Below are 54903 nucleotides of genomic sequence, written 5' to 3'. Positions count from 1 at the left end.
GCGTGACCGGGGCGACGCGACCTCCCGCGACGCGCGGGACGATGCGCCTACCGCACCCCGAGCACGAACGGCAGGACCTCCTGGGCCCCGGCCCGGCGCAGCAGCCGCGCGGCGACCGTGAGGGTCCATCCCGAGTCCGTGAGGTCGTCGACCAGCAGCAGCCGGCGTCCCGCGACCGTCCCGGGCGACACCTCGAGCGCGAGCCGCCGCGCCACCCCGGCGAGGCGCACCGCCGAGTTGACGTCGTGACGCCCGGGATCCGCGAACGCGTCCGCGGGCCCGACCGCCCCGAGCAGGGGCACCTCGAGCCAGCGGGCGAGCCCGCCGGCGAGGTGGTCGACCAGCAGGGGGCGGGTGGCGGACCGGACCGCGATCACGCCGTCGACCACCGGCCGCGCCCCGTTCTCGGGGCCCGCGCCGGAGCCCCCGACCCACAGCGCGTCCCAGTCGCGCAGCACCCTGACCGCCGCGGTGCGCAGCGGCACGGGCGTCTCGCCGTCGACGGGGCGCCCCGACTCGTCGCGCGTCTCGAACAGGTCGCGCAGCGCGCCCGACCAGCCGAGCCCGTCGAGCCGCGCCACCGCGCGCCCCGGCGACGCCTGCTCGTCCGCGGGGATGCGCCCGCGCAGGTCGAGGCCGAGCGCGTCCATACCCGTGGGCCACTGCCGCCGTGCGACCACCTCGACGCCCACGCGGTCCAGCCCCGCCTGCGCGGCCTCCACGGCCTGGGCGGACGGCGCGCCCGGCAGCGTCACGCCGCCGCACGCGTCGCAGCGGCCGCAGCGCCAGCCGTCCTCGAGCTCAGGGTCGTCGAGCACGCGCCGCAGGAACGCCATCCGGCATCCGGCGAGCCCCTGGTACTCGAGCATGGTGCGCTCCTCGGACCGCCGCGCCTCCGCGACGCGTGCGTACCGCTCGGCGTCGTACGCCCAGGGCCGGCCGGTCGCGATCCAGCCGCCCTGCACGCGCCGCACGGCGCCGTCCACGTCGAGCACCTTGAGCATCGCCTCGAGCCGCGACCGGCGCAGGTCCACGCGCGCCTCGAGCGCGGGCACAGAGGTGGGCGCGTCCGGCGACAGCGCGGCGAGGGTGGCACGCACCGTCTCCTCCGGAGGGAACGCCTGCGAGCCGAACCACTCCCAGATGGCGCGGTCCTCGCGGCCGGGCAGCAGCGCCACCACGGCGCGCTCGACGCCGCGCCCCGCGCGTCCCACCTGCTGGTAGTACGCGATGGGGGAGGACGGCGCCCCCAGATGCACCACGAACGCGAGGTCGGGCTTGTCGAAGCCCATGCCCAGCGCGGACGTCGCGATCAGCGCCTTGACGCGGTTGTCGCGCAGCTCGCCCTCGAGCCGCTCGCGCTCCGCGGGATCCGTCTGACCCGTGTACGCGGCCACCTCGAGGCCGGCGGCCCGCAGCTGCGAGGCGACCTCCTCCGCCGCGGACACCGTGAGGCAGTACACGATCCCGGAGCCGTCCAGCGCGCCCAGCGAGGACGCGAGCCACGCCACGCGCGCCGCCGGGTCGGGCAGGTCGAGCACGGCCAGGTGCAGCGACTCGCGGTCGAGCGCCCCGCGCAGCACCAGCACCTCCGCGCCCGCGCCGCCCGCGGATCCGGTCACCCCCAGCTGCTCCGCGACGTCCGCGGTCACCCGGGCGTTCGCGGTCGCGGTGGTAGCGAGCACCGGGATCCCGGCCGGCAGGTCCGCGAGCAGCGTGCGGATGCGGCGGTAGTCGGGCCGGAAGTCGTGCCCCCAGTCCGAGATGCAGTGCGCCTCGTCGATCACCACCAGCCCGGCGTCCGCCGCCAGCCTCGGCAGCACCTCGTCACGGAACTGCGGGTTGTTCAGCCGTTCGGGCGAGCACAGCAGCACGTCCACCTCGCCCGCCGCGATCGAGGCGTGCACGGCGTCCCACTCGGTCACGTTGGCCGAGTTCACCGTGACGGCACGGATGCCCGCGCGCGCGGCGGCCGCGATCTGGTCGCGCATGAGCGCGAGCAGCGGCGACACGATCACCGTGGGACCCGCGCCGCGATCGCGCAGCAGCCGCGAGGCGACGAAGTAGACGGCGGACTTGCCCCACCCCGTCCGCTGCACCACGAGCGCCCGCGCCTGCCGCTCCACGAGCGCCGATATCGCGGTCCACTGGTCCTCGCGCAGCGCGACGTCCGCGCGGCCCACCAGGTCCCTGAGCGCGCCTTCGGCGTCGAGGCGGAGGGACGATGCGGCGGTGACCGGAGCGGGGGAGGCGACCATCCCCCGATGGTAGGGCGGGGGTCCGACGCGGCCCGCGCGAAGGCGACCCGCGCATCGTCCCCCCGCCCTCGGGCGGGTCAGCCCATCTCGAGCACGACGCGTCCGTCGATCTCGCCCTTGAGCATGTCGTCGAACACGGCGTTGATGTCCTCGAGGTGCAGCGTGTGGATGGTCGGCACCACCTTGCCGCGCGCGAAGAAGTCGATCGCCTCCTCCATGTCGCGCCGCGTGCCCACGATCGAGCCGCGGATGGTCCACGCGTTGAGGACCACGGAGAAGATGTCGACGGGGAAGGACTCCGGCGGCAGCCCCACCAGGGTGACCGTGCCGCCCCGGCGGAGGGACGTGAGCGCCTGGGGGAACGCCTTCCCGTTGACGGCCGTGACGAGCGCGCCGTGCACGCCACCCCCGGTGATGGCCTTGATCTCCGCGGCGGCGTCCTCGGACGTGGCCGCGTTGACGCCCAGCTCGGCGCCGTGCGTGAGGGCGAGCGCGAGCTTGCGCTCGTCGATGTCGACCGCGACCACGCGCCGGCCCATCGCCACCGCGTACTGCACCGCGATGTGTCCGAGCCCGCCGATGCCGGAGATCAGCACCCAGTCGCCCGGCTTGGTGTCGGTCATCTTGAGGCCCTTGTAGACCGTGACGCCCGCGCACAGGATGGGCGCGGCCTGGGCCAGGTCGACGCCGTCCGGCAGCACGGGGCAGTAGCGGGAGTCGACCACCATGTACTCGCCGAACGAGCCGTTCACGGAGTAGCCGCCGTTGCGCTGATTCGGGCACAAGGTCTCCCAGCCCGTCTCGCAGTACTCACACTCGCCGCAGGCCGACCACAGCCAGGCGTTGCCGACGATGTCGCCGACGGCGATGCGGCTGACGCGGTCGCCGACGGCGACGACGGTCCCGACGCCCTCGTGGCCGGGGACGAACGGCGGCGTGGGCCGCACGGGCCAGTCGCCGTGCGCGGCGTGGAGGTCGGTGTGGCAGACGCCGGTGTGGGTCACCTTGACCAGCGCCTCGTAGCCCGTGGGCTCAGGCAGGGGCACGTCGCTCACATCGAGCGGCTCCCCGAATGCGCGGACCACAGCCGCGCGGAAGGCATCCATCGTTCACTCCTTCGTGGGTGGATCGCCGGCGCCCCGGCTGGGGGCCGGACACCTTCGTCCTAACCCTCGGCCCGTCCGTCCGCTCGGGACCAAGGTCACGGGACGATGCGGGGGCCGGGACACGCGCATCGTCCCGTCGCGATCCCGGCAGAAGTTCGGCTAACCTAACTTTCCAACGACGGCGCCGTCTCCGGCGCCGTCCACCGCGACAGGAAGGCCCCCGGGTGTCGAACACGCTGGTCGAGCGCAACCGCGAACGGGCGGAGGGCTCGCGCGGGCCCATCCGCCGCATCGTCACCCTCATCGGGCCGGCCTTCGTCGCCGCGGTCGCGTACGTGGATCCCGGCAACGTGGCCGCGAACCTCACCGCGGGCGCCGAGTACGGTTACCTGCTCGTGTGGGTGCTGGTCGCGTCCAACCTCATGGCGGTGCTCATCCAGTACACGTCCGCCAAGCTCGGCCTGGTGACGGGGCATTCGATGCCCGAGCTGCTGCGCGGCCGGCTGGGCCGCCGCGGCCGCCTCGCGTACTGGGCGCAGGCGGAGGTGGTCGCCGCGATGACGGACCTCGCGGAGGTGATCGGCGGCGCGCTCGCGCTGTACCTGCTGTTCGACCTGCCGCTGGTGCTCGGCGGGCTGATCGTGGGGCTGGTGTCGCTGGGGCTGCTCGCCGTGCAGAGCCGCCGCGGCCAGCGCCAGTTCGAGATGGTGATCATGGGGCTGCTCGCGGTCATCGCGATCGGGTTCATGGCGGGCCTGGCGGTGTCCGACACCGACTGGGGCGGCGCCGCGGCCGGCCTGGTGCCGCGCTTCGAGGGCCCCGGCACGGTGCTGCTCGCGGCGTCGATGCTCGGCGCGACCGTGATGCCGCACGTGATCTACCTCCACTCGTCGCTCGCCCGCGACCGTCACGGCGTGGGCCACGACAAGCCACGGCTCGCCCGGCTGCTCCACGCGACGAAGTGGGACGTGGGCCTCTCGCTGCTCATCGCCGGCTCCGTGAACATCGGCATGCTGCTGCTCGCCGCGGGCAGCCTGCGCGGCGTCGAGGGCACCGACTCGATCGAGGGCGCGCACGCCGCGATCGAGTCCGCGCTGGGGCCGATCATCGCGGGCGCCTTCGCGGTGGGCCTGCTCGCCTCCGGCCTCGCGTCCACCTCGGTGGGCTGCTACGCGGGCTCGGCGATCATGGGCGGGCTGCTGCACCGGCACATCCCCGTGTGGCTGCGACGCTCCATCACGCTCATCCCCGCGCTGGTGCTGCTGGGCGCCGGCGCGAACCCCACCTGGGCGCTGGTGATCTCGCAGGTGGTGCTGAGCCTGGGCATCCCCTTCGCGGCCATCCCGCTGGTGCGGCTCACCTCCGACAAGGCGATCATGGGGGAGCACGCCAACTCCCTGCGCGTGAAGGTGATCGCGTGGACCGTGGTGGGGCTGATCGTCGCGCTGAACATCGCGCTGCTCGCGCTCACGCTCGGCGGCGGGGGAGCGTGACGGCGCTCACTAGAATCGCCCCATGACCCTGCCGATCCGCCCCGACCTCGCCGGGCTCGAGCCGTACGGCGCACCTCAGCTCGAGGTCGCCGCCCGCCTCAACGTCAACGAGAACCCCTATTCGCCGCCGGACGCCGTGGTCGACGCGATCGCGTCCGCCGTGCGCAAGGCCGCGGAGGGCCTCAACCGCTACCCGGACCGCGACTTCCTGGGCCTGCGTCAGGACCTCGCGACGTACCTCGCGGCGGAGAGCCACGTCGACTTCCTCGAGGCGCGCAACATCTGGGCAGCCAACGGCTCCAACGAGGTCATGCTCCACCTGCACCAGGCGTTCGGCGGCCCGGGGCGCACGGTGCTGAGCTTCGCGCCCACGTACTCGATGTACCCCGAGTACGCGCGCGACACCCTCACCGAGTACGTCACCTTCCCGCGCAGCGACGACTTCACGCTCGACATCGACGCCGCCGCCGCGGCGATCCGCGAGACGCACCCCGTCATGGTGATCGTCGCGAGCCCCAACAACCCCACCGGCACCGCGCTGCCGCTCGCGCACGTCGAGGCGCTGCTCGCGGCCGCCGCGGACGTGCCCGGCGGCTGCCTGGTGGTGGTCGACGAGGCGTACGCGGAGTTCCGCCGCCGCGGCGTCCCCAGCGCCGCCACGCTGCTGCCCGACCACCCGCTCCTCGCGGTGAGCCGCACCATGTCCAAGGCGTTCGCGCTCGCGGGCGGGCGGCTGGGCTACCTCGCGGCGCACGAGGAGGTCATCGACGCCCTCCGGGTGGTCCGCCTCCCGTACCACCTGAGCGGCGTGACGCAGGCGACCGCCCGCGCGGCGCTGGCCCACCACCGCGACCTCCAGGCGCAGGTCGACGAGATCCGCGCCGAGCGCGACGACACGGTCGCCTGGCTGCGCGAGCAGGGGTACACGGTCGCGGACACGGACGCGAACTTCGCGCTGTTCGGCCCGTTCGAGGATCGTGAGAGGGTATTCCAGGGCCTGCTGGAGCGCGGCGTTCTCATCCGCGTCACGGGCCCCGAGGGTTGGCTGCGGGTGTCGATCGGCACGCCGCAGGAGATGGCGCTGTTCCGCAGCGCCCTGCTGGAGGTCACCGCATGAGCCGCACCGGTCGCGTCGAGCGCACCACGTCCGAGTCCTCGGTCCTGGTCGAGCTCGACCTCGACGGCTCGGGCCGCACGGAGATCAGCACGGGCGTGCCGTTCTACGACCACATGCTCACCGCGCTCGGCAAGCACTCCCTGATGGACCTCACCGTCCGCGCGACCGGCGACATCCACATCGACTCCCACCACACCGTCGAGGACGTCGCGATCTGCATCGGCGAGGCGCTCAAGCAGGCGCTCGGCGACAAGGCCGGCATCTCCCGCTTCGGGGACGCCCTGGTCCCGCTCGACGAGGCCCTCGCCCAGTGCGTGGTCGATGTCTCCGGCCGCCCCTACTTCGTGCACGTCGGCGAGCCCGTGGGTCAGGCCACGCACCTCATCGGCGGCAACTTCGCGGGCTCGCTCACGGGCCACGCGCTCGAGTCGATCGCGCACCACGCGGGCATCTGCGTGCACATGCGCGTGCTCGCCGGCCGCGACCCCCACCACATCGTCGAGGCGCAGTTCAAGGCGCTCGCCCGCGCGCTGCGCTTCGCGGTCGCGACGGACCCGCGCGTCGAGGGCATCCCGTCCACCAAGGGAGCGCTTTGACCGACGTCGCCCTGCTGCTCACCCCGATCCCGAACCGGCGCTTCCTCACGGCGCTGTGCGCGCTTCACAAGGTGCGCGGGCGCGTGCTCGAGACCAGCGGCGGACCCATCGCCGTGCTGGACGATGCGACGGCCGGGTCCGCGCAGCACGCCGCCCGGGCGCTGTCCGGGTTCGTCAAGGGCGCCGAGTTCCTGCTCGCGGAGAGCCGCGACGGCAACGTCAAGGTCGAGCTGTGGAAGGCGGGCGCCATGGAGCGGGAGCTCCCCGCGGGCCTCGCGCTCGCGGACGCGCCGGGCGTGGTCACCACGCTGCTCACCGGCGCGCAGACGCTCGACCAGGTGGCCGAGACCCACGAGCAGAAGGTCCACTCCACGGACATGGGCCGCGTGAAGGCGTACCGCGAGCTGCTCAAGGAGACCAAGGCGCTGAAGAAGGCACAGTCATGACCCAGCCGCTCGTGTGCGTGTTCGACTACGGCTTCGGCAACGTCCGCTCCGCCACGCGTGCGCTCGAGCACGTGGGCGCGCGGGTCGAGCTGACCTCCGACCGCGTGGTCGCGGAGAATGCCGACGGCCTGGTGGTCCCGGGCGTGGGCGCCTTCGCCGCCGTCATGGACGGGCTGCGCGCCGCGCGCGGCGACCAGATCGTGGGACGCCGCCTGTCCGGCGGCCGCCCCGTGCTGGGCATCTGCGTGGGCATGCAGGTGATGTTCGAGCGCGGCGTCGAGCACGGCGTCGAGTCCGAGGGCCTGGACCAGTGGCCCGGCGTGGTCGAGCTGCTCCAGACCCCCGTGGTGCCCAACATGGGCTGGGCGCACGTCGAGGCCCCCGCCGACACCCGCCTGTTCGCGGGCGTCGAGGACGAGCGCTTCTACTTTGTCCACTCCTACGGCGCGCGCGAGTTCCCGCTCGGCACCACCGAGGACACCGGCCGCTTCGCCGCGCCGCTCGTCACATGGTCCACCGCGGGCTCCGGCGAGGGCGAGGACCGGTTCGTCGCCGCGGTCGAGAACGGCCCGCTCAGCGCCACCCAGTTCCACCCCGAGAAGTCCGGCGAGGCCGGCCTCCAGCTGCTCCGCAACTGGGTCGGCTCGCTCTAGAGCAGGTTCCTGCGGTCCCCGATCGCGGGGGACGATGCGCCGGCCGGGTGGTCGTCGCACGCGCACGCCTCCTCCTGGCCGTGGAGCAGCGCGCCGGAGGTGGCGCAGCAGCCGTCGCCGTGCCACGCCTCGCGGCCCTCGCGGACCGCGAAGCCGGCGATGACCAGCGCGGCGAGCGGGTCCGCCCACCACCACCCGAGCGATGCGTTGAGCACCAGGCCCACCAGCAGCGCGGCCGAGAGGTACGCGCAGATGAGCGTCTGGCGCGAGTCGGCGATCGCCGTCGCGGAGCCCAGCTCCCGGCCCGCGCGGCGCTCGATCCACGAGACGGTGGGCATGATCGCGAGCGAGGCCGCGGCAAGCACGATCCCGGCGGGGGAGTGCGCGGCTTCCACGCCGCCCAGCAGGGCGCGCAGGGCGTCGAACGTGACGAACGCCGCCAGCCCGAAGAACGAGAACGCGATGAGGCGCAGCGCCGCGTGCTCCCGACGCCGGTGGTCGGGCGCGGAGAACTGCCAGGCCACCGCCGCGGCGGACAGCACCTCCACCACCGAGTCCAGGCCGAACCCGATCAGCGCCGCAGACGAGGCGAGCGTGCCGGCGGTGAGCGCGACCGCGGCCTCCACCACGTTGTAGGCGATGGTGCCCGCGACCACCCAGCGGATGCGCCGGCGCAGCACGGCCGCGCGCGCGGCGGCGAGGGCCGCGGTCATGCGCACGTGCACGTGGCGCCGGTGCAGCACGTGGGGTCGAGGATGCGGGCGAGGCCCATGAGGTCGTCGAGAGCGTGCACCAGGGCCGCGTCGGCGAGCGCGTAGTCCACGCGCCGGCCATGGCGGTCCGCGACCACCAGCCCGCAGCCGCGCAGGCACGCGAGGTGGTTGGAGACCGACTGCCGGGAGGCGCCCAGCGCGTCCGCGAGCTCGGAGGGGGAGACGTGGCCGGCGCGCAGCGCGAGGAGCATGCGCGCGCGGGTGGGGTCGGACAGCGCGTGCCCGATCCGGGCGAGCGCCTCGACGTGCGAGGTGCCGGAGGCGAGGGTCGCGGTGGTCATGCCGCCGACCTTAATACACGTTTCGATGTACTGTCACCCGCCGGTGGCCGTGCGGAAGGTGCCCGCTGTGACAGACTTGCCACCGCATCGTCCCGCCGAGAGGAAACCATGACCGAGACCCCCCGCCTCGAGCTCCTGCCCGCCGTCGACGTCGCGGACGGTCAGGCCGTCCGCCTCACGCAGGGCGAGGCCGGCTCCGAGACCGGCTACGGCGACCCGCTGGCCGCGGCGCTCGACTGGGTGAACGGCGGCGCCGAGTGGATCCACCTGGTGGACCTCGACGCGGCGTTCGGGCGCGGCTCCAACGCGGAGCTGCTCGCGAGCGTGGTCGAGGCGGTCGACGTCAAGGTCGAGATGAGCGGCGGCATCCGCGACGACGAGTCGCTCGAGCGTGCCCTCGCCACCGGCTGCGCCCGCGTCAACCTGGGCACCGCGGCGCTCGAGAACCCCGAGTGGACCGCACGCGCGATCGACCGTCACGGCGACCGCATCGCGGTGGGCCTCGACGTGCGCGGCACCACGCTGGCCGGCCGCGGCTGGACCCGCGACGGCGGCGACCTGTGGGAGGTGCTCGCGCGCCTCGACGCCGCCGGCTGCGCCCGCTACGTGGTCACCGACGTCAAGAAGGACGGCATGCTGTCGGGTCCGAACCTCGAGCTGCTGCAGCAGGTGTGCGAGGCGACCTCGGCGCCCGTGGTCGCGTCGGGCGGCATCAGCTCGCTCGAGGACATCGCCGCGCTGCGCACCCTCACCGCCGCGGGCATCGAGGGCGCGATCGTGGGCAAGGCGCTCTACAACGGCAACTTCACGCTCCCGCAGGCGCTCGACGTCGCCGGGCGCCCGTAGCCTCCCGCCCCCAACGCTTCGCGCGCGCCGCGCGTCTATCCTGCGAGAGGGAGGGACGATGCGCGTTCTGGCAGTCCTGGTGGCGGCGGCGATGGTGATGGCCGGCTGTGCGACGGGCGGCGACCCGGGCGGGTCGCCTGCGGCGTCGGTCGCGCCGGTGGAACCCACGTGCGCGGAGGTGCTCGAGCCGGTGACCGGCGAGGCCGTCGCGGCGACGGAGGCCCCCGACGTGGGCGCGTTCGACTCGGCGTGGCTGTGCGTCTACGCGCTCGGCGAGGAGTGGACGCTCTCCGACGGGCCGTCGCCGATCGCGGACCTCGACGGCGTGCGCGCGCTGGTCGACGCGCTCGAGCCTGCGGACCTCATGACGCCCTGCACCATGGAGCTGGGGCCCGAGTACGTGCTCACGCTCGCCGCGGGCGAGGACCTCACGCGGATCGTGATCGACGCGTACGGCTGCCGGTGGGCGCGGGTCGAGGGCGAGCAGGGGCTGCTGTCGACGCCGGACGGCGTGATCGCGACGCTCGACTCGCTCGCGGGCCTGTGAGCGGCGTGGCCGGAGCGTCGGACCCTGCCCCTAGCATGGAGGCATGAGCGAGTCAGAGCCCCGCAAGGAGATCCCCGAGTCGATCTTCGCGGATGACGACGGCAGCGCGGACGCGCGCCTCGCCCAGGCCCTGATCCGCTACTCGCACGGCAAGGCGCCGCTCCTCGACGTGGTCGACGCGCTGGCCTACGCGCGCGTCCTCATCCCCGTGATGGCGTCGGGGGAGAAGCGCGTGATCGGCAAGCACGGCCTCGAGCAGGACGAGGTCGCCTCGACGGGCGTGGTCGCGGTCGAGATGCCCGACGGCCGCACCGCGCTGCCCGTGTTCACGGACGTCGACGCCATGCGCGCGTGGAACGAGCGCGCCCGCCCCATCCCCGCGGAGGGGCCGCGCGCGGCGCTCGCCGCCGCCGCGGAGGGCTGGAGCAGCCTGGTCCTCAACCCCGGCATGGAGACGGTCCTGGTCCCACGCCCCGCGGTCTGGGCGCTCGGCCAGGGCGAGCCGTGGCGGCCCGCGGTGACCGAGGGCGAGGTGGCCGCGGACATCCGCGCCGCCGTGGCGGAGGCCATCGCGCTCGACGGCTCCCTGCGCGGCGTCGACGCCGTCGCCGGCCGCGGCGCGGAGGTCGCCGTGGTGCTGCGCCTGGTCGCGGGGCTCAGCCAGCCGGAGCTCGACGCGGTGATCGAGCGCGTGCAGCATGAGCTCGCGCGGTCCGCGGTGGTGGCCCAGCGCGTGGACAGCGTCGAGCTGCGCCTCGCGCAGGCCTGACGGCCACCCGGGCCGGTGCCCGCCCGGCCCCGCGCTCAGCAGGTCGTCTCGGCCGAGGTGCGCGGCGCATCGTCCTCGAGGAACGCCTCGAGTCGCGGCAGGGTGACGGCGCCCGCGAAGTCCTCGCCGTCGGAGGAGAACACCACGCCCACCACGTCGCCGTCCGCGTCCGTCAGCGGGGAGCCGGAGTTGCCCTCGCGCGCGAGCACCTCGACGAAGTAGATCTGTGCGCCGTCGGGGTCGAGCTCGTTCTCGCGGAGGCCCATGTACGGGCCCGTGCGCGACGCGAGGGGACCGCCCAGCGCGAAGCCGGACACCGTGAGCGGGTCGCCCACCGCGGGCTCCTCGGTCGCGAGCGTGGCGGCCTCGGGGAAGGTGCCGTCGATGGTGAGCAGCGCGAGGTCGTCGCGTCGCGAGTACTCGGCATCGGTGACGTGGTACTCGCGTCCCTGGTAATCGGTCAGCTCGACCAGCGTGGTGTCGCGCACCACGTGCCGGTTGGTGACCGCGTGGGTCTCGTCGAGCATCCACGCCGTGCCGTTGCGGTAGGACCCGCACGCGACTGCCCACACGCGCAGCGCGACGCGCTCGGCCCGCGTGAAGCCGTCGCCGGACTGCGCGCCGGCCGAGGGCTCGACCGGCGTGGGCGTGGCGTACGGCGGGGGCGACAGGGGCACGCAGGCCGCCAGCGCGAGGGCGGCCGCGAGGGTCGCGGCGAGGGCCGGGACCGCGGCGCGCCGGTGGCTCATGCGGGTCAGCCGTGCTTCGCCTGGAAGCTCACGTACGCGGCGGTGACCTCGGCGCAGAAGTCGCGGATCGACTGCTCGGACTCGTCGACGCTGGACGCGACGTACCGGTCGATCTCGCGCAGGACCTCGAAGTGCTCCGTCTGCGCGTCCACGCAGCTCTGGTATGCGTCGACGATGTCCTTGAGCTCCTCGACGATCTCGGTGCCCTTCGCGCCCTGGTTCACCGCGGAGGAGTACTCCTCCTTGAGCCGCGCGAGCTGCTCCTTGGCGCCCTCGAGCTCGGAGATGCGGGCGTTCTGCTCGGAGACCTGGTCCACCAGGGTGTCGACGCGGTCGCGCAGGTCCGCGTTCTGCGCCTCCCAGTTGCCGCGCGCCGACGCGAGCAGCCCCAGCGCGACCGCGAGGCCCACCACCGCGGTAAGCGTCACGGCGAGCGCGACCGCGAGGCCGCGGCGGCGTGGCGCGGGCGGGGCCGCGGGGTCCGGATCGGGTGCCGGATCGGGCAGGGGAGCGGCCCCGGGCTCGACCGGGTCCGGGAGCTGCGGCTCCGTCACAGGCCGCCCGGGTTGGAGGACGTGCAGCTCTGCTCGGGCACGAACAGCGACGCCTCGTCGAGCAGCGAGTTCAGCGTCGAGATGGGCACGATGAAGCTCTGGTTGGAGAAGTTCTTCGCGTAGATGACGCCCACCACGAGGCCGGTCTCGTCGAGCACGGGCGAGCCGGAGGAGCCCTCCTCGACCTCGGCGCTGGTCGCGAGCACCGTGCCCAGCGCCGCCTCGAGGGGATCGGTGGTGGCGCCGAGCACCACGCCGGCGGTGGTGGTGAGCCGCCCGCCGTTGGGGTAGCCCACCACGGTGATGACGTCGCCCTCGGCCGGGTCCTCCTGCGCGCGGAACGCGTAGGACGTCCCGAGCGACTCCTCCGTGGTGACGATCGCGATGTCCGCGACCGTGGTGGTCGACGCGGCGGTCGCGGCGATGGACCGGCCGTCGTAGGTGGTGAGCGTGATGCGCTTCGCGTCCTCGACCACGTGCCGGTTGGTCACCAAGGTGTGGTTGTCGAGCGCGAAGCCGGTGCCCGTCGCGATGAACCCGCAGCCCACGTTGCGCACGCGCACCGTCATGCGCTGCGCCGCGGAGAAGCCGTCGGGGGACAGGGCGACCGAGCCGTCGCCGGGTGAGACGGACGGCGCGGGCACGAAGTCGTCCGGCATGGCGCCCGGCTCCTCGGGGAGCTGCGCGCAGCCGGTCAGCGTGAGGGCGGCGGCCAGGGTCGCGCCCGCGATCCGCGACCGGATCACTGGGCCACCGACTGCTGGAACGCGAGGTTCGAGTCCGCGGCGGCCTGGCAGAGCTCGTCGACGCTCTCCTGGAAGGTCCGCAGCTCCTTGGGCTTGATGTCGTCGGGGTTGGAGAGGTACTCGGCCAGCTGCTCATGCCCCTCGACGCAGCGGGTGAGGGAGTTCGCGACCGCGCTCGCGTCGGTGATGATCGACTGGAGCGCCGCGATCTCCTCCTGCGCGTACGCGGCGTCGTCGCCCCACTGCGCGTTCTCGGCCTGCAGGCGCGTGACGGTGTCCTTGGACGTGCTCAGCTGCTGCGAGACCAGGTCGAGCTGGTCCTGCGTGACGGTCAGGGTGTCGCGCTCCTGCGCCAGCTGCGAGCCGATCTCGTAGTTCGCCTCGGTGATGGCCAGTGCGCGCGCCTCCCACGCGTCGGACACGCGCCACAGGTACGCGATGAGCGCGGAGGCCGCGAGCAGCAGGACGGTGAGCATGGCGACGGTCACCACCAGGCCCGCGGAGCGGGGACGATGCTCGATCACGGGCTCGTCGCCGTCGCCGGGCCCTTCGGCCGGGTCGGGCAGGTCGGCGGCGTCGGCGCCGGCGGTCACCACCGGGTCGGCGTCGTCGTCCTCGCCGAACGGGTGGGCGGCGTCGACCTCGGGGATCTCGTCTGTGTCGACGTGGTCCGTGGGGTCCGTCCGGCCCGTCGGATCCGCGGGCTCGGCCGGCCGGTCGGGGATCGCGGGAAGCGTCACGGGGAAGAAGGGGAGGCGGTGCACCGGGGTGCCCTCACGAGGGCTCGCCGCGGTGGCGAGGTCGCCGCTCGCGACGCCTCGACGGCTGTCCTCCCCAGTCGTCACTACGTGACCGCCCCCGTGTACTTCTCGCCGGGCCCGTCTCCGGGCCGGTCCGGGATGGCCGAGGCCTCCCGGAACGCCAACTGTACGCTCCGCAACCCGTCCCGCAGGACGCGCGCGTGAGTGTCGCCGAGGTCGGGCGCGGCCGCCGTGACCAGTCCGGCGAGCGCGTTGATGATGGTCCGCGCCTCGTCCAGGTCCTTGAGCTCCTCGCCCTCCTCCGCGAGGCCGCACCGAAGCGCGGCCGCACTCAGGAGGTGAACGCTTACCGTCGTGATAAGTTCCACGGCGCCCACCTCGGCGATGTCGCGGGCGGCCTGGCCGGCCACCGCATCGTCCCCTGCGAAGGTGCCCCCCGCGGGGGTGTGCGCGGCGTCTTCAGGCGCGCCGGGACCTGTTGCCTGGTCATCACTGCTCATAGTTGCTATTCTTGTCCATCGACCGGTTGCGGCAGGTGCTGCAACACGCAAGTGGAGTCCACCTCCCACCCTAGGACCGCAAGGACCAGGGTCTCGGTTCCGGCGGCTGCCGTGAGGCATGCCGTGCGTTTCCGCGGTGGCCTCTGCTCGTGTTCGGGCAGGGGCCTTTTCCCATTTCTGGGGCGGGAACCGGCCGGGAGGTCGCACAGAGCAACGGTAAGGAGCCGCTATCAACGAGCCGCGCATCAACGAGCGCATCCGAGTCCCCGAGGTCCGCCTGGTCGGCCCGAAGGGTGAGCAGGTCGGCATCGTCCGCATCGAGGATGCCCTCCGTCTGGCGCAGGACGCCGAGCTCGACCTGGTCGAGGTGGCGCCCAACTCGCGTCCTCCCGTCGTCAAGCTCATGGACTACGGCAAGTTCAAGTACGAGGCTGCGGTCAAGGCGCGTGAGGCACGTCGCAACCAGGCGAACACCGAGATCAAGGAGATGCGGTTCCGCCTGAAGATCGACGAGCACGACTACGAGACCAAGAAGGGTCACGTGGTCCGGTTCCTCAAGGGTGGCGACAAGGTCAAGATCACCATCATGTTCCGTGGTCGCGAGCAGTCCCGCCCCGAGATGGGCCGCCGTCTGCTGATGAAGCTGGCGGAGGAGGTCCAGGAGTTCGCCGTCGTCGAGAACGCGCCGAACCAGGAGGGCCGCAACATGTCGCTGGTCCTGGGTCCGCTGAAGAAGAAGGCGGAGGCCAAGGAGGAGCAGCGCAAGGTGCGCGAGGAGCGCAAGGCCGCGGAGGCGGCGGCGCGCGACGAGCGCAAGGCGCCCCACCAGGCAGCCGAGACGGTCGCCGAGGAGTCGGCGGTCGAGGAGTCGGCAGCCGAGTAAGCGTCGCAGGACGCACACAGTCTTCGGGCGCCAGCCGCCCGTGAAACGTGCTGGGCTCCACCGGGCCTAGCCAGACCTAGAAGGAGAGGCAGCAATGCCCAAGAACAAGACCCACTCGGGTGCCAAGAAGCGCTTCAAGCTCACCGGCACCGGCAAGGTGAAGCACGCCTCGGCGATGAACGTGCACAAGTTCGAGGAGAAGCACTCCTCGCGCAAGCGCCGCGTGGCCCAGGACCAGATCCTGTCCGACGCCGACTCGAAGAAGATCAAGAAGCTGCTGGGCAAGTAAGCCCCGCCCCCACACACGTACCTTTAGGAGAACTGAAATGGCACGCGTCAAGCGGGCGGTCAACGCCCAGAAGAAGCGCCGGACCACCCTCGAGCGCGCCGCTGGTTACCGCGGCCAGCGTTCGCGCCTCTACCGGAAGGCGAAGGAGCAGGTCACCCACTCCCTCGTCTACTCGTACAACGACCGCCGCAAGCGCAAGGGCGACTTCCGCAAGCTCTGGATCCAGCGCATCAACGCTGCGGCCCGTGCGAACGGCATCACCTACAACCGCTTCATCCAGGGCCTCAAGGCCGCTGGCATCGAGGTGGACCGCCGCATGCTCGCCGAGCTCGCGGTGAACGACGAGGCCGCCTTCGCGACCCTCGTCGAGACCGCGAAGAAGGCCCTTCCGGCCGACGTCAACGCGCCCGCCGCGTAAGACGCCTTCCTTTCTCAAAGGAATCTCGCATGACGGAACGCCCCGCCGGGCCTGCTGACCTCACCGTGACGCTTTCGAATCCGAAGGCCGAACGGGTCAAGAGAGTCGCGGCACTGGCGGGGCGTTCCGCGCGTTCCCGGGCCGGCGCGATCCTGGTCGAGGGTCCGCAGGCGGTGCGCGAGGCGGTCCGCTTCGCCGCGCCCAGGGTCCGGGACGTCTACCTGTCGCCCGACGCGTCGCTGCGCTACCCCGAGATCGCGGGGGAGGCGCTCGCCGCCGGGCTGTACGTGCACCTGGGCACCGACGCGGTGCTCGACGCCATGAGCGCGGACGCGCAGGGCGTGGTCGCTGTGCTCGACTCCACCGGCACGTCGCTCGACGACGTGGTGGCGGCCGCGCCGCGCCTGGTCGCGGTGCTGTCGAACGTGCGTGACCCCGGCAACGCGGGCACGGTCATCCGTGTCGCGGACGCCGCGGGCGCCCAGGCCGTGGTGCTCGCCGGCGAGTCCGTGGACCCCGGCAACCCCAAGGTGATCCGCTCCACCGCGGGCTCGCTGTTCCACCTGCCGGTGGCGCGCGCGCCGCTCGCGGAGACCGTGGACGCCCTCCGCGCGGCCGGCCTTACCGTGCTCGCCGCGGACGGCTCCGGCGAGGACCTGCTGGGCGACGCGTCCGCGGGCGCGGGCGCCGGCGGCGAGGAGTCGCTCGCGGGACCCACCGCATGGGTGTTCGGCAACGAAGCCTGGGGACTGCGCGCCGAGGAGCTCGAGCTCATGGACGCCGTGGTGCGCATCCCCATCTACGGCCACGCCGAGAGCCTCAACCTCGGCACCGCCGCCGCGGTGTGCCTGTACGCCTCGGCGGCCGCGCAGCGCGACTGACGGCGCTGGACCCGCGCCGCTCCCGCACCTGGGTTTATTCCCGAGTCACCCTGTGACGAAGACCACCCGCCGATTCACCTGAAACGGCCTGGTGAGAAACGACAATAGGTACATGAGGTTCGGGATGATCAGGGGTCGCGCGACGCGTTCGCGCGGCATGGTCGTCGCCGTGTCCATCGTGGTCCTCACGCTGGTCGCCCTCATGGTGACCTCGATCCTCAACGCGGTGGTGGCGGATCGCACGCTCGAGGCCGCCAGCGCCGATTCGTACGCGTACGTGGGCGACCTCATGTCCGAGCGCGTCGCGACGTTCGCGGGCGCCGCCTCCGACGTGGTCGAGGGCACCGCCTCCGAGCTCGAGCGCCACGGCGGCGCCATGAGCGACGAGGACCTCCTGCGTGCCCTCACCGACCGCCTCGAGCGCGAGCCCGCCGTGGGCTCCATCTTCGTGGCCACCCCAGACGGGCACCTCACCGCGGTCGCGGGCGTCGAGCCCACCGGCCTCGCGGCCGCGGAGGACGGCGACGCCGCGTACACCCGCCTCCTCGTCACCCCCCAGGAGGGCGGCGGTTCGAGCCTGGTGACCACCCGCTACACCGAGGACCTCGAGGAGCTCGACACCACGGAGGCCGCCATCGAGTACTCCGTCATCGCCCGCGCCTGGTACCAGGACGCCCTCGCGAACGACGGCGTCACCTGGACCGAGCCGTACGTCTCCGCGCGCAACGGCGAGATCGTGGTGTCCCCGGTGACGTCGGTGACCGCGGACGGCGTGACCGCCGCAGTGGTGGGCGCGGACCTCGACCTCGACCTCCTGGGCGCGCTGCTTGAGGACATCCCGCTGGGCTCCGACGCGCGCGCGTTCATCCTCACCGGCGACGGCCGCGTGGTGGCCGCCCCCGCGGGTGCGCGCGAGGAGCTGCGCCGCATCCTCGGCACCACCGACTCCGCGCCCAGCGCCGCCGACTTCGACCTGCCGACCGTCGCGCCCACCGCGCTCGATCAGGCGGGCGAGGCCATCCGGGAGCGCGGCGACACCGTTAGCCTGGAGCGCGAGATGGACGCGGACACCGGCCTCGACTGGATCCTGCACCTCGAGGCCAGCGCGGAGGACCTCACGCCGTCCATCAACGACTTCCAGCGCACGGCCGTGTGGGTGACGTCGCTGTCGATCCTCATGGTGATCGTCGCCGCGGTGGTCGCGCTGCGCCTGTGGCGCCCGATCCGCACCCTGCGCGTGCGCGCCGCCACCGACGCCCTCACGGGCCTCGCGAACCGCTACGAGTACGCCCGCCGCCTGCGCGCCATGCTCCGCACCGCCGAGCAGAGCGGCGAGACCATCCTCCTCATCGCGCTCGACCTCGACGACTTCAAGCAGGTCAACGACGACCACGGCCACGACGCCGGAGACGTGGTCCTCGCCGCCGTCGGCGACTCGCTCCGCGCCTCCGTGCGGCAGCGCGACCTTGCCGCGCGCGTGGGCGGCGACGAGTTCGTGGTGGTGATGCGCGTGAGCGAGCGCGCCTCCGCGGTCGAGCTCGCCCGGCGCCTGCGCGACGACGTCGCCCTCGCGATCCTCGAGTCCTTCCACGGCGCGTCTGGAGTGGGCGCGACCGCCGGCTTCGCGACCACCGCGACCACCGGCTACGACGCCCACACGCTGCAGACCGCCGCCGACGACGCGCTGGTGGCGGGCAAGCGCGTCCGCAAGGGCCGCACGTACGCGTTCGGCCACGTCGCGGGCACGGCTGGTACCGCGGGCGACGGCGCACCCAGGGACGATGCGGGGGAGACCTCGCGCCCGGCTGATAGTCTCCCCGGGAACTGAGGAGGCCCCATGGAGAACACTCGCCGGCTCGACATCCCCGATGCGCGGGGCAAGGTCGAGGTCGACGGCGTCCTCGGGCTGCTCTACAAGATCCGCATCGACGGCGACGTGATCAAGCGCCGCAAGGGAGCGTGGGACATCCCGCTGCGCAAGGGCGGCTCCTCGAAGCTCACGTCGAACGGGCTGATCCCCGGCTTCCAGACGCTGCGTCTGGACGGCACCCCGATCCTCAAGATGGGCGCGCACGTCGAGCCCGCCGTCAAGGTCGCGATGTTCGCGCCGTTGCTCCTCATCCTGTGGAGCTTCGTGGGCGCGATCCTCGCGGTCATCATGTTCCTCACCAACGTGTTCCTGGTGAAGAACCCGCAGATGCCCATGGGCCTGCGACTGGCGCTGCCGATCATCAACACCGCGGTGATGGCGATGGTGCTCACGGCCCTGCAGGTCCCGAGCCCGCTGCTGTAGCCGGCGATGTCCCGCCGCCTCGCCGTCCGCAGCCCGTCCGACCCGCTGCCGTGGGCGTTCGGCGCGGTGATCGTGGGCCTGGTGGTGATCGGGCTCACCACCATCGGTGTGCGCGCGAGCGTGAGCGCCGACGCGGAGAACGCCGCTGTCCAGGGCGCGACCCTGGTGGGCGACGCGACCGCCGTGCAGCTGGAGGGCGCGACGCGCCCCGCGGAGGCCGCCGCGCGCGGCGTCGCCGCCTCGGTGGCCGCGGACCCCAGCATCCTCGCCGACACCGACCGCGTGCTCGACGAGCTCGGCCCGCTCATGGACGGGCAGGCCGCCATCGCCGCGATCACCGTGATCGGCGAGGACGGCACGGTGGTCGAGCTCGACCGCCGCAGCCCCGGCACCGTCCGCACGCCCGACGTGCCCGAGGCCGCCTGGCTCGATGCGGCACGCGAGTCCGGCACCGTGGTGTGGAGCGATCCGGAGCGCGCCCGCGACGTGGGTCGCACGGTGGTCCACGCGGCGCTCGCGGCCCGTGATCGCGACGGCGAGGCCGTCGCGGTGGTCGCGGTCCGGCTCGACGCGGGCATGTTCACCGGCGCGCTCAGCGGCTCGCCCGCGATGACGTACGGCGACGCGTCCGTGATCGGCTCCAACGGCGTCACGCTCGCGGGCGACCCCGCGCTCACGCTTCCGGACGATGCGGTGGTCGAGGCGGCGTCCGCCGGTACCGTCGCGATGGGTGACCCGGTGACGTACGCGCGCCCGGTGAGCGACAGCCTCCCGTGGACCCTCACTGTCGCTGTCGACGCCACCGCCGCGCTGCCGGCGGTCGCGTCCGTGGACCACACCATGGTGCTCTACACCGTGGTGATCGTGGTGGTGACGCTGATCATGAGCCTGGTCCTGTGGGCGCTCCGGCGCCCCGCGGGGGAGGTCTCCGTGCGCGCCCGCACCGACCCGCTCACCGGGCTGTCGAACCGCCACCACTTCGAGGTCCGCGGCAACGACGTGCTCCAGGCCGCACGCCGCCGTGACGGCCAGGTGGTGGTCGCCGTGTTCGACCTCGACAACTTCAAGTCCGTCAACGACGAGGCCGGCCATGAGGCCGGGGACGATGCGCTGCGTGCCGTCGCGGACGGCCTCGCCCGGGCGTCGGGCCCCCGGGACGTGGTGGGCCGCCTGGGAGGCGACGAGTTCGGCGCGGTCCTGTGGCTGAGCGCCGACGAGGACTCCGGATACGCGGTCGAGCGCTTGCGCACCAGCGCCCACATGACGCTCGAGCGCGCGGTGGGGGACCGCTTCGAGGTGGGGGACCGCTTCGAGGTGGGGGTGAGCGCCGGCTGGGCGGACACCGCCGACGGCGAGTACCGCCTGCCGGCGCTGGTGCGCGCCGCCGACGAGGCGATGGTCGGCGGGCGCCGCGGCGGCAAGGGAGTGTCCTACGAGGCGACCCGCCGCTGAGGCGGGCCGGACGCCCTACCCGGCCCGCGCATCGTCCTGCTACGGTGGCCGCATGACCACGAGCCAGGCCCGCATCACGCGTCGCGCCGCCGTGCGTCTGTTTCTCTAGGCCCGGGGAGAACCCCCGGGCCTGAACGCATGCCGCGCGCCCGCACCGTCCCGCGCGCGCCCGCTAGACTTCCCCCGGTTGTTTTCGAGGCTGTGAAGGGCCACCCATGACTGAACTCTCCCCGCTCGACGCCGCCGGCGTCGACGCCGCGGTCGCCGAGGCGCTGGCCGCCTTCGCCGCGGCATCCTCCCTGGACGATCTGAAGGAGGCCCGCCTCGCGCACACCGGCGACAAGGCGGCGCTGACGCTCGCGAACCGGCAGATCGGCGGGCTCTCGCCCGAGGAGAAGGCCGCCGCCGGCAAGGCGATGGGCGCCGCCCGCGCCGCGATGGGCCGCGCGCTCGCCGCGCGCACCGAGGAGCTCGAGGCCGAGCGCGACGCCCGCGTGCTGGTCGAGGAGGCCGTGGACGTCACGCTGCCCGTGTCGCGCCAGGCGCCAGGCGCTCGCCATCCGCTGGAGACCATGCAGGAGCGCATGTGCGACGTGTTCGTCTCCATGGGCTGGGAGGTTGCCGAGGGCCCCGAGATGGAGGCGGAGTGGTTCAACTTCGACGCCCTCAACTTCGACCCGGACCACCCGGCGCGGGAGATGCAGGACACGTTCTTCATCGACCCGCCGAGCTCGGGGCTGCTGATGCGCACGCACACCTCGCCGGTGCAGGTGCGCGCGGCGCTCGAGCGTCGCGACGCCCTCGAGAACGAGGGCCGCGGCATCTACGTGGTGTGCCCCGGAAAGACGTTCCGCACCGACGAGCTGGACGCGACCCACACCCCGGTGTTCCACCAGATCGAGGGCCTCGCGATCGATCGCGGTCTGACGATGGCTCACCTCAAGGGCACGCTCGACCACTTCGCGAAGTCGCTGTTCGGGCCGGACGCGGTGACGCGCCTGCGCCCGTCGTTCTTCCCGTTCACCGAACCCAGCGCGGAGATGGACCTGCGCTGCTTCGTGTGCGGCGGGTCCGACTCCGAGTGCCGCACGTGCCGCGGCACCGGTTGGATCGAGTGGGGCGGCTGCGGCATGACCCACCCCAACGTGCTCGTCGCGGCGGGGATCGACCCTGAGAAGTACACCGCGTTCGCATTCGGCATGGGGATCGAGCGCACCCTGATGTTCCGCCACAACGTCACCGACATGCGCGACATGGTCGAGGGCGATGTGCGCTTCTCTCAGCAGTTCGGGATGGAGATCTGATGCCCAAGATTCCGCTTAGCTGGCTCGCGGAGTCGGTCGCTCTGGTCGACGGCGCGACGCCCGAGGACATCGCCACGTCGCTCGCCCGCGTCGGGCTGGAGGAGGAGGGCATCCACGGCTCCGGCGTCGTCGGCCCGCTCGTGGTGGGTCGCGTCATGTCGCTGGTCAAGGAGGAGCAGTCCAACGGCAAGACCATCAACTACTGCCGCGTCGACGTCGGTGCGTTCAACGACCCCGAGGGTCCGGGCCACAAGCCCGACAACAAGGTCGACTACCCGTCCTCGAAGGGCATCGTGTGCGGCGCGCACAACTTCGTCGAGGGCGACTGGGTCGTGGTGGTGCTGCCGGGCGCGACGCTGCCCGGACCGTTCCCGATCTCGGGCCGCAAGACGTACGGTCACTGGTCCGACGGCATGATCTGCTCGGCGCGCGAGCTGGGCCTCGGCGAGGACCACTCGGGGATCATCGTGCTGACCGAGCTGGGGTTCTCCGCTTCGGATCTGGAGCCCGGCCAGGACGCGATCCCGCTGCTCGGCCTCGACCAGAAGACCATCGAGATCAACGTCACGCCCGACCGCGGCTACTCGTTCTCCATCCGCGGGGTGGCGCGCGAGTACGCTCACGCGACCGGCGCATCGTTCACCGATCCCGCTGGTATTCCGGTCACGGGGGCCGTCGGCGACGGCTTCGCCGTCGAAATCAGGGACGATGCGCCCGTGCGCGGGACGGTCGGGTGCGACCGGTTCGTGGCGAGGGTGGTGCGCGGGTTCGACCCCGCGGCGGCGTCGCCTGCGTGGATGAAGCAGCGGCTCGAGGCGGCCGGCATGCGGTCGATCTCGCTCGCCGTGGACGTCACCAACTACGTCATGCTCGAGCTGGGTCAGCCGCTGCACGCGTACGACCTCGCGACGCTCACCGCGCCCATCGTGGTGCGGCGCGCGCGTCCGGCGGAGTCGATCGTCACGCTGGACGACGCGACACGCGTGCTCGACGGCGAGGACCTGCTCATCACGGACTCTGATGGTGGGCACGGTGCTCGCGCGATCGGCATCGCCGGTGTCATGGGCGGCGCGCTGACCGAGGTCTCCGCGTCCACCACGGACGTGCTGCTCGAGGCGGCGCACTTCGACCCGATCACCATCGCGCGCACGGCGCGCCGTCACAAGCTCGGCTCGGAGGCGTCGCGACGCTTCGAGCGGGCGGTCGACACCGCGCTGCCCCCGGTGGCCGTGCAGCGTGCCGCGAACCTGCTCGTGGAGCACGGCGGCGGCGTGGTCGAGGAGATCTACACGGACGTCAACGACGTCGCACCCGTTCAGGCCATCGAGATGGACCGCGACTACCCGTCGCGGATCGTGGGCGTCGAGTACTCGGTCGAGGAGGTCACCGACTCGCTCGAGCAGGTGGGCTGCACGGTCGAGCGCGACGGCGAGGTGCTCATCGTGACGCCGCCGACGTGGCGCGCGGACCTCGAGGGCCCCATCAACCTGGTCGAGGAGGTCGCGCGCCTGCGCGGCTTCGAGAACCTGCCGTCCGTGCTGCCCGTCGCGCCTCCGGGGCGCGGGTACACGCACTCGCAGATCGTGCGGAAGTCGGTGGCACGGTCGCTGGCCGAGGCGGGCCTGACCCAGGTGCTCACGTACCCGTTCATCTCCGAGGCGCGCCTCGACGACTGCCTGCTGCCCGCCGATGATGTCCGCCGCGATGTCATCCGCCTCGCGAACCCGCTGTCCGCCGAGCAGCCGCTGCTGCGCACGGCGCTGGCGGAGACGCTGGTGGACGCGGTGCGCGTCAACCTGGGCCGCGGCGCGCAGGACGTCGCCGTGTACGAGACCGGCCGCGCGTACCTGGGCCGCCTGGTGGGTTCTGTGCCTGCCACTTATTCGGGTGACTCGATCACCCCGGACGACGTCGAGGCGCTCAACAAGGCGATCCCCGGCCAGGTTCGCCGCGTCGCGGGCGTCATGGCTGGCAACAAGATCGCCGCCGGCTGGGACGGCCACGCCACGCCGTGGAAGTGGACCGACGCGATGGCGATGGTCGAGAAGGTCGAGCGCGCGTGCGGCGTGGTGCTCGAGATCTCGAACGAGGCGGGGGAGCGCCAGTCGACTGCGCCGTTCCACCCGGGGCGCGTGGCGATCTACCGTCTCGACGGCGAGATCGTCGGCGGGGCGGGCGAGCTGCACCCGAAGGTGTGCGAGAACCTGGGCCTGCCCGCGCGGACGGTCGCGTTCGAGGTCGCGCTCGACCCTCTTATTGAGGAGTCGGAGGGCGTGCTGGTGACGGCGTCGCCCGTCTCCGGGCAGGTGCTGGCGAAGGAGGACTTCGCTTTCGTGGTGCCGTCTTCCGTGACCGCCGGTGCGCTGGTGGACGCCGTGATCGAGGCCGGGGATGGCCTGGTCGAGGACGCGCGCGTGTTCGACGTCTATACGGGCGAGCAGATCGGCGCGGGCAAGAAGTCCCTCGCCATCAACGTGAAGATGCGCGACGCGGACCACACGCTCACCGCTGAGGAGGTTCTCGCGGTGCGCGAGGCCATCATCGCGGCGGCAGGGGAGAAGTTCGGAGCAGTGCTCCGCTAACCAACCCATCCACCCCGCGCGAGTTGGCAGATGGTTGTCGGATTCCAGCGATCGCTGCTCGCCAGTGGTAGATCATCGTCGCGGCGGCCTGCAGGGAGACCTGCCGGCCGCCGCTTCTGCGTCTCGAGGTGAGACGGGTGCAGCGAAGGGCGTCCCCGTGTGTCCTGTTCCGCTCATTGCGTTGCACGGATCACCGCATCGGCGTCACCACCGCGCACCGCGCCTCCATAGACTGGGAGGACAGTCAGGAAGCGTGGATCTGTGACCAGTGCACCGGCACCTCCACACGGCGGGCACTCCCAAAGCCGCCGCGGGGGCCTTGCGCCGCCCCAGCTGCTCCGGGGCGAGGAATATGTCGCCGACGCGACCCAACGAGTCCACGACGCCAAGCGGCGCGTGCTGCTGACGACGTTGACCATCGCGCACGACCACCGCACGGATGACCTCATCGAGGCGCTCGTGTGGGCGGCGAGGCGCGGGGTCGAGGTCTCGGTCGCCGCCGATGTCTTCACCTACGCGGATGCCGCCGGCACGTTCCTCCCCACCGGATATCGGACCAAGGCGTGGCGCAAGTCCGACACGCTGGCCTCGAAGCTCATTCGCGAAGGCGTGCGGTTCACGTGGTTGGGACGCGAGAAGGGGCTTCCGTGGCGTGGCCGGACGCACACGAAGTTCTGCGTGGTGGACGACACGTCGTACGCGTTCGGCGGGGTGAACCTGGATCGCAAGGGCGTTGAGAACGCCGACTTCATGCTTCGCATCGCCGACGCGCGGCTCGCCGACGACCTGGAGGAGGTCTACCACCAGATTCAGCACATGAACGCGCACGAGCGAGGCCACGAGTCGCTCGAGTATCGATACGGCAGCGACCGGGTGCTGGTGGACGGCGGGATCCCCGGAGACTCGATCATCTACCGCCGGGCGGTGGCGCTGGCGCGGAAGTCCGAGCGGGTGCTGCTCGTGTCCCAATACTGCCCCACCGGGGAGCTCGGCAAGGTCATCAGCGCACGCGAGAACGAGCTCTGGTTCAACCCGCCGCGCAACGCCAGCCCTGCGAATCGCGTGCTCATCGCGTCCTCGATGATGTGGACCGGCCATCGTTCGATGTACACGAGGAACCGCTATCTGCATGCCAAGGCGATGGTCTTCTTCCGTGCAGATGGCGCGCGCGCGGCGATCACCGGCTCGCACAATTTCGTGGAGGGCGGCGTGCGCCTCGGCACACGCGAGATCGCCTTGGAGACCCACCGGCCCGACACGATCGATCAGATCCTGGACTTCCACGCGCGCCACGTCTGCGGCGACGGCGACACCCACGATTGAGCGCATCAGCGAGCAGGCGAGGGCGGTTCCGGGCCGCCACCAGCGACCCGGAACCGCACCGGTGATCGCTACTCGGTGCGAGGCTCCGCGCCGGGCCATCGGCCAGCGGCTACCTCGGCCTCGAAGTCCGCGCGCGTGACCCACGGCCGCTCCCAGACCTTGAGGTCCTCGAGCGCGGGGCATTCGCGCCAGTGCTCCGGCGGCACGTACGAGACCTTGCGGTCCATGATCTCGGCGAGGCCGTGAGTGTAGGCGCGGATGTGCGTGCGGTGGTGCGCGATGGCCTCGTGGGCGATCGCTCGCCACTCGTCGTGCATGCACCAGGTCTCGACCTGGTCGGGCGCGTCGAGCGGAGCGACGTAGACGCCCCGTTCGTGGGCGCCCACGATCCGCATGTCACGCGGCGGCCCGTCGCGCAGCGCGCGCTTGATCTGGATGATGTGGACGAGGTGTCCGCTTGCCGAGTACAGGCAGCGCGGACGCGTGGCATCAGCCATGGCTCTCTCCTTCAGAGAATCCGTTCTTCCGCGCGCCGGGCGGCGTGCGGCGGATCTTCCTCCAGGGGCACCGTGTCGGGACGCGGTTGCCAGCTGGCCGGCTGGAGGGCTTGTGGCCAGGCTTCGTGATCCAGCACCGACGGTACCAACGTCCCCCGACATCCGCCGGACCCGGCCGGACCAGGCGACACGCGCATCGTCCCTCGCTACGGTGGAGCAGCGCCCGCACCGCGGGCCCTCACCGACGAGGCAAGGAGCACCTCATGGACGTCAGCATCACCGCGGGACCAGCGTTCGCGATGGGCACGGTCACGCTGCCGCCGGGTGGCTCCGTCCGAGTCGAGGCGGGAGCGATGGCGATGACGCGGGGCGACATCCAGATCGAGACCTCGACCCGCGGCGGATTCATGAAGGGACTCAAGCGCTCGCTGGGCGGCGAGAGCTTCTTCGTCAACGACTTCCACTCCGGCAGCGGCGGCCAGGTGGGCGTCGCCTCCACCCTCCCGGGCGACATGGCTACGGTGACGCTCGACGGCACCACCGGGCTGATGGTGCAGTCAGGCTCATGGAGCGCATCCGACCCGAGCATCGACGTCGACTCGAAGTGGGGAGGCGGCAAGTCGTTCTTCAGCGGCGAGGGGCTCATCCTGCTGCGCTGCTCGGGCGCGGGCGACCTGCTGCTGTCCTCCTACGGCGCCATCCTTGCCACCGCGCTCCAGCCTGGCGAGACCATGACCCTCGACACCGGCCACGTGGTCGCGTTCGACGAGTCGGTCCAGTACAGCGTCCGCAAGGCGGGCAGCTGGAAGTCCACCATCCTCGGTGGCGAGGGCCTGGTGACCGACTTCACCGGCCCGGGCCGCGTGTGGCTGCAGACCCGCTCGACGAACGACCTGGTCGAGTGGATCAAGCGGGTCAACCCGCAGCGCAGCAGCTCGTAGGCAACCTCACCGGGGCTCGGCGTCCGAGCCGGCCGCCGCATCGTCCCCCTCGACCGTCACCCGCGGGATGCCGTGCGTGAACTGGCTCGCGCGCTCCTCGGCCTCGGCGGACCCGGTGAAGAGGCCGCCGTCGCCGGCGTGCTCCGCGGGCGCGGCGGCGCGACGGCCGCGCGGGGCGGGCGCGGCGGCCTCCGACACGAGCACCCTCTGCGCGGGCGCCGCGTCCGGCATCACCGACTGGATCCACAGCACCATGGCCTCGCGCACGAAGCAGCGGAGGTCGTACAGCGTGGGCGCGTCCTTCGCGGTCACCAGGATCCGGACGCGGACGTAGCCGCCCGTCGCCTCGGTCACCTGGAGCACGGACGCGCGGCCGTCGTACAGCGGCGTCTGCTCGAGCACCGTCTCGAGGTGCTCGCGCATGCGCTGCGGCGACACCCGCCAGTCGAGGTCGAACTCGACGGACCCGAGCAGCTCGGACCCCTGCCGGGTCCAGTTCTCGTAGGGCGTGGTGGTGAAGTAGGTGCAGGGGAGCACCAGGCGGCGGTCGTCCCACAGGTCGAGCACCACGTAGCTGAGCGTGATCTCGCCCACGCGGCCCCACTCGCCCTGGGCGACGATCACGTCGTCGACGCGCAACGCGTCGCTGAAGACCAGCTGGATGCCGGCGAACATGTTGCCCAGCACCGACTGCGCGGCGAGGCCAGCGACTATGGACGCGATGCCCGCCGAGGCCAGCACCGACGCCCCGACCGCGCGCACCGAGTCGAACGTGAACAGCGCCGCCCCGATGGCGATCACCACGATCAGCGCGATCGCGAGCCGCCTCACAATCAGGGTCTGGGTCCGCAGCCGTCGCGCGAGCCGGTTGTCGGGGATGTCGATCCGGTTGTGGTCGAGCGCCACGTCCGAGACGAACCTCACCACCGCGATGAGCAGCCACGCGAGGATCGCGATCGCCGCGATGGTGAACACCTGCGAGATCGCCGGCATCCAGTCGCTCCGCCGCAGCGACGCGTGCACCCCGAACCACAGCCCCAGCAGCAGCGCGAGGGCCCAGAACGGCCCGCGCACCTGCGCCACCAGCGCACCCGCCCACGCGTTGCGCCGCGCCACCACGCGCATCACCAGTTTGACCGCCAGCGCGATCACCACCGCCACGGCGACGCTCACCACCACCGTCATCCCGAGTCCGAGCCAGTCGTCCACGTCGAGCCTCCTTCCGGGTCAGTGCTCGCCCTCGACACTACGAAGGGGATGTTTCGCCGCGATGACGCCCGGCGCAGAGCGCGCGTGGAGATCGCTCAGACGTCGCCCAGCACGGCGGAGGCATCCGCGCGCAGGCGCGGCAGAGCATGGGAGACGGTGTCCCAGATGACGTCACGGTCGACGCGCCAGTACTCGTGGACGATCAGGTTCCGCTGTGCCTTGGGCGCAGCAGTCGGCACCGAGGGCAGTCTCGCGTAGGTGGCGTCGCTCAGTGCACCGAGGGCCTCGCCGACGATGGTCAGGCAGTACAGCACGGCATCGGATGTGCGTGGATCGTCGAGCGCCGCTCGGGAGCCGCCCACGTAGTCGTCGATCCGATCGCACGCGTCGATCACGTGGCGCAGCCGCTCGGCATCGCGAGGCGGCACCGGAGTCACAGGACCACCGACTCGGCGAGGATCGCGTCGCGCACGTCGAGCGGGATGCTGCCGACTGTGACCAGGTCGACGTCGCATGCCAACAGTTCAGCGAGCCGCCCGCGCAGCGCGGCCAGGTCGAACAGCGTCATGCCGGGCGCGGCGTCGACCCAGAAGTCGACGTCGGAGTCGGGGCCGTCCTCGGCCCGGGCAGTCGACCCGAAGACCCCGATCCGCAGCGCACCCAGCGACGTCGCGGCGTCCACGATCTCGCCGCGGCTGCGCAGCACATCGACGATGCGCGAGGCGCGCGGAGCGTCCGCCTCGAGGTAGCGCGTCAAGGCGTCCTCGACCACCGATGTGAACGTGGGCCGCCCCGGTTGGGCGGCGACGAACGCGGCGAGCCGCTGCTCCAGCTCGTCGGGCAGCGTCACGGTCGCGCGCCTCACCCTTGCGACGCTAGCACCAGATGGTGAGAGTGGTGAAGGGGTGTGGACGCCCAAGCCAGCCGCCGCATCGTCCCCAGTCACCAGGCACGATGCGCGGGCCGGGTCTAGCGTGAGCGGTGGAGGGGAGGTCCCACATGGCCGAGCGGCCCGCAGCACCCGCCCACACCCACGAGAAGCGCGAGCATTGGTCCGGACAGACCGCGTTCATCCTGGCCGCCATCGGCTCCGCCGTGGGGCTGGGGAACATCTGGCGGTTCCCCGGCCAGGCCTACGAGCATGGCGGCGGGGCGTTCATGATCCCGTACCTCATCGCGCTCGTGACGGCGGGCATCCCGATCCTGTTCCTGGAGCACGCGATCGGACACCGCTTCCGCGGATCCGCGCCGCTGGCGATGAAGCGCGTCCACAGGCACGCCGAGGGCGTGGGCTGGCTGCACGTCGCCATCTGCTTCGTGATCGGGCTGTACTACACGGCGATCATCGCGTGGGCGCTCAGCTACTTCTTCTTCAGCTTCGACCTGTCCTACGCGGACGATCCGGCTGGCTTCTTCACCGGCGACTATCTCCAGCTGGGGGAGGCCGGCACGTTCTCGATGTCGTTCGTTCCCAAGGTGATCATCCCGCTGGTGGCCGTGTGGCTGGTCACCATCGTGATCCTCGCGCTGGGCCTGCACACCGGCGTCGAGCGGCTCAACATCATCGGCATCCCGGTGCTGGTGGCGACCTTCACGGTGATCGTGGTGCGCGCGCTGTTCCTCGAGGGCGCGGGCGACGGCATCGAGGCGCTGTTCACGCCGGACTTCGCGGCGCTCAGCGATCCGCAGGTGTGGATCGCCGCGTACGGGCAGATCTTCTTCTCGCTGTCGCTGGCCTACGGGATCATGATCACGTACGCCTCGTACCGGCGCCGCCGGTCCAATCTCACGGCGCCGGGCCTGGTGGTCGCGTTCGGCAACAGCTCCTTCGAGCTGCTCGCGGGCATCGGGGTCTTCGCGACGCTGGGATTCCTCGCGAGCCAGCAGGGCGTCGGGGTGGGCGAGCTCGACGGCATCGCGGGGCCGTTCCTGTCCTTCGTGACGTTCCCCGCGACCATCGCGGAGATGCCCGGCGGCGCGTTCTTCGGCGCGCTGTTCTTCGCATCGCTGGTGCTCGCCGGCCTCACCTCGCTGGTCTCCGTGCTGCAGGTGGTGTCCTCGGCGCTGCAGGACAAGCTCAACCTCAAGCCCCGCACCGCGGCGCTCGCGGTGGGCGGCGTGAGCGCGGTGCTGTCGATCATCGGCTTCGGCACCACCACCGGGCTGTACCTGCTCGACACGGTGGACCAGTGGTCCAACCAGCTCGGGATCGTGGCCGGCGCCATCACCATGATCGCCGCGGCGGTGTGGATCGGGCGCCGCGGCCACGAGCTCGAGCGGCACCTCGCGGCAGTCTCGACGCTGCGGCCGGGCAAGGCGTGGCTGTGGCTGGTGAGCGCGGTCGCGCTGCTGCTCATCTACATGTTCGTCGAGAAGGCCGTCTCTCTCGCGATCGACGGCTACGGCGGCTATCCCACCTGGTACGTGGTGGTGTTCGGATGGGGGACGGTGCTGTTCCTCGCGCTCGTCGCGTGTCTGATGCCGCTCGCGAAGTGGCGGCGCGACATCGTCCGCTTCCATCCGTGGCCCACGCGTGAGCAGCTGAACCTGCCCGCCGACGTGGGGGAGAGGCACACCGAGGACTACGACCCGAGGAGCCCGTCATGAGCACGTCCGCGGTGGTGCTGCTGGTGGTGTCGATCGTGCTCGTGTGGGGCGGCCTCGCGGTGTCGATCATCGTGCTCGCGCGGCGGCCGGAGAACGACCACATGCCTCCGGGCGGCGAGGACACCGTGGTGCCCGACGAGGTCGAGCGGCACCCGCGCGACCTCTAGCACGGCCCACGGCCGCGGGGACGATGCGCGGGCCGGCTCAGGCGCCGTAGTCGCCCAGGTGCGAGTCGAGCATCCAGTCGGCGTCCGCCGTCCGGGACAGGAGCGCCTGGTCCCCGTCGGGGATCAGCAGGTAGTCGTGGAGGATCTCGCCGACCTGGTCCGCGTCGTCCCACGTCACGTCGACGGTGAGCCAGCGCCCGTCGACCAGCACCTTGTTCCACGCGTGCGCGCCCGAGGTGAGCCCCCCGTCCGCGAAGCCGGTCACCGCGACCGCGTCGAGGCCGGCGGCGTCAGCCATCGCGAGGAACGCCTGCGCGTAGCCGCCGCACACGGCGGTGCCCTCGACCAGGATCCCGTACGCCTCCTGCGACCGGTCGACGATCGCGGAGTCCTCGCCGCGATCGATGGCGGCCGCCGCGGCGTGGTCGTACGTCGCGACGGAGGCGACGTAGTCGTGGATGAGGGAGACCTTCTCCGCGGCCGTCGTCGCCGAGGCGGCGCCCGACGCCGCGAGCCCGACCTGCACGGCGTCCGCGGTCTCGACCCGGCGCCGCTCCGCCTCGTCGGCGGGGTAGATGTAGGTCGGCTGGACCGTGACGCGCGCGCCCAGGGTGGTGGTGGTCCACCCGGAGACGAACACGTACGGGTTCTGGGTCGCCGCCTCGAGGAGCGCGTCGCTGAGCAGCGCGTCGCCGTCGGGGCCCACCCAGTAGCCCACCGCGATCGACTCCTCCTGGGTGATCATCCCGGCCGCGAGGTGGCGCACCAGGTCGCTCGAGCCGTGGACGGGGTACGCGACCGTCGCGTCGGCGGGCGGGGTGGCGCTTTCCGGCTCGGCGAGGCCCGCGAGCGCGTCGACGGCGGCGGTCGCCGGATCAACACCCTCGGGGATGAGTCCCACGCGGTACGCGAAGCCGGAGACCGCCAGCAGCGTCGCGAGCACCACCACGGTGGTGGTCCAGAACCGGCGCGCGCCGGTCCGGCGCGCGGACCGCGACGGACGCGTCGGCTGGTCGGGCAGCGTCCAGCTCCGCGCGGGAGCGGAGTAGGCGGCCGGGGTGACGCCGCGCTCGACCCGCGTGTGGCGGTTGCGGACCCTGCTGGTCCAGCGTGCACCGTCCCAGTAGCGCTCGAGGTCCGTCTCGCTCGGGTCGGGCAGCCATCCGGACGCCGGCATGCCCGGTGCCCGGCGCTCCTCGCGGCGCACCGGCTCCGGATGCCACTCGGTCGGATCGAACCCCACGCCAACCCCCAGCCCGGAACGGCCCCCGCCGCTCCGAGCGCGAACCTACCAGGAGCGACGTGCTGGAGGGTCGATCGTGACGGATCTCACTGGCGGACCGACCACGGTCTACCACTGTGAGGACGCGACCTCGCAGAAGCGACCAAGGTCTACCAACTGTCGGGGTGGCGGCGGATCCGCGGAGTTCACCCCTCCACGGCCTGGGCCGCGTCCACGACCTCGCCGACCAGCCGCTCGATGACGTCCTCGAGCATCGCCGCGCCCAGCACCTCGCCGTCCGCAGCGCGCACCAGCGCGAGGTGCGTGCCACGCGACTGCATCGCGGTGAGCGCCTCCTCGAGCGATGCGTCGGGGGAGATGTCCGTGAGCGGGCGCACCGCGTCGGCGGGCACCGGCTTGGTGGCGCCGCCGCGCGGCACCTGCGCGAAGTCCTTGAGGTGGAGGTAGCCGACCCACTCGCCGGAGCCGTCCACCATCGGGAAGCGCGAGTAGCCGGTGCGCACGCACTCCTTCTGCGCGCGCTGCGGCGTCACGTCCACGGGCAGCGTCACCAGCTCTTCGACGGGCGTCATGACGTCGCGCACGGTCTCGAAGCTGAGCGTGAGCGATCCGGTGAGCACGCGGTGCTCGTGCTCGTCGAGCAGGCCCTCGGAACGGGACTCCGCGAGGAAGCCCTCGACCTCCTCGGCACGGAACGTCGACGTGACCTCGTCCTGAGGCTCCACCTTGAGCAGGCGCAGCACCAGGTTGGCGGTCATGTTGAGCAGCCAGATGAGCGGCTTGAGCACCCACACGATCCCGTACAGGACCGGGCCGAGCGCGATCGCGGACCTCTCGGGCCCCGCGATCGCGATGTTCTTCGGCACCATCTCGCCCAGCACCATGTGGAGGTAGACCACGATCACCAGGGCGATGGTGAACGCGATGCCGTGCACCCACGCGCCGGTGATCCCGATCGCCTCGAGCGGGACCTCGAGCAGGTGCGCGATCGCGGGCTCCGCGATCGCGCCCAGGCCCAGCGAGCAGGCGGTGATGCCCAGCTGCGCGCCGGCCATCATGAGCGACACGTGCTCCATGGCGCGCAGGGTGATGCGTGCGCCCCAGGATCCGGCCGCGGCGCGCGGCTCGATCTGGGTGCGGCGCGCGGAGATGAGCGCGAACTCGGCGCCAACGAAGAAGGCGTTGCCGATCAGCAGCGCGACGGCGATGAGGAGGGCGGTGTAGTCGTTCATCGGTCCGCCCCCTCGGGCTCATAGGTCTCGGGGTCCGGCGAGACGTCGACCACCTCGACCAGCACGCGGTCCACGCGGTGCCCGTCGAGGCGGGTCACGCGCACACGCGCGGTCACGGGCACGGGGATGCCGTCGTCGTCGCGACGGGCCTCATCCCGGGCATCCAGAGACACCACGTCGCCTACCTCGGGGAAGCGCTCGAGCAGCTCCGTGAGCAGGCCGCCCAGCGTGTCGGACTCGCGGGCCTCGGGCAGCTCGAGGCCCATGACCTCGCCCGCCTCGTCGGGGCGCAGCAGGCCGGACAGCGACCAGCGGCCGTCGCGCAGGCGGCGGTGACGGCTGACGGGACGGTCCTGCTCGTCCTCGATCTCGCCCACGATCTCCTCGACCAGGTCCTCGAGGGTGACCACGCCGTCGGTGCCGCCGTACTCGTCGACCACCACCGCGACCTGGGAGCCCGAGCGCAGCGCGGAAAGCACCGCGCTCAGCGGCATGGTCGACGGCACCGACTCGACGGGCAGCGCGATCTCGGCCACCGTGGTGGTGCGACGCGCCCGTGCCGGCACCGCGAGGGCGCGCTTGAAGTGCGCGACGCCCACGATCTGGTCGACGTCCTCGCCGGTGACGGGGAAGCGGGCGTGACCCGTGCGGGAGGCGAGCTCCAGGACCTCGGTGACCGGCGCATCGTGCCCCACGAAGTGGACGCGCGTGCGCGGCGTCATCGCGTCGGAGGCGGTGCGCTCGCCCATCTCGGCGGCGCGCGCGAGGCGCTGCGCGACGCGCGGCTCGAGCGTGCCCTGCTCGGCGGAGCGCTCCGCGATGGACTGCAGCTCGCGCGCGGACCGCGCGGACGCGAGCTCCTCGCGCGGCTCGATGCCGAACGCGCGCACGATCCGGTTGGCGGACCCGTTGAGCACGCGGATCAGCGGCCCGGCGAACCAGGTGAAGCCGCGCATCGCGCCCGCGACCGCGCGACCGATGCGCAGGGGCTCCGCGATCGCCCAGTTCTTGGGCACCAGCTCGCCGAACACCATCTGGGTGCCGGTGGCCAGGATGAACGCGAGCGTCAGCGCGACGCCCAGCGAGGACTCCTCGGGCAGGCCCGCGGCCTCGAGCGGCACGCGCAGCAGCGTCGCGATCGACGGCTCGGCGATGAAGCCGACCATGAGCGATGTCACGGTGATGCCGAGCTGCGCGCCCGACAGCTCGGTGGACAGCTTCCGCAGGCCCTTCTGGAGGGAGGCCGCCCGGCGGTCGCCCGCGGCGGCCTCGCGGTCTACGGTGGGGCGGTCGACCGTGACGAAGGCGAACTCGGCGGCGACGAACAGCGCGTTCGCGGCGATGAGCAGCAGCGCGAGCAGGAGGAGCAGCCAGGCCTCGGTCACGGGCGGGCTCCCTCACGCGAGGGGTGGACGGGGGCTGGCGCCGGCTGCGGGTCGGTGACCTCGCGCCGGCGCTCGGGACTATGGCCGTCGGACATGGCGTCGATTGTAGACGAGCGTCAGCCGCGGAACGCCGCCATCTGCGTGTCGGTCATCCAGTCCGAATCCTCTGCGCGCGTGGAGAGGATCGGATCGCCCGACCCCAGCAGCAGGTAGTCGTCGGCGGCGTACGCGCCCGCGTCGTCCCACGTGATGTCGACCAGCCGCCACGCGCCGTCGACCTTCACCTTGTTCCATGCGTGCGAGCCGCCGAACTGCCCCGCCGAGTCCGAGCCCGTCACCTCGATCGCCTCGAGCCCCGCCAGGTGCGCCATCGCCAGGAACGCCTTCGCGTAGCCGCCGCACACCGCGTAGCCGTCCACGAGGATGCTGTAGGCCTCCTGCGAGTGGGAGACGCGGTCCGAGGAGGTGCCGGCCTCGATCTCCAGCGCGGCCGCGTCGTCGTACTCGGCGACGGCCGCGATGTAGCCGTAGATCCGCTCGACCTTGGTCGCCGCGTCAGGAGCGTCCGCGACGCCCGCCGCGTCGAGCCCGGCGCGGGCCGCGGAGACCGTGACCGCGCGCCGGCGCTCCGCCTCCTCGGCGTCGTAGGTGTAGTGGGGGATGAGCTCGACGTGTCCCGGCCGCCGGTACGCGCTGGTGCTCTCGACGTAGAGGTACGGGTTCTGGGTGAGCGCCTCCGCGTACGCGTCCCACACCGCGTCGAGGTCGTCGTTGAGCCCGACCCACTCCGTCACCTCGATGCTGCGCGTCTGCGCCATGAGCTCGCGCTCGAAGTGCCGCACCAGGTCGGTGCTGCCGAGGATCGGGTAGCCGTCCGCGGGCGCCTCGGCGGAGAGGGACGATGCGGCGGGCAGCTCGTACGCCGGCGCCCGGTCCGCGCGGAATGCCTCGGCCAAGGAGACCAGGTCGCCCCAGCTCCACGCGACGGAGGCGCCGACGATCACGAGCACGAGCGGCCACATCCGGCGGCGGTGCGTCGGGGCGGGATGCGCGGGCCGGTAGACCGGTACCTCGACGGACTCCGCGAGGGGCGGAGGCTCGGGAGGAGCCGCCGGCGGCGGGGCGGTCGACCTCCCGGGCACCACCACGTACGGCTCGGGCTCCCACGCCTGCGGCATCGTCACCCCCCGTGTCGGCCGTGCGTCCCCACGGACGCTACCACCGCATCGTCCCTGATGGGCGGGCGGAATGCCGCCCGCGGTCACGCGCCCAGCCCGCCATCATGCATAATGATGCATAGCGATGCATGGCCCGCAACGGGAGCCCGCCGGATGGCGGCCCCGAGGGAGTCCCCACCCCGGACCCGCGGCGTCATGCGCCCTCACACCCTCGAAGGAGCACCCATGCGCACGCCTGCCCTGGTCGCGATCGCCGCGATCTCCGCCGTCTCCCTGTCCGCCTGCACGTACGCGTCGCAGGAGACCGGCTCGGCTGCGAACACGAGCGCCGACGCCACCGTCGCCGCGGAGTCCGACCCGACCGCGGTCGCCGTCAACGAGGAGGCCGCCGCGCTGCTGCCCGCCGACGTCGCCGACCGCGGCACGCTCCGCGTCGCGATGGAGACCACCTACGCGCCCGCCGAGTACCTCGACGTGGACGGCCAGACGCCGATCGGCTACGACGTCGACATCTCCGAGGCGATCGCCGCCGCGCTGGGCCTCGACGCCCAGGTCGAGTCCGCCGCGTTCGACTCGATCATCCCCGCGATCGGCACCAAGTACGACGCCGGCATCAGCTCCTTCACCATCACGCCCGAGCGCGTCGAGGTCGCCGACATGATCAGCTACCTCTCCGTGGGCGAGGCCTACGCGGTGCAGGCGGGCAACCCCGCGGGCATCGACGCCGCCGACCTGTGCGGCGCGACCGTGGCCGTCCAGACCGGCACGATCCAGCAGGACGAGGCCAACCAGATGGCCGCCGACTGCGCCGATGCCGGCTCCGCCGAGCTCACCGTTCTCAACTACGACTCGCAGGCCGACGCCGCCACCAACGTGGTGGGCGGCAAGGCCGACGTGCTCTTCGCGGACTCGCCGATCATCGGCTACGCCGTCACCCAGACCGGCGGCCAGCTCGAGCAGCTGGGCGACGCCTTCGCGACCGCGTCGCAGGGGATCGTGACCGCGCAGGGCTCCGACGTGACCGCCGCGGTCGCCGCCGCCCTGCAGGGCCTCATGGACGATGGCACGCTGAAGGCGATCCTCGACGCGTGGGGCGCCTCCGACGGCATGCTCACCGACGCCGAGGTCAACCCGGCCTCCTGACCGGAGCCGCCGGCGCATCGTCCCCTCCCACGGAAGGGACGATGCGCCGGCCGCCTCGCGTACGACACCTGGAGAGAGCGATGAGCGAGTCCCACGACCCGGTCCCCAACCGCATCCACGCGCGGCCCGTGCCGCGGCCCGGCCGGTGGATCGCCGCGGCGATCCTCGCCGTGCTGGCGGCGATGGCGCTGCATGGCCTGATCACGAACCCGAACTTCCACTGGGACGTGTTCTTCACGTACGTCCGCGACGTCACGGTGATCCGCGGCGTCGGCTGGACGCTCGTGCTCACGTTCGGGTCGATGCTGATCGGCGTGGTGCTGGCGGTGCTGCTCGCGATCATGCGGCGCTCGGACAACCCGGTGCTGCGCTCGGTGAGCTGGTTCTACATCTGGCTGTTCCGCGGCACCCCGATCTATACGCAGCTGGTGTTCTGGGGCCTCATCTCGGTGCTCTACCCGAAGCTCAGCCTGGGTGTCCCGTTCGGGCCCGAGTTCCTCACGTTCGACACGGCGACCGTCATCACGGCGTTCTGGGCGGCGCTGCTGGGCCTGGGCCTCAACGAGGCGGCATACCTCGCCGAGATCGTGCGCGCGGGCCTCGGGTCCGTCGACAAGGGTCAGGAGGAGGCCGCCCGGGCGCTCGGGATGAAGGAGGCGACCATCCTCAGGCGGATCGTGATCCCGCAGGCCATGCGCGTGATCGTGCCGCCGACCGGCAACGAGACCATCTCGATGCTCAAGACCACGTCGCTGGTGCTCGCCGTGCCGTTCACGCTCGACCTCACGTTCGCCACCAACGCGATCGGCAACCGCATCTTCATGCCGATCCCGCTGCTGGTGGTGAGCGCGTTCTGGTACCTGCTCATCACGTCGATCCTCATGGTGGGTCAGCACTACCTCGAGCGGTACTACGGCCGCGGCTCGGGCTCCGAGCGGCCCTCGCGCGGCGGGCCCGGCCCGCGCCGCTTCCGCCGCCAGGCAGCCATCAAGGCGGCCGGCACGTCCAAGGACGACCCCTTCCTGGAGGTGACCCCGTGACCGGTCCCGCGACCCCCATGGTCGAGGTGCGCGAGGCGCACAAGATGTTCGGCTCGCTGCACGTGCTGCGCGGGGTGGACCTCACCGTCCAGCCCGGCGAGGTGTGCGTGGTGCTCGGGCCGTCCGGTTCGGGCAAGTCGACGCTGCTGCGCTGCCTCAACGAGCTCGAGGAGCTCACCGGCGGCTCCGTGCGGCTCGACGGCGAGCTGCTGGGCTACCGGGAGGACGCGTCGGGCAGGCTACACCGCCTGCACCCCACCGCGATCGCACGGCAGCGCTCGCGCATCGGCATGGTCTTCCAGCGCTTCCACCTGTTCCCGCACATGACGGCCCTCGAGAACGTCATGGAGGCGCAGGTCCAGGTGCTCAAGCGGTCCAAGTCCGCCGCGCGCGCCAAGGCGGTCGAGCTGCTCGAGCGCGTCGGGCTGTCCGGCCGCATGGACCACTACCCGGCCCAGCTGTCCGGAGGCCAGCAGCAGCGCGTGGCGATCGCCCGCGCGCTCGCGATGGACCCCGAGATCATGCTGTTCGACGAGCCCACGTCCGCGCTCGACCCCGAGCTGGTCGGGGAGGTCCTCGCGGTGATGAAGGACCTCGCGGCGGGCGGCATGACCATGGTGGTGGTGACCCACGAGATCGGGTTCGCCCGCGAGGTCGCCGACCACGTGGTCTTCATGGACGAGGGCGTGGTGGTCGAGGAGGGCGTGCCCGCCCAGGTGCTCGACGCCCCGCAGCAGGAGCGCACCAAGGACTTCCTCTCGCACGTGCTCTAGCGGCGTGGCCCCCACAAGTGGGGGTACCGGCGTGCGCGATGTCGCTGCTATACCTGGGGCGACACCAGCGAGGGGGTGCAATGGCGACGGTGCTGAGGGGGCTGCTGGGCGGTTCCGCGATCGACGTCCCCGTCCCGCCGCTGCCCGAGGTGACGGCGCTCGAGCCGGGCCGCTTCGGCGGCCCCGGCTTCGTGTCGGGGTTCCTGGGGCTCGGGCTCGTCGCGCTCGGCTTCGCCGCGCTCGTGGTGGTCGTGGCCGTCGCGGCCGTGCGGTTGGGTGCGCGGCATGCCGGAGGGTGGGGGACCCGCGTCGCGGCCGTCCTCTCCGTGGCCGCCTTCGCGACCGGCGTGGTGCTGCTGGTGACGAGCGCGCGCGCCAGCGACACGGCTCAGGCCGACTACGACGCCGAGCTCGCGGCGCAGGAGGCGCAGCTCGACGCGCTCGCCGCGGACTTCGCGCGCGACGTGCGCGCAGGGCTCGGGGTCGAGGTGCCGCACCCGCTCGACGCGATGCTGATCGGGACGGGGCTGATCGAGTTCTCCGCGAAGGATGCCGACGGCACGCCCGTCACCTGCCTGGCGTCCGGCACGCGCGACGGCGACGGCTGGCTCATCCACGTGGAGTGCCCGTCGCCGGCGTGACCCGGGCGCTGCTCGGAGCGCTCAGCGCAGCTCGCGGCTGAGGTAGAACGCCCGCTCGCCGGTGTCGGGCTGCATGAGCGCGAAGCGGTGGCGGGCGTAGAACCGCAGCGCGTCGCCGTCGTCCTCGTCGACGTTGACCTCGATGAGCGCGCACCCGCGCGAGCGCGCGTCCGCGACCAGCGCCTCGATCAGCTCGGTGCCCGTGCCGCGGTCGCGGTGCTCGGGGTGCACGTAGAGCTCGTCGAGCAACGCCACCGGGCCGTCGTGCCACACGTTGGTGCGGTACGTGGCCAGCGCGACCCCGATGGCCCTCTCGCCGGCGAGCAGCGCGAGCGTGTCACCCGCGGTCAGCAGCCGTTCCAGCCGCACGGCGAGCACCGCAGGACCCGGGGTCGGGGTGTCGAATTCGCGGTTGAACGCGTCGAGCAGCCTCGCGACCTCGGCGGCGTCGCCGGGTCCGGCCGTGCGGATCACGCCACCACGGTACGTCCCGGTGCGGGCGACTGTCCCGCCCGGCGCAAGATCCCACCGAAAGTACCGGTGAGCGTCCCGGGGGAGCGGGGCGGCGCGCGCCGGGACGGGGGTCAGCTCGCGCGGTACGCCGCCGCCATGTCCTCGTCGCCGTGGCCGTCCTCGACCACGCGGTCCAGCCGCGCCCGCGCGCCCTCGAGCGCGTCGAGCCTCACGCCCGCCGTGCCCGCAGCCGCGAGGATCAGCTCCGCGTCCTTGGCCGCGGTCGCCGCCCCGAAGCTGGTCTCCGCGAGGCGGTCCTCGAGGATGAGCGCGGCCTTCGTGCGCAGGTAGCCGGAGTCGAGCGGGCCGCCGTCGATGAGCTCGAGGAACAGCTCCGGCGCCACGCCCAGCCCCTGCGCGAGCGCCATCACCTCGCCGGCCGCGTTGTTGATCGCCAGGACCCACGAGTTCGCCACCAGCTTGAGCCGCTGCGCGGACCCGGCCGCCGCATCGTCCCCCGTCCAGAACGTGCGGGTCGCGAGGGCGTCGAAGACGGACGATGCGGTGGCCCGGACGTCCTCCGGCCCGGCCGCGAGCACGGTGAGGGTGCCGAGCTCCGCGGGCTCGCGCGTGCCGAGCACCGGGGCGTCGATGAGGATGACATTGAGCTCCGCGGCGAGCGCCGCGATGGCGGGCTGCGCGTCGAGGCCCACGGTCGCGGACTGCACCCACAGGGCGCCGGGACGCAGGCCCGGGGCGGCGTGGCGCATCACCTCGAGCGTCGCGGGCCCGTCGTGGAGCATGGTGAGGACCACGTCGGCCTCGTGGACGGCCTCGGCGGGGGTGGCGGTCGCTGTGGCGCCGTCGGCGACCAGGGCGGCGGCCGTCGCATGCGTGCGGTTCCACACGCGCACGCCGTGGCCCGCGCGCACCAGGTTCCTGGTCATTGCGGCGCCCATGATGCCGGTGCCGAGCACGGCGATCTCGAGCGAGCGGAACACGCCCTCGGGGGAGGGGGTGGGGGCGGTCTGCGTCATCGGGTGCTCCTGACGTCGGCGGATGGGTCCGGAGGGACAACGAGCGGCGGCGCCCACTCCTTCCCGGGCGGTCGACTAGCCTCGACGCGTGCCCCGCCTGCTCACCACCGCCCTCGCCGTCCTCGCGCTCGCGGGCTGCGGGCTGCTCGGCAGCGGCGAGGCCTCAGAGACGCCCGCGCCCGCCGCCACCACGTCCACCGCGCCCGCCGCCGAGGCGAGCGCGACGCCCGGGGCGACCGACGCATCGTCGACCGAGGTCCCCACCAGCGTCATCAACCTGGGCGAGCATGGGTCCTACGGGGTGGTGACGCTCGACCTCGACGCGTGGGACGTGCGCGTCGACTGGCCGCAGGACCCCGAAGGCACGGACCTGGGCGAGTACATCGAGGACCATCCCGGGATCGCGGTGCTCACCAACGCGGGGATCTTCTCGGAGGACCTCACGCCGGGTGGCCTGCTGGTCGCGGACGGCGAGGAGCTGCGTGCGCTCAACCTGGCCGACGGTTACGGCAACTTCCACCTCAAGCCCAACGCGGTGTTCGAGATCCGCAAGGACGGCACCGCGGCGGTGGTCGACTCGACGGAGTACCGCGCGAAGGGCGTGACCCAGGCGACGCAGTCCGGGCCGGCGCTGCTGCTCGACGGCGAGGTGCATCCGCTGTTCACGGAGGGCAGCGAGAACACCGCGCTGCGCACCGGCGTGGGGGTGAGCCCCGACGGCCGCACCGTGTACCTGGTCATCACCCGCACGTATGTGAACCTGTGGGACTTCGCGGTGATGTTCCGCGACGAGCTGGGAGTCGAGGATGCGCTCTACCTCGACGGGCAGATCTCGCAGCTGTGGGTCTCGGGCTACGCGGAGCCGACGCCCTACCTGGGCCCGTACGCGGGGGTCATCGCGGCGTACCCGCGCTGAGCCGGGCCTACGCTGGCCGCATGGCCATCGTCGACCTCGCCGAGCTGCTCGCGAACCTCAGCACCCGGCTCGACCCCGAGCGCTACGTGTGGGCCTCCGTCGCGACAGTGCCTGGCGGGTGGGATCCCGTGGTGACGGTGGTGGAGTCCGAGGGCACCACGGTGGTCCTGCGGGAGGACGATGCGCGGGCGCTGGGTCTCGCATTCGAGTTCCCGTCCGCGCGGATCACCCTCGAGGTGCACTCCTCGCTGGAGGCGGTGGGGCTGACGGCCGCGTTCGCGCGTGCGCTCGCGGACGCCGGGGTGAGCGCGAACGTGGTCGCGGGCTTCCACCACGACCACATCTTCGTCCCCTGGGACCGGCGCGAGGACGCGCTCGCGGCCCTCGAACGGCTCGAGGCGGACGCGCGCGGGTAGGCGGGTACCGCGGTCGTCGCAGCGGGGCGTCGCGCGGCGTACCGCGTCCGCGGACACTTGCGCGCCGAGGGACGGACGTCCCCCTCTGCGGCGCGTGCGCGGCGCAACACTGCAGGTATGAGCCTCGTCACCGTCGCCTTGACCAGGATCGCCGCCACGCGCGGGCCCGGAGCATGGCTGCTCGCCGTCGCTCCGGCCGCGGGGCTTGCGCTCGCGCTCGGCGTCGACGCGATCGTGGGCCTCGGGATCGCCGAAGGTGTCGCGGTCGGGACGCTCGGAGTCATCGACGCGATCTCGAACGCGGTCACCGGCGGGTAGGGGAACGACAACCAGCCACCACCAGCGCGCAGAGATCCGCTAGAACCGACACTGAGCTACCAACTCCGTCGGGTGTGGCGGGGGCGGGCCGCGCCCCCGTGCGGCGGCGCGCGGGCGCGGATAGATTCGAGGCAGAGCCATGCCCACGTCCCCGACGCCGCGCGAGCGGGAGCAGGTCGACGCCGCGAACGCGGCGGACGGCCCCGCGGTGCTGCTCCTGCACGAGATGTGGAGCCTCGCGGTCACCTGGGAGCCGTGGCGCGAGCCGCTCGCACGCGCGGGGTTCGCGACGGTCGCCGTCGCGTGGCCGGGCGAGCCGGAGTCGGCCGAGGAGGCGCGCCGTCACCCCGAGGCGCTCGCGGGGATCGGGCTGCTCGACATGCTCGACCACGCCGCGGCCGTGGCGGGCGTGCTGCGCGAGCCGCCGTTCGTGGTGGGCACGGGGGTGGGTGGCCTCACCGCGCAGCAGCTCGCGGGCCGCGGGCTCGCACGCGCGACCGTCGCGATCGTGCCGGCGCCGATGCGCGGCGCCAGGCCCGCCCCCGACTCGGTGCTCCACTCCGCGGCGCCCATCCTGCGCGACCGTGACAACCGCGACCGGGCCGTCGCGCTCACCTATCCGGAGTTCCGCTACGCGTGCGCCAACACGCTCACACCCGACGAGTCGCACCTGCTCTGGGAGACCGAGCACGTCGCGGCGCCCGGCCGGGTCGGGTTCGAGCTCGCCTCGCCGCGGCGCGAGGCGCGCGCGCCCGCAGGGGTCGACACCGTGAACCGCGACCGCGGCCCGCTCCTGGTGGTCGCGGCGGGGAAGGACCGGCTGGTGCCGCCGGAGTCCGCGGCGGAGACGTTCCGCATCCAGAGCCGCAACCCGTGCCCCACGGACTACGTCGAGTTCTTCGACCGCGGGCACAGCCTCACCATGGACCACGGCTGGCCCGAGGTGGCGCGCCGCGTCATCGAGTACCTCGCCCACCACGCGCCCGCGTAGGTCGGGTCCTACAGCGTCCGGATCACCTTCGCCGGGTTGCCGGCGACCACCGACATCGGGGGCACGTCCTTGGTCACCACGGAACCGGCCGCGACCACCGATCCGCGACCGATGGTCACGCCCGGGCAGATCACCACGGAGCCGCCCAGCCACACGTCCGCCTCCAGAGTGATGGGGAACGCGCGCTCCCAGCCCTCGCGGCGGATCTCCACGTCGAACGCGTGGTTGACGGTGTAGAACCGCGCGTCGGGGCCGATCAGCGCGTTGTCGCCGATGGTCACCACGCCCGAGCCCAGGATCATGAGGTTAGCGTTGATGAACACGTTCCTCCCGAAGCGCACGCGCTCGCGGTACTCGAGGTACAGCGGCGGGCGGTAGTCGAGGCCCGGGCCGCACTCGCCCACCAGCTCGCTCAGGCCCGCGGTCGAGCCCACCGGGTCGTCGTAGTACGCGGCGTTGAGCTCGCGCAGCCGGGCCAGCGTGGCGCGCTGCATCGCGGCCAGCTCGGGCCCGGCGCGGTAGCGGAACCACTCGTCGTTCTCGAGCTTCTGGTACTCGGTGCGGGTGGGGTCCTCGACGGGGACCTCGGCCATGGCGGCCTTCATCTGCTCGGGGCTGGTCACGGGTACCAACCTACGGGCGCGCGGGCGGCGCGGGAGCGCCCGAGGTCCTACTCCTCCTCGACCTGCTCGAACAGCGTGAGCTGCACGCCCACGGGCGTCTCGAGGCGCGCGTTGAGGGAGCCCCACGGGGTGCGGGTGGGCGGCGCGACCTGCTCCGCGCCGGCGGCGAGGGCCGCCGCGCTGGCGGCCGCCGCATCGTCCACCTGCAGGGCCAGCCGCACCTCCCGGGCGACGGGACGGCCCACCTCGAGGGCGTCGATGTGCGCGCGCTGCGCGGTGTTCACCAGCTCGAGGGTCGCGCGGCCGGCCTCGAGGACCACCACGCGCGCGTCGCCCTCGTCGGTGGGCGTCGAGAGGTCGAGCGACACGGGCATGCCGAGCGCGTCGCGGAACAGCGCGAGCGCCTCCTCGAGGTCGGGGGCGTGGAGGACCAGGCGCAGCTGCAGAGGAGCGGTCATCACCCCACCGTGCGCCGGCCCGGCCCCGCCGTCAACCGCTCACAGGTACATGGGCGTGAGCGCCTCGTAGTCCTCCACGGTGCCGTCGGCCAGGCAGGTCTCGATGATCCGCCGGCCCAGCGGGTCGAGCTCGTCGGTGAGGAACTTCGCGAGCTCGGACTTGAAGAAGCCGGTGAGGATCGCGCAGCCGGCGTCGTAGGCCGCCTCGCCCACGTGCGACTGGGTCTCCGGGCGCAGCAGCGTGCGGCGGATCGGCTGGCCGTCGAGGGTCATCTCCTTGGGTGCGTAGCCGAACAGCGCGCACCGCGCGGGCTCGAGCTGGTCGGCGCGCATGCGGCCGCCGCCCTTGCGCGCCAGCCACTCGCGCGTGAGCCACTCCGCGGAGAATCCCACCTGGTAGGCGCCGATGTGCTGGTTGGGCGTGAGGACGTAGCGGGTGCGGTTGAACTCGAGGATCTGGCGCAGCAGCAGGTTCGCGGCGGCCACCTGGGTGCCCGTCGAGAACGGCCAGTAGGAGCCCACGCCTTCGGAGACCATGCCGCCGTGCTCGAGGGTCTTCACCGCGTCCGCGGCCTCGCCGATCGACGGGTTCTTGTCCCCGCGCGGCGCGATGAGGCGCCACAGCCACGCGATCGCCGGCGGCACGAAATGCGCGAGGCCCATGATCCCGTAGGTGGGCTTGTCCGAGGTGCAGGCGGGCATACGGACGCCGAACGTGCGGACGTCGACCGGCTCGGGCTCGTGGACGATCCCGTGGATCATGGTGCGCGGGATCACCACCCGCGGGTTGGGGCAGGGCTTGCCCGTCGAGTCGAGCGTGTGCTCCCACGGCAGCGCGGTCGCGTCGGGCACTCCGTCGATGCTGAAGAACACCAGCGGCGCGTCCGGGTGGATCACGGCGCGCTCGAAGTGCACGTCCGCGCCGTACGACTTGAGGTTGTCGACGCGCACGAACCAGCCGTCCTCGGCGTCCGCGACCACCATCTTGCCGCTGCCGTCCTGGACCGCGGGGTGGCACAGCGTCATGTCGTCGGTGACCGGCGCGAGGTCGGAGGTCTCGGACAGGGTGATGAGGTACGGCTCGCCCGTCGCGACGTTGGTGCCGAGCAGGATGCGGCCGTCGTCCTCGCGGCGCAGCTCCTGGCACATCTCCGACTTTCCGCCGCCCGAGGCGCCCTCGTGCATGATCACGGTCTCGTTGTCGTACGGCGTGGTGACGCGGACCGACGAGGCGTGCGCCGTGATCCAGCCCTCCTGCTCGCCGATGTCGAGCAGCACCGAGAACACGCCCTTCTTCGCGCTGGGACCCGGGTAGAGGTTGTAGGCGAAGATCTCGTGGAGGGTCTCCGAGCGGTCGTGGACCACCACCTGCTTGCCGTCGAAGTGGGTGTGACGGAACGGGGGAGCGACGTAGAGGATCGACCGCGGCGCGAATTCGCCGAGCTCCTCGAACGTCACCCAGCCCTGGAGGTCCACCAGCGCGGTCGCGAAGAACGCCGCGTTCGCCGGCACGATCGCGATCGAAGGCGAGCCGTGCCGCAGCCCGCCGGCCTTGAACGGCACCACCACCAGGTCCTGGTGCGCGAGCCACGCCATGGTGTCCGCGCGGGTGCCGTCGAAGCCGTGCCCGAACCGGTCCGCGAAGCGCGTCTTGTCCGTGGGACGGTCGTCGGCGATCACCATGCACTGCGGGTCGCGGCGGCGCATGTAGTCCTCGGGGTAGTTGACCGCGATGCCGTTGCGGCAGCGGGTCACGGTCGCCTCCGTCACCACCTCGCCGTCGACGTCGTAGTCGACCCAGAACGTGGGCCCGCCGTCGGGGCCGAGCGACAGCGCGAACAGCTCCTCGCGCGTGGCGGGGACGGTGACCGACCGCGCGGCCGCGAGGGCGGCGCGCACGTCCGGCGCGAGGTCGAGGCGGTCCAGCAGGGTGAGGGTGTGCATCCGGTCGGCTCCTTCGGCTTCCAGGCGGCACCTTCCACTGTGCGCCCGTCCCGGCGAGTCTGCCCATTCAAAAGGAAAGGTAAAAGGGACGTAGGTCCGGGGACGGGCGGAGGGACGATGCGGCGGTCGCCCTGGGCGCCCGCGACGCCCGGTGGTACGGTCGCCCTGGGATGCGGCGAACCAGCCGCGCACCAGGGGGGATGTCATGAAGCGAGGGTGGTGGGCGGTAGGCGCGGGGACGCTCGCGATCGCCGGATGGGTGGTGGCGAGGTCTTTACTCGGCGCGGTGCCGGAGGCCGAGGAGCTGCCGGCCGACCGTGAGGTGCCGGCGATCCAGGTGCCGGGCGAGGCGCAGCTGTCCTACGCGTGCATCGGCGGCGGTTGGTACGAGGACGCGCGCACCTACGACCTGCTGATGGTGCAGACCGTCGCGAGCGGCCAGCTCGACGTGTGCGTCCAGGTGTTCCGGATCCCGGACGAGGATCCGTCCGCCGACTACTACCGCGCTGCCGCGACCGCGTACTGGACCACCGAGGGCGGCTGGTCCGCGACGCCGTGGGCCGCTATCGATGCGCCGCCGCTGGGCCCCGAGACCATCGCGATCCACGTGTCCGAGCCGCATCGCGACAACGTCTTCCTCGCCGATCACGCGGTGCTGGAGCCGTGCGCGGAGGGCGAGGAGGCCGTCTACCCGCGCGGCGGGTGGGTGCTCGCGGGCGGCTGCCCGGTCGAGGACGCGATCGAGGACGTCGAGGACGGCGACGTCGCCTCGTGGACCATCGCCGAGCCGTCCGCGGTCGACGTCACGGTGCACACGCTCGAGGTGAAGGTCGACGAGGGCGCGACGCCGGTCTTCACCCTCCAGACCTCGTCGCCCGGCGGGGAGAGCCGCGCGGAGGCGTGGACGGACGGCAGCTGACCCCGACCGGGGTGGCTCCCCGGCGGCGGGCCCGGTCCGCGCTACGCTCCCCGCAGGCGCCCCACCGGAACGCAGACAGGGGGAACGTGTGCGCACGATGGTGATGATCCTGGTCGGGATCGTGCTGATCGGGATCGGCTGGTTCTGGTGGCGCGGCGACGTAGTCGCGTCCTCGCCCGCCATCGACTCGACCGTCGCGGTGCCGCTGCCCGTGGTGACCGGCCCCTACGACCACGTGGCCTCCGACTGCCGCGAGGGCGTCGCATGGACCTCCACGCACACGCGCAAGTGGCAGTCGCTCGCGCAGGAGTACGCCGGCACGGTCGACGCCTGCATGGAGGTCTACCGCGTGACCGCCGACGAGGACCCCGAAGGCGACTACTACCTGGCCGTGGTCACGTCGGCGTGGAACCGCACCGACCGCGAGGACTTCTGGTGGCCGTGGGACGGCGGGGACGATGCGCCGAGCCCGGTGACCCTCGCGGTGACCGCCGGCAACCCCGCCGCGGACGAGGTGTACGACGCGTCCTCGCCGTCCGTCGAGGACTGCGCCGCCGACATCCCCGACGCGCCCGTCATGCTGGACGAGGGTGACCCCTTGGCCACCCCCGGCTTCGTCGCCGGTTCCTGCGGCGGCACGATCGCGCTTGCGGGCGTCGGCGCGGACGGCGCGACGTGGACCGTCACGCGGCCCGAGGAGTTCGATCTCACGGTCACCAGCTACCAGATCAAGGTGGGCGAGGGGGAGCGGCCGCGGCTCCAGCTCGAGGTGACGCCCGCGGCCTGAGGCCGGGTGTTGCGCGGCGGCGCGGCGCGCGACGGCGCGGCGCCTTGACCGCTGTTCGAACAGGTGTTCGAATGGGGGCATGCGGTGGGAGGGACAGGCGCTGCGCGCCGAGACGGACGACGCTCTGCCCGCGCTCGCGCGGATGTCGAACCTGGTGCGTACGGTCACCACGCCCGAGTTCGCGGGGGTGACGTTCCACGAGGTGCTCGCGAAGAGCGCGCTCAACCGCGTGGGGCCGGGCTCCGCGGTGCCGTTCACGTGGACGGTCAACCCGTACCGCGGCTGCACGCACGCGTGCGTGTACTGCTTCGCGCGGCCCTCGCACCGGTACCTCGAGCTCGACGCGGGCGAGGACTTCGATCGCCAGATCGTCGTGAAGATCAACATCGCCGACGCCCTGCGCAAGGACCTCGCGAAGCCATCCTGGAGCCGCGAGCACGTCGCTCTCGGCACCAACACGGACCCCTACCAGCGCGCCGAGGGCCGCTACCGGCTGATGCCCGGCATCATCCGCGCGCTCGCGGACGCCGGCACACCCATGTCGATCCTCACCAAGGGCTCGCTGCTGCGCCGCGACCTGCCGCTGCTGGCCGCCGCGCGAGCGTCCGCGCCGGTCGACCTCGCGCTGTCGATCGCGATCGCCGACGACGACCTCCAGCAGGCCGTCGAACCCGGCACCCCCACCACCCAGGCGCGACTCGCCACCGTGACCGCGGCGGCCGAGGCCGGGTTCGACGTAGCCGTCTTCATGATGCCGATCCTGCCGTTCCTCACGGACTCGGAGGAGCACCTCGACGCGGCGCTGGGGCGCATCAAGGCCGCCGGCGCCGCCTCGGTGACCTACACCGCGCTGCATCTCCGGCCCGGCGTGAAGGAGTGGTACGCGCGGTGGCTCCACGCGCATCGTCCCGACCTGATCCCGCGCTATCGCGAGCTCTACGCGGACGGCTCGTACGCCCCGAAGGAGTACCGGCGCGCGCTCGCCGCGCGCATCAAGCCGCTGATCGCCGCGCACGGCCTCACGCGCACCCCGGAGGACCCCAACACCGGCACGGTCGCCTCGCGCGCCAACGCGCGCGACGACCAGGGCGAGTGGCGCCGCACCCGCCCCCAGCGGGACGATGCGCGGGTTGCGGAACATTCGCCGCCGCTCACCTTGTTCTAGGGGACGGAGGTGGTCGCCATGCCGCAGGAGGCCTGGTCGAAGAAGCGCGAACGCCAGTACGAGCACATCAAGGAGTCCGAGCTCGATCGGGGTCGGTCCGAGCAACGCGCGGAGGAGATCGCCGCCGCGACCGTCAACAAGACGCGCCGCGAGAAGGGTGAGACCAAGGACCGGAAGGGCTGACGGGCCGTGTCGGGCGATGACCGCGACCTCGCCGCCGACGCGCAGGCGGCGCTGTCCAACGAGCGCACGTTCCTGTCGTGGATCCGGACCGCGCTCGCGCTGATCGTCACGGGCGTCGCGGTGGTGGCGTTCGACCTGCCGATCGACCTGGGCTGGCGTCTCGCGGCGGGCGCAATGCTGCTCCTGTTCGCGATCGCCTCCGCGTTCCAGGCGATCTTCGGGTGGCGCGCGACGGCGCGGGCCTTGCGGGAGCATGAGGAACCGCCCGACCTCCGTGTGGGCATGTCCGTCACCGTCGGGGTGGCGAGCGCGGCGGGTCTGCTGCTGCTCGGCTGGATCATGAGCTGATGGAGCGGCACCGACGCGAGACGGTGCGGGCGGTCGAGCAGACCGTTCTCGCATACCGGCGCACCGCGCTGCAGATCGGCGCGCTCGCCCTCGCGGCGGCGCGCGTGCTGTCCGAGACGCTCGGCTGGTGGGTGCTGGTCGCGGCCCTCGCCTCGATCGCGCTCATGGTGGCGGTGCAGCGCTCGGTGCGGACATTCGCCGACACGATCGATGAGAACGGCCGCGTCGACTGGGCGCCTCGCGGCGTGGGCCACGGGACGGCCCGTCACGCGTGGGTCGCCGGCGGCGCGGGGTTGATCGCGCTGCTGGCGGGAGCCTGGATCCTCATGAAGGCCTGACCTGCACCCGGCCGGGGCGGCCGCCCTTGTGCCGCCACGCTTGCCGTTTTCATGCACTCTCGTTGTTGGGCGACGGGGAATCCGCCATCTCAGCGCGACTTCGTTGCGCCACACGCGTCGCCGCGCACGGAAGCGGCGCGCCACGCTCCGGGAGTGACCTGCGCGGCGGTGGCGCACGCGCGAAAGTGCATGAATACCGCGAGCGGGCGTGCACGTACCTCCCCGCCGCGCAGCGCCGCGCGCGATGGAGCCGCCGCGCTACTCGCCCGTGGGCTTCTCCTCGTGGCCGCCGAAGCCCTTGCGCATCGCGGATAGCGTGCGCTGGGCGTAGTCGTCGAGGTCGCGGGACGCGAACCGCGAGTAGAGCGCGGTGGTGAGGACGGGGGTGGGCACGCCCTCGTCGATCGCGGCGATCGAGGTCCAGCGGCCCTCGCCAGAGTCGGACACGTGGCCCGAGAAGGACGCGAGGTCCGGGTCCTCCCGCAGCGCCTCCGCTGTGAGGTCGAGCAGCCACGAACCGATCACGGAGCCGCGCCGCCACACCTCCGCAACCGCGGCGGTGTCGACGTCGTAGCGGTAGAACTCCGGGTGCGCCAACGGCGCAGTCTCCGCATCCGCGTTACGGGCGATCGCGCCGATGTTCGCGTGACGCAGCACGTTGAGCCCCTCCGCGTACGCCGCCATCAGCCCGTACTCGATGCCGTTGTGCACCATCTTGACGAAGTGCCCCGCCCCCGTGGGTCCGCAGTGCAGCCAGCCCTCCTCGCCTGGAGCGAGCTCGCCGGCCAACCCGGGCGTCCGGGCCGCCGCGTCCGCACCCGGCGCGATGGTCCGCCACACGGGCGCGAGCCGGGCGACCACCGCATCGTCCCCTCCGATCATCAGGCAGAAGCCGCGCGCGAGGCCGTGGACGCCGCCCGAGGTGCCTACGTCGACCAGGTGGATGCCCGATTCGCCGAGCGAGGCGGCGTGCGCGAGATCGTCGCGGTAGTAGCTGTTGCCGCCGTCGATGATGGTGTCGCCGGGCTCGAGCACCGCCGCGAGCCCGGAGATGACGCGCTGCGTGATCTCGCCCGCCGGCACCATGACCCACACCGCGCGCGGCGCCTCGAGCGCCTCGACGAACCCCTCGACCGAGCGCACCGGCACCGCGCCCTCCGCGGCGAGGGCGTCGATCGCGTCGGGGGAGACGTCGTGGACCGCGACCGTGTGGCCGTCGCGCATGAGGCGGCGCGTGAGGCCCGCCCCCATGCGTCCCAGGCCGATCATCCCGATCTGCATGTCATTTCCTTCCGTGCGAGGTGGGGGTGGAGGGGTCGTGCCAGGGGCCGTCGCCGCCGATGAGCGTGTCCGCCTCCGTGGGGCCCCAGGTGCCGGGCGCGTAGCGGATGGCGGGGGCGTGGTCGGTGAGCACGCCATCGACCACGCGCCAGGCCGCCTCGACCGACTCCTCCGAGGTGAACAGCGCGCGGTCGCCCTGCATCGCGTCGCCGAGGAGGCGTTCGTACGGGCGGCGGTCGGCCACGCCGCTCGTCTCCGCGATGAGCTCCCGTTGCTCGCCCACGAACTCCTCGCCCGGGGTCTTCACGCGCGCGCCCAGCGCGATCTCGCCGTCCGGCTGGAGGCGGAAGCGCAGGTGGTTGGGGTGCTGCGCCATCATCGCGTCGTCGAACAGGGCCTGCGGGGGCTTCTTGAACTCGACGATCACCTCGTGCACCGTGGCGGGCAGGTGCTTGCCGGTGCGCAGGTACCAGGGCACGCCCGCCCAGCGCCACGAGTCGATGAACAGCCGCGCCGCCACGTACGTCTCCACGTCGGAGCCGCGTGCGACGCCCGGTTCGTCGCGGTAGCCCTCGAACTGGCCGCGGACGATGTCGTTCCTGGTGAGCGGCCGGATCGCGCGGAACACGTTCGCCTTGGCCTCGTGCACCGCGCCGTAGCCCTGGTACGCGGGCGGCTCCATCGCGAGCAGCGCCACGATCTGCAGCATGTGGTTCTCGAGCACGTCGCGGAGGGCGCCCGCGCTCTCGAAGAACGCGCCACGCCCCTGCACCCCGAAGTCCTCCGCGATGGTGATCTGCACGCTCGCGATGCGGTCGCGGTTCCACACCGGCTCAAGGAACGAGTTCGCGAAGCGGAAGTAGAGCAGGTTCATGATCTGCTCCTTGCCGAGGAAGTGGTCGATACGGAACACCGACTCCTCGGGGAAGGCCTTGCGCACCACGGCGTCGAGCGCCTGCGCGGACGCGAGGTCGCGCCCGAACGGCTTCTCCACCACCACCCGTCCGTGCTTGTGGAGCCCGACGCTCGCGAGCCCCTCGATGACCGTGGCGAACAGCACGGGCGGGATGGCGAGGTAGTGCACGGGACGATGCGCGTCCCCCACGGCCTCCTTCAGCGCCCGGAAGGTCGCGGGGTCCTGGTAGTCGCCGTCGACGTAGGCGAGCAGGCCGAGCAGCGTGTCGAGCGCCTGCGGGTCGTGGTCGGGGTGGGCCGCCTCGACCGATTCGCGGGCGCGCGTCCTCAGGTCCTCGAGCGTCCACTGCGAGAACGCCACGCCCACCACCGGGACCGTGAGCTCGCCCTCCAGCACCATGCCGTACAGCGCGGGGAAGATCTGCTTGCGCGCGAGGTCCCCGCTCGCTCCGAAGAAGACGAGCACGTCCGAGCGGGCGGGCTCGTGCGCGGCGGTGGTCATGCGGTGTCCTCCTTGGCTCGTGCGGCCGCGGCGGCCGCCTCCACGTCCATGCGCTCGCCGGTGAGCGCGATCGACGCCTCCCACAGCGCCGGGATGCCGGCCTCGATGGAGGCGCGTCGCAGCAGGAACCGGCGCGTCGGCGCGCCGCTGAGCCCCCAGCGGGGACCCCACAGGGTGCCGCCGCGCGCGTGCGGGTCGGTCGCGGCGCGCAGCTGCGGCAGCGCGCCCTCGTCGGGGTGCATGCCGCGCTGCTCGGCGTACGCCTCCCAGAACGGGCCCTGCCGCCCGCCGCCGCCCTCGCGGACGGTGCGCTTCTGCAGGTCGGTGCGCGAGATGCCCGGGTGAGCGCAGAGGGCCCGGGCGGGCGTGGCCGCGGTGCGCAGGGCATCGTCCAGGCCGAACGCGAGCTGCAGCGCGGCGAGCTTGCTGCGTCCGTAGGAGCGCCAGTCCTCGTAGCGTCCCTCGAGGTGCGGGTTCGCGGGGTCGACGTTCTCCGCGTTGAGGCGCGCGATGGAGGTGGTGGTGACGATGCGCGCGGCGGGGGCCGCGACCAGGCTGGGGAGGAGCCGGGAGATGAGGGTCCAGTGCCCCAGGTGGTTGACGGCGAGCTGGGTCTCGAAGCCGTCCTCGGTGCGGCGCTCTGGCATCGCCATCACTCCCGCGTTGGCGAGGAGAAGGTCGATGCGCGGGTGCGCGGCGGCGATCGCGGCGGCGGCGTCGCGGACGCTCGCCTGCGCGCCCAGGTCCACCGGCACGTGCTCGAGCGAGGCCCCCGGGACCTGGGCGAGGACCGCGGCCCGCGCATCGTCCGTCTTGGCGGGGTCGCGCGCCGCCATCACCACGTGCGCGCCGCTCCGGGCGAGCGCGACGGTGCAGGCGAGGCCGAGGCCTCCGTTCGCGCCGGTGACGACGGCGATGCGGCCGGTGAGGTCGGGGATGTCTGCGGATGTCCAGGTCACGGGTGCTCCTCTCCCCACTGGCCAACCTAGGGCAATGCGCGGATGTTCCGCAGGGCGACCTAGGGTGGTGCCAGGGAGAAGGGGTGAGCGATGACGGCGGTGATGTCGGTGCGGCGGGCGGACATCACCACGCTCGCAGTCGACGCGATCGTCAACGCGGCGAACTCGTCGCTGCTGGGAGGCGGGGGAGTCGACGGCGCCATCCACCGTGCCGCCGGGCCCGGGCTGCTCGAGGAGTGCATGACGCTGCGCGGCTGCGCCGTCGGGTCCGCCAAGATCACCCGCGGGCACGCGCTGCCCGCGCGGCACGTCATCCACGCGGTCGGGCCGGTGTGGCACGGCGGCGACCAGGGGGAGGCGGAGCGGCTGGCCGGCGCCTATGCGGCGTCGATCGCGCTCGCGCAGACCTACGGATGCCGGTCCGTCGCGTTCCCGTCGATCTCGACGGGCGTGTTCGGGTATCCGAAGGAGCTCGCCGCCGCCGTCGCGGTGCGGGCGGTCGGGACAGCGCTCGCGACGGCGCCGGCGGTCGAGGACGTGGTCTTCTGCGTCTTCTCCGACGAGGACCTGGCCATCTACCGGGGGATTCTCGGTGGGTAGGGTGGCGCTGTGAAGGTGTTGCGGGGTGTCGAGCCTGTGCTGGCCGGCGGGTGGCTGCGGGGGCGGGTCGGCGG

The 54903-nt window shown here is 72.5% G+C and carries 61 protein-coding genes and 1 riboswitch; of the genes, 36 read left to right on the top strand and 25 right to left on the bottom strand.

What is annotated here, in order from left to right; genetic code table 11:
* Positions 1-47 precede the first annotated feature (47 nt).
* Both AOM05_RS11555 and adhP read right to left on the bottom strand, forming a co-directional pair.
* Positions 48-2258: a DEAD/DEAH box helicase gene (locus AOM05_RS11555; RefSeq protein ID WP_062522398.1), complete on the bottom strand. Its 2211-nt coding sequence runs from the start codon at positions 2256-2258 to the stop codon at positions 48-50.
* A gap of 77 nt (positions 2259-2335) precedes the next feature.
* Positions 2336-3364, bottom strand: a complete 1029-nt coding sequence (gene adhP / locus AOM05_RS11550) for an alcohol dehydrogenase AdhP (RefSeq protein ID WP_062522394.1) — start codon at positions 3362-3364, stop codon at positions 2336-2338.
* A 224-nt stretch (positions 3365-3588) separates the two neighbouring features.
* Here adhP and AOM05_RS11545 point away from each other — a divergent pair, with 224 nt between their 5' ends.
* Genes AOM05_RS11545 through hisH form a run of 5 tightly spaced genes read left to right on the top strand, consistent with a single transcriptional unit; the run spans position 3589 to position 7669 of the window.
* The gene (locus AOM05_RS11545) at positions 3589-4857 is read left to right on the top strand and encodes an Nramp family divalent metal transporter (protein ID WP_062522392.1); all 1269 of its coding nucleotides are present in this window, start codon (positions 3589-3591) and stop codon (positions 4855-4857) included.
* A 22-nt stretch (positions 4858-4879) separates the two neighbouring features.
* Positions 4880-5974 carry a histidinol-phosphate transaminase gene (locus AOM05_RS11540; RefSeq protein ID WP_062522391.1) on the top strand — a complete coding sequence of 365 codons (1095 nt, stop codon included), beginning with the start codon at positions 4880-4882 and terminating at the stop codon, positions 5972-5974.
* Positions 5971-6570, top strand: a complete 600-nt coding sequence (gene hisB, locus AOM05_RS11535; RefSeq protein ID WP_062294420.1) for an imidazoleglycerol-phosphate dehydratase HisB — start codon at positions 5971-5973, stop codon at positions 6568-6570. Before AOM05_RS11540 ends, hisB begins: the two co-directional genes overlap by 4 nt.
* Positions 6567-7016: a hypothetical protein gene (locus AOM05_RS11530; protein WP_062522389.1), complete on the top strand. Its 450-nt coding sequence runs from the start codon at positions 6567-6569 to the stop codon at positions 7014-7016. Before hisB ends, AOM05_RS11530 begins: the two co-directional genes overlap by 4 nt.
* Complete coding sequence (gene hisH / locus AOM05_RS11525; RefSeq protein WP_062522387.1) at positions 7013-7669, top strand: imidazole glycerol phosphate synthase subunit HisH; 657 nt, start codon at positions 7013-7015, stop codon at positions 7667-7669. Before AOM05_RS11530 ends, hisH begins: the two co-directional genes overlap by 4 nt.
* On the opposite strand, the gene AOM05_RS11520 is transcribed toward hisH, so the two are convergent.
* The gene (locus AOM05_RS11520) at positions 7666-8382 is read right to left on the bottom strand and encodes a cation diffusion facilitator family transporter (RefSeq protein ID WP_062522515.1); all 717 of its coding nucleotides are present in this window, start codon (positions 8380-8382) and stop codon (positions 7666-7668) included. The genes hisH and AOM05_RS11520 overlap by 4 nt on opposite strands.
* Positions 8379-8723, bottom strand: a complete 345-nt coding sequence (locus tag AOM05_RS11515; protein ID WP_062522386.1) for an ArsR/SmtB family transcription factor — start codon at positions 8721-8723, stop codon at positions 8379-8381. The genes AOM05_RS11520 and AOM05_RS11515 overlap by 4 nt, the downstream gene beginning before the upstream one ends.
* A 108-nt stretch (positions 8724-8831) precedes the next feature.
* On the opposite strand from AOM05_RS11515, the gene priA reads away from it, so the two are divergent.
* The 3 genes from priA to AOM05_RS11500 are packed head-to-tail and all read left to right on the top strand — an operon-like array spanning position 8832 to position 10885.
* Positions 8832-9569 carry a bifunctional 1-(5-phosphoribosyl)-5-((5-phosphoribosylamino)methylideneamino)imidazole-4-carboxamide isomerase/phosphoribosylanthranilate isomerase PriA gene (priA, locus tag AOM05_RS11510; protein ID WP_062522384.1) on the top strand — a complete coding sequence of 246 codons (738 nt, stop codon included), beginning with the start codon at positions 8832-8834 and terminating at the stop codon, positions 9567-9569.
* A 58-nt stretch (positions 9570-9627) separates the two neighbouring features.
* A complete protein-coding gene (locus AOM05_RS11505) occupies positions 9628-10116 on the top strand; it encodes a hypothetical protein (RefSeq protein WP_062522382.1) in 489 nt (162 codons plus the stop codon).
* Positions 10117-10159: 43 nt separating this feature from the next.
* On the top strand, positions 10160-10885 hold the full coding sequence (locus tag AOM05_RS11500; protein ID WP_062522380.1) for an SseB family protein: 726 nt from the start codon (positions 10160-10162) through the stop codon (positions 10883-10885).
* 35 nt (positions 10886-10920) lie between these two features.
* Here AOM05_RS11500 and AOM05_RS11495 read toward each other — a convergent pair whose 3' ends face one another.
* The 5 genes from AOM05_RS11495 to AOM05_RS11475 all read right to left on the bottom strand — a co-directional run bounded on the left by AOM05_RS11495 (position 10921) and on the right by AOM05_RS11475 (position 14195).
* Positions 10921-11634: a S1 family peptidase gene (locus AOM05_RS11495; RefSeq protein WP_062522378.1), complete on the bottom strand. Its 714-nt coding sequence runs from the start codon at positions 11632-11634 to the stop codon at positions 10921-10923.
* Between the two features lie 5 nt (positions 11635-11639).
* The gene (locus AOM05_RS14505; protein ID WP_062522376.1) at positions 11640-12188 is read right to left on the bottom strand and encodes a hypothetical protein; all 549 of its coding nucleotides are present in this window, start codon (positions 12186-12188) and stop codon (positions 11640-11642) included.
* Entirely contained in the window at positions 12185-12934 is a 750-nt protein-coding gene (locus AOM05_RS11485; protein ID WP_228373285.1) for a S1 family peptidase, read from the bottom strand. The genes AOM05_RS14505 and AOM05_RS11485 overlap by 4 nt, the downstream gene beginning before the upstream one ends.
* On the bottom strand, positions 12931-13698 hold the full coding sequence (locus AOM05_RS11480) for a hypothetical protein (protein ID WP_228373284.1): 768 nt from the start codon (positions 13696-13698) through the stop codon (positions 12931-12933). Before AOM05_RS11480 ends, AOM05_RS11485 begins: the two co-directional genes overlap by 4 nt.
* 80 nt (positions 13699-13778) lie before the next feature.
* A complete protein-coding gene (locus AOM05_RS11475; RefSeq protein ID WP_228373283.1) occupies positions 13779-14195 on the bottom strand; it encodes a DUF1844 domain-containing protein in 417 nt (138 codons plus the stop codon).
* A 229-nt stretch (positions 14196-14424) separates the two neighbouring features.
* On the opposite strand from AOM05_RS11475, the gene infC reads away from it, so the two are divergent.
* From infC to AOM05_RS11425, 10 genes are all read left to right on the top strand, one after another.
* On the top strand, positions 14425-15078 hold the full coding sequence (gene infC / locus AOM05_RS11470) for a translation initiation factor IF-3 (RefSeq protein ID WP_062522372.1): 654 nt from the start codon (positions 14425-14427) through the stop codon (positions 15076-15078).
* 94 nt (positions 15079-15172) lie between these two features.
* A complete protein-coding gene (gene rpmI, locus AOM05_RS11465; protein ID WP_062294442.1) occupies positions 15173-15367 on the top strand; it encodes a 50S ribosomal protein L35 in 195 nt (64 codons plus the stop codon).
* A 37-nt stretch (positions 15368-15404) separates the two neighbouring features.
* On the top strand, positions 15405-15785 hold the full coding sequence (gene rplT, locus AOM05_RS11460; protein WP_062294445.1) for a 50S ribosomal protein L20: 381 nt from the start codon (positions 15405-15407) through the stop codon (positions 15783-15785).
* Positions 15786-15814: 29 nt separating this feature from the next.
* Positions 15815-16666: a TrmH family RNA methyltransferase gene (locus tag AOM05_RS11455; RefSeq protein ID WP_062522371.1), complete on the top strand. Its 852-nt coding sequence runs from the start codon at positions 15815-15817 to the stop codon at positions 16664-16666.
* Between the two features lie 112 nt (positions 16667-16778).
* Complete coding sequence (locus AOM05_RS11450) at positions 16779-18494, top strand: diguanylate cyclase (protein ID WP_062522369.1); 1716 nt, start codon at positions 16779-16781, stop codon at positions 18492-18494.
* Between the two features lie 9 nt (positions 18495-18503).
* Entirely contained in the window at positions 18504-18959 is a 456-nt protein-coding gene (locus AOM05_RS11445; RefSeq protein WP_062522367.1) for a hypothetical protein, read from the top strand.
* Between the two features lie 6 nt (positions 18960-18965).
* A complete protein-coding gene (locus AOM05_RS14640; protein ID WP_062522364.1) occupies positions 18966-20411 on the top strand; it encodes a GGDEF domain-containing protein in 1446 nt (481 codons plus the stop codon).
* 215 nt (positions 20412-20626) lie between these two features.
* Positions 20627-21715 carry a phenylalanine--tRNA ligase subunit alpha gene (gene pheS / locus AOM05_RS11435; RefSeq protein ID WP_062522362.1) on the top strand — a complete coding sequence of 363 codons (1089 nt, stop codon included), beginning with the start codon at positions 20627-20629 and terminating at the stop codon, positions 21713-21715.
* The gene (pheT, locus tag AOM05_RS11430) at positions 21715-24297 is read left to right on the top strand and encodes a phenylalanine--tRNA ligase subunit beta (protein ID WP_062522360.1); all 2583 of its coding nucleotides are present in this window, start codon (positions 21715-21717) and stop codon (positions 24295-24297) included. The genes pheS and pheT overlap by 1 nt, the downstream gene beginning before the upstream one ends.
* Positions 24298-24558: 261 nt before the next feature.
* Positions 24559-25620: a phospholipase D-like domain-containing protein gene (locus tag AOM05_RS11425; protein WP_082097483.1), complete on the top strand. Its 1062-nt coding sequence runs from the start codon at positions 24559-24561 to the stop codon at positions 25618-25620.
* A 68-nt stretch (positions 25621-25688) separates the two neighbouring features.
* Here the strand turns inward: AOM05_RS11425 and AOM05_RS11420 are convergent, their stop codons facing one another.
* Positions 25689-26117, bottom strand: a complete 429-nt coding sequence (locus AOM05_RS11420) for a hypothetical protein (RefSeq protein WP_062522356.1) — start codon at positions 26115-26117, stop codon at positions 25689-25691.
* A gap of 17 nt (positions 26118-26134) precedes the next feature.
* Positions 26135-26248, bottom strand: a riboswitch (SAM riboswitch).
* Positions 26249-26380: 132 nt separating this feature from the next.
* Between AOM05_RS11420 and AOM05_RS11415 the strand changes: the two genes are divergently transcribed.
* Positions 26381-27058, top strand: coding sequence for a TIGR00266 family protein (locus tag AOM05_RS11415; RefSeq protein ID WP_062522354.1), 678 nt, complete (start codon positions 26381-26383; stop codon positions 27056-27058).
* Between the two features lie 6 nt (positions 27059-27064).
* On the opposite strand, the gene AOM05_RS11410 is transcribed toward AOM05_RS11415, so the two are convergent.
* From AOM05_RS11410 to AOM05_RS11400, 3 genes are all read right to left on the bottom strand, one after another.
* The gene (locus AOM05_RS11410; RefSeq protein ID WP_228373282.1) at positions 27065-28267 is read right to left on the bottom strand and encodes a mechanosensitive ion channel family protein; all 1203 of its coding nucleotides are present in this window, start codon (positions 28265-28267) and stop codon (positions 27065-27067) included.
* Between the two features lie 95 nt (positions 28268-28362).
* On the bottom strand, positions 28363-28704 hold the full coding sequence (locus AOM05_RS11405) for a HepT-like ribonuclease domain-containing protein (protein WP_062522353.1): 342 nt from the start codon (positions 28702-28704) through the stop codon (positions 28363-28365).
* The gene (locus tag AOM05_RS11400) at positions 28701-29132 is read right to left on the bottom strand and encodes a nucleotidyltransferase family protein (RefSeq protein WP_062522352.1); all 432 of its coding nucleotides are present in this window, start codon (positions 29130-29132) and stop codon (positions 28701-28703) included. The genes AOM05_RS11405 and AOM05_RS11400 overlap by 4 nt, the downstream gene beginning before the upstream one ends.
* Positions 29133-29266: 134 nt before the next feature.
* Between AOM05_RS11400 and AOM05_RS11395 the strand changes: the two genes are divergently transcribed.
* Together AOM05_RS11395 and AOM05_RS14020 are read left to right on the top strand one after the other, a co-directional pair.
* Positions 29267-30874: a sodium-dependent transporter gene (locus tag AOM05_RS11395; RefSeq protein WP_082097480.1), complete on the top strand. Its 1608-nt coding sequence runs from the start codon at positions 29267-29269 to the stop codon at positions 30872-30874.
* On the top strand, positions 30871-31041 hold the full coding sequence (locus tag AOM05_RS14020) for a methionine/alanine import family NSS transporter small subunit (protein ID WP_082097479.1): 171 nt from the start codon (positions 30871-30873) through the stop codon (positions 31039-31041). Before AOM05_RS11395 ends, AOM05_RS14020 begins: the two co-directional genes overlap by 4 nt.
* A 37-nt stretch (positions 31042-31078) precedes the next feature.
* Here the strand turns inward: AOM05_RS14020 and AOM05_RS11390 are convergent, their stop codons facing one another.
* The 4 genes from AOM05_RS11390 to AOM05_RS11375 all read right to left on the bottom strand — a co-directional run bounded on the left by AOM05_RS11390 (position 31079) and on the right by AOM05_RS11375 (position 36079).
* Positions 31079-32284, bottom strand: coding sequence for a DUF2510 domain-containing protein (locus tag AOM05_RS11390; RefSeq protein WP_062522350.1), 1206 nt, complete (start codon positions 32282-32284; stop codon positions 31079-31081).
* Positions 32285-32469: 185 nt separating this feature from the next.
* Complete coding sequence (locus AOM05_RS11385; RefSeq protein WP_062522348.1) at positions 32470-33516, bottom strand: hemolysin family protein; 1047 nt, start codon at positions 33514-33516, stop codon at positions 32470-32472.
* Complete coding sequence (locus AOM05_RS11380; RefSeq protein WP_062522346.1) at positions 33513-34901, bottom strand: hemolysin family protein; 1389 nt, start codon at positions 34899-34901, stop codon at positions 33513-33515. The genes AOM05_RS11385 and AOM05_RS11380 overlap by 4 nt, the downstream gene beginning before the upstream one ends.
* 116 nt (positions 34902-35017) lie before the next feature.
* On the bottom strand, positions 35018-36079 hold the full coding sequence (locus AOM05_RS11375; protein ID WP_156165163.1) for a transglutaminase domain-containing protein: 1062 nt from the start codon (positions 36077-36079) through the stop codon (positions 35018-35020).
* Positions 36080-36304: 225 nt separating this feature from the next.
* On the opposite strand from AOM05_RS11375, the gene AOM05_RS11370 reads away from it, so the two are divergent.
* From AOM05_RS11370 to AOM05_RS11355, 4 genes are all read left to right on the top strand, one after another.
* Positions 36305-37222: an ABC transporter substrate-binding protein gene (locus AOM05_RS11370; RefSeq protein WP_062522342.1), complete on the top strand. Its 918-nt coding sequence runs from the start codon at positions 36305-36307 to the stop codon at positions 37220-37222.
* Between the two features lie 80 nt (positions 37223-37302).
* The gene (locus AOM05_RS11365; protein ID WP_062522340.1) at positions 37303-38262 is read left to right on the top strand and encodes an amino acid ABC transporter permease; all 960 of its coding nucleotides are present in this window, start codon (positions 37303-37305) and stop codon (positions 38260-38262) included.
* Between the two features lie 17 nt (positions 38263-38279).
* Positions 38280-39035, top strand: coding sequence for an amino acid ABC transporter ATP-binding protein (locus AOM05_RS11360; protein WP_062522508.1), 756 nt, complete (start codon positions 38280-38282; stop codon positions 39033-39035).
* 80 nt (positions 39036-39115) lie between these two features.
* Positions 39116-39676 (top strand): hypothetical protein, encoded by a 561-nt coding sequence (locus tag AOM05_RS11355; protein WP_062522338.1) that lies wholly within the window; start codon positions 39116-39118, stop codon positions 39674-39676.
* A gap of 21 nt (positions 39677-39697) precedes the next feature.
* Here AOM05_RS11355 and AOM05_RS11350 read toward each other — a convergent pair whose 3' ends face one another.
* Positions 39698-40150, bottom strand: coding sequence for a GNAT family N-acetyltransferase (locus tag AOM05_RS11350; protein WP_062522336.1), 453 nt, complete (start codon positions 40148-40150; stop codon positions 39698-39700).
* Between the two features lie 110 nt (positions 40151-40260).
* The gene (locus tag AOM05_RS11345) at positions 40261-41166 is read right to left on the bottom strand and encodes an NAD(P)-dependent oxidoreductase (RefSeq protein ID WP_062522334.1); all 906 of its coding nucleotides are present in this window, start codon (positions 41164-41166) and stop codon (positions 40261-40263) included.
* Positions 41167-41254: 88 nt separating this feature from the next.
* Between AOM05_RS11345 and AOM05_RS11340 the strand changes: the two genes are divergently transcribed.
* The 4 genes from AOM05_RS11340 to AOM05_RS11325 all read left to right on the top strand — a co-directional run bounded on the left by AOM05_RS11340 (position 41255) and on the right by AOM05_RS11325 (position 43807).
* Positions 41255-42082, top strand: coding sequence for a phosphodiester glycosidase family protein (locus tag AOM05_RS11340; RefSeq protein ID WP_062522332.1), 828 nt, complete (start codon positions 41255-41257; stop codon positions 42080-42082).
* 20 nt (positions 42083-42102) lie between these two features.
* Complete coding sequence (locus AOM05_RS11335) at positions 42103-42498, top strand: ACT domain-containing protein (protein ID WP_062522330.1); 396 nt, start codon at positions 42103-42105, stop codon at positions 42496-42498.
* A 117-nt stretch (positions 42499-42615) separates the two neighbouring features.
* Positions 42616-42816, top strand: a complete 201-nt coding sequence (locus AOM05_RS11330) for a hypothetical protein (protein WP_062522328.1) — start codon at positions 42616-42618, stop codon at positions 42814-42816.
* 139 nt (positions 42817-42955) lie between these two features.
* The gene (locus AOM05_RS11325) at positions 42956-43807 is read left to right on the top strand and encodes an alpha/beta hydrolase (RefSeq protein WP_062522326.1); all 852 of its coding nucleotides are present in this window, start codon (positions 42956-42958) and stop codon (positions 43805-43807) included.
* A gap of 8 nt (positions 43808-43815) precedes the next feature.
* Here the strand turns inward: AOM05_RS11325 and AOM05_RS11320 are convergent, their stop codons facing one another.
* The 3 genes from AOM05_RS11320 to AOM05_RS11310 are packed head-to-tail and all read right to left on the bottom strand — an operon-like array spanning position 43816 to position 46832.
* The gene (locus AOM05_RS11320; protein WP_228373281.1) at positions 43816-44430 is read right to left on the bottom strand and encodes a sugar O-acetyltransferase; all 615 of its coding nucleotides are present in this window, start codon (positions 44428-44430) and stop codon (positions 43816-43818) included.
* Between the two features lie 47 nt (positions 44431-44477).
* Positions 44478-44888: a VOC family protein gene (locus AOM05_RS11315; RefSeq protein ID WP_062522325.1), complete on the bottom strand. Its 411-nt coding sequence runs from the start codon at positions 44886-44888 to the stop codon at positions 44478-44480.
* Positions 44889-44927: 39 nt separating this feature from the next.
* Positions 44928-46832, bottom strand: a complete 1905-nt coding sequence (locus AOM05_RS11310) for a DUF4914 family protein (RefSeq protein WP_062522323.1) — start codon at positions 46830-46832, stop codon at positions 44928-44930.
* 205 nt (positions 46833-47037) lie between these two features.
* Here AOM05_RS11310 and AOM05_RS11305 point away from each other — a divergent pair, with 205 nt between their 5' ends.
* From AOM05_RS11305 to AOM05_RS11285, 6 genes are all read left to right on the top strand, one after another.
* Positions 47038-47751, top strand: coding sequence for a hypothetical protein (locus AOM05_RS11305; protein ID WP_156165162.1), 714 nt, complete (start codon positions 47038-47040; stop codon positions 47749-47751).
* A gap of 88 nt (positions 47752-47839) precedes the next feature.
* Positions 47840-48538 carry a hypothetical protein gene (locus AOM05_RS11300; protein WP_062522319.1) on the top strand — a complete coding sequence of 233 codons (699 nt, stop codon included), beginning with the start codon at positions 47840-47842 and terminating at the stop codon, positions 48536-48538.
* Positions 48539-48617: 79 nt separating this feature from the next.
* Positions 48618-49703 (top strand): Rv2578c family radical SAM protein, encoded by a 1086-nt coding sequence (locus AOM05_RS11295; RefSeq protein ID WP_082097478.1) that lies wholly within the window; start codon positions 48618-48620, stop codon positions 49701-49703.
* Positions 49704-49721: 18 nt separating this feature from the next.
* Positions 49722-49886 carry a hypothetical protein gene (locus AOM05_RS14440; protein ID WP_169746753.1) on the top strand — a complete coding sequence of 55 codons (165 nt, stop codon included), beginning with the start codon at positions 49722-49724 and terminating at the stop codon, positions 49884-49886.
* A 6-nt stretch (positions 49887-49892) separates the two neighbouring features.
* Positions 49893-50234, top strand: a complete 342-nt coding sequence (locus AOM05_RS11290; protein WP_062522316.1) for a YidH family protein — start codon at positions 49893-49895, stop codon at positions 50232-50234.
* Positions 50234-50572 (top strand): hypothetical protein, encoded by a 339-nt coding sequence (locus AOM05_RS11285; RefSeq protein ID WP_062522314.1) that lies wholly within the window; start codon positions 50234-50236, stop codon positions 50570-50572. The genes AOM05_RS11290 and AOM05_RS11285 overlap by 1 nt, the downstream gene beginning before the upstream one ends.
* 258 nt (positions 50573-50830) lie before the next feature.
* Here the strand turns inward: AOM05_RS11285 and gnd are convergent, their stop codons facing one another.
* The 3 genes from gnd to AOM05_RS11270 are packed head-to-tail and all read right to left on the bottom strand — an operon-like array spanning position 50831 to position 54229.
* A complete protein-coding gene (gene gnd, locus AOM05_RS11280) occupies positions 50831-51853 on the bottom strand; it encodes a phosphogluconate dehydrogenase (NAD(+)-dependent, decarboxylating) (RefSeq protein ID WP_062522313.1) in 1023 nt (340 codons plus the stop codon).
* Position 51854: 1 nt separating this feature from the next.
* The gene (gene zwf, locus AOM05_RS11275; RefSeq protein ID WP_062522311.1) at positions 51855-53270 is read right to left on the bottom strand and encodes a glucose-6-phosphate dehydrogenase; all 1416 of its coding nucleotides are present in this window, start codon (positions 53268-53270) and stop codon (positions 51855-51857) included.
* Positions 53267-54229 carry an SDR family NAD(P)-dependent oxidoreductase gene (locus AOM05_RS11270; protein WP_062522310.1) on the bottom strand — a complete coding sequence of 321 codons (963 nt, stop codon included), beginning with the start codon at positions 54227-54229 and terminating at the stop codon, positions 53267-53269. The genes zwf and AOM05_RS11270 overlap by 4 nt, the downstream gene beginning before the upstream one ends.
* A 90-nt stretch (positions 54230-54319) precedes the next feature.
* Between AOM05_RS11270 and AOM05_RS11265 the strand changes: the two genes are divergently transcribed.
* Positions 54320-54829, top strand: a complete 510-nt coding sequence (locus AOM05_RS11265; RefSeq protein ID WP_062522308.1) for an O-acetyl-ADP-ribose deacetylase — start codon at positions 54320-54322, stop codon at positions 54827-54829.
* Positions 54830-54903 lie beyond the last annotated feature (74 nt).

Source organism: Demequina silvatica (genome assembly GCF_000971215.1).
In the GTDB taxonomy this organism is placed as follows: Bacteria; Actinomycetota; Actinomycetes; order Actinomycetales; family Demequinaceae; genus Demequina; species Demequina silvatica.
Note: the sequence above shows the minus strand (reverse complement) of the source record. Positions and strands in the feature narration are given on the sequence as shown.

Coding starts and splice junctions, on each gene's coding strand:
- AOM05_RS11555 (WP_062522398.1), bottom strand. CDS start 2,258: ATGGTCGCCTCCCCCGCTCCGGTCACCGCCGCATCGTCCCTCCGCCTC.
- AOM05_RS11450 (WP_062522369.1), top strand. CDS start 16,779: ATGAGGTTCGGGATGATCAGGGGTCGCGCGACGCGTTCGCGCGGCATG.
- AOM05_RS11395 (WP_082097480.1), top strand. CDS start 29,267: ATGGCCGAGCGGCCCGCAGCACCCGCCCACACCCACGAGAAGCGCGAG.
- priA (WP_062522384.1), top strand. CDS start 8,832: ATGACCGAGACCCCCCGCCTCGAGCTCCTGCCCGCCGTCGACGTCGCG.
- pheT (WP_062522360.1), top strand. CDS start 21,715: ATGCCCAAGATTCCGCTTAGCTGGCTCGCGGAGTCGGTCGCTCTGGTC.
- AOM05_RS11515 (WP_062522386.1), bottom strand. CDS start 8,723: ATGACCACCGCGACCCTCGCCTCCGGCACCTCGCACGTCGAGGCGCTC.
- AOM05_RS11385 (WP_062522348.1), bottom strand. CDS start 33,516: ATGAACGACTACACCGCCCTCCTCATCGCCGTCGCGCTGCTGATCGGC.
- AOM05_RS11475 (WP_228373283.1), bottom strand. CDS start 14,195: ATGAGCAGTGATGACCAGGCAACAGGTCCCGGCGCGCCTGAAGACGCC.
- AOM05_RS14020 (WP_082097479.1), top strand. CDS start 30,871: ATGAGCACGTCCGCGGTGGTGCTGCTGGTGGTGTCGATCGTGCTCGTG.
- AOM05_RS11420 (WP_062522356.1), bottom strand. CDS start 26,117: ATGGCTGATGCCACGCGTCCGCGCTGCCTGTACTCGGCAAGCGGACAC.
- AOM05_RS11365 (WP_062522340.1), top strand. CDS start 37,303: ATGAGCGAGTCCCACGACCCGGTCCCCAACCGCATCCACGCGCGGCCC.
- AOM05_RS11505 (WP_062522382.1), top strand. CDS start 9,628: ATGCGCGTTCTGGCAGTCCTGGTGGCGGCGGCGATGGTGATGGCCGGC.
- AOM05_RS11315 (WP_062522325.1), bottom strand. CDS start 44,888: ATGACCGCTCCTCTGCAGCTGCGCCTGGTCCTCCACGCCCCCGACCTC.
- AOM05_RS11335 (WP_062522330.1), top strand. CDS start 42,103: ATGGCCATCGTCGACCTCGCCGAGCTGCTCGCGAACCTCAGCACCCGG.
- adhP (WP_062522394.1), bottom strand. CDS start 3,364: ATGGATGCCTTCCGCGCGGCTGTGGTCCGCGCATTCGGGGAGCCGCTC.
- rpmI (WP_062294442.1), top strand. CDS start 15,173: ATGCCCAAGAACAAGACCCACTCGGGTGCCAAGAAGCGCTTCAAGCTC.
- AOM05_RS11415 (WP_062522354.1), top strand. CDS start 26,381: ATGGACGTCAGCATCACCGCGGGACCAGCGTTCGCGATGGGCACGGTC.
- rplT (WP_062294445.1), top strand. CDS start 15,405: ATGGCACGCGTCAAGCGGGCGGTCAACGCCCAGAAGAAGCGCCGGACC.
- AOM05_RS11355 (WP_062522338.1), top strand. CDS start 39,116: ATGGCGACGGTGCTGAGGGGGCTGCTGGGCGGTTCCGCGATCGACGTC.
- AOM05_RS11520 (WP_062522515.1), bottom strand. CDS start 8,382: ATGACCGCGGCCCTCGCCGCCGCGCGCGCGGCCGTGCTGCGCCGGCGC.
- AOM05_RS11500 (WP_062522380.1), top strand. CDS start 10,160: ATGAGCGAGTCAGAGCCCCGCAAGGAGATCCCCGAGTCGATCTTCGCG.
- AOM05_RS11345 (WP_062522334.1), bottom strand. CDS start 41,166: ATGACGCAGACCGCCCCCACCCCCTCCCCCGAGGGCGTGTTCCGCTCG.
- AOM05_RS11445 (WP_062522367.1), top strand. CDS start 18,504: ATGGAGAACACTCGCCGGCTCGACATCCCCGATGCGCGGGGCAAGGTC.
- AOM05_RS11360 (WP_062522508.1), top strand. CDS start 38,280: ATGGTCGAGGTGCGCGAGGCGCACAAGATGTTCGGCTCGCTGCACGTG.
- hisH (WP_062522387.1), top strand. CDS start 7,013: ATGACCCAGCCGCTCGTGTGCGTGTTCGACTACGGCTTCGGCAACGTC.
- pheS (WP_062522362.1), top strand. CDS start 20,627: ATGACTGAACTCTCCCCGCTCGACGCCGCCGGCGTCGACGCCGCGGTC.
- AOM05_RS11495 (WP_062522378.1), bottom strand. CDS start 11,634: ATGAGCCACCGGCGCGCCGCGGTCCCGGCCCTCGCCGCGACCCTCGCG.
- AOM05_RS11370 (WP_062522342.1), top strand. CDS start 36,305: ATGCGCACGCCTGCCCTGGTCGCGATCGCCGCGATCTCCGCCGTCTCC.
- AOM05_RS11295 (WP_082097478.1), top strand. CDS start 48,618: ATGCGGTGGGAGGGACAGGCGCTGCGCGCCGAGACGGACGACGCTCTG.
- AOM05_RS14640 (WP_062522364.1), top strand. CDS start 18,966: ATGTCCCGCCGCCTCGCCGTCCGCAGCCCGTCCGACCCGCTGCCGTGG.
- AOM05_RS14440 (WP_169746753.1), top strand. CDS start 49,722: ATGCCGCAGGAGGCCTGGTCGAAGAAGCGCGAACGCCAGTACGAGCAC.
- zwf (WP_062522311.1), bottom strand. CDS start 53,270: ATGACCACCGCCGCGCACGAGCCCGCCCGCTCGGACGTGCTCGTCTTC.
- AOM05_RS11455 (WP_062522371.1), top strand. CDS start 15,815: ATGACGGAACGCCCCGCCGGGCCTGCTGACCTCACCGTGACGCTTTCG.
- AOM05_RS11540 (WP_062522391.1), top strand. CDS start 4,880: ATGACCCTGCCGATCCGCCCCGACCTCGCCGGGCTCGAGCCGTACGGC.
- AOM05_RS11375 (WP_156165163.1), bottom strand. CDS start 36,079: ATGCCGCAGGCGTGGGAGCCCGAGCCGTACGTGGTGGTGCCCGGGAGG.
- AOM05_RS11310 (WP_062522323.1), bottom strand. CDS start 46,832: ATGCACACCCTCACCCTGCTGGACCGCCTCGACCTCGCGCCGGACGTG.
- hisB (WP_062294420.1), top strand. CDS start 5,971: ATGAGCCGCACCGGTCGCGTCGAGCGCACCACGTCCGAGTCCTCGGTC.
- AOM05_RS11330 (WP_062522328.1), top strand. CDS start 42,616: ATGAGCCTCGTCACCGTCGCCTTGACCAGGATCGCCGCCACGCGCGGG.
- AOM05_RS11285 (WP_062522314.1), top strand. CDS start 50,234: ATGGAGCGGCACCGACGCGAGACGGTGCGGGCGGTCGAGCAGACCGTT.
- AOM05_RS11325 (WP_062522326.1), top strand. CDS start 42,956: ATGCCCACGTCCCCGACGCCGCGCGAGCGGGAGCAGGTCGACGCCGCG.
- AOM05_RS11265 (WP_062522308.1), top strand. CDS start 54,320: ATGACGGCGGTGATGTCGGTGCGGCGGGCGGACATCACCACGCTCGCA.
- AOM05_RS11305 (WP_156165162.1), top strand. CDS start 47,038: ATGAAGCGAGGGTGGTGGGCGGTAGGCGCGGGGACGCTCGCGATCGCC.
- gnd (WP_062522313.1), bottom strand. CDS start 51,853: ATGCAGATCGGGATGATCGGCCTGGGACGCATGGGGGCGGGCCTCACG.